Source organism: Arthrobacter sp. 8AJ (genome assembly GCF_902506025.1).
Classification (GTDB): domain Bacteria; phylum Actinomycetota; class Actinomycetes; order Actinomycetales; family Micrococcaceae; genus Arthrobacter.
The window spans coordinates 4,018,786-4,074,925 of sequence record NZ_LR733289.1 but is presented as its reverse complement, the minus strand read 5'-3'; the positions used below and the strand labels follow the sequence as shown (position 1 = coordinate 4,074,925).

Sequence of the window (56,140 nt, the reverse complement as noted above, 5' to 3'; positions counted from 1 at the left end):
GTCCGCCATCGACGGCACGGGCCTGGCTGACCTGCGTGCAGCGCTCGACGGCGTGCTGGCCAACGTGCCTCATCCCACCACGGATGGGCGGGTCCGGTTGTGGGTGGACCGTTCGTTCACCATCACCGGTTCCGGGACGGTGGTGACCGGGACACTGGCAGCAGGAACGCTTGCCCAGGGTGACCGGCTGGAACTGATCGGCCACGTTAATACCCGGCCGGTGGTGGTCCGTGGCCTGCAAAGCCGGGATACCTCGTACGCCTCGGTGAAACCGGTCAGCCGGGTGGCGTTGAACCTGCGCGACGTTGCCGCAACGGATATCCGCCGCGGTGACGCGCTGGTTACCCCGGACGCATGGCCCACCACAGCAGTGGTGGGAATCCAGCGCACCACCGGGGTGGCCTATAGCGAGGTCCCGGAACAGCTCATGGTGCACGTTGGCACGGCGTCCGTGCCGGCCCGGCTGCGCCCCTTCGGCGCCGACCATGCCCGGCTGGTCCTCGACAGGCACCTGCCCCTCGTCCTGGGGGACCGGCTGGTGCTGCGCGATCCCGGAAGCCGCTCGGTGCTGGGCGGCGCACGTATCCTCGATGCCGACCCGCCGGCCTTGCGGCGGCGCGGCGACGGCGCCCACTGGGCGGAGCGCCTTGCAGGAATGGACCCCGCCGGAGACGTACTGGGAGAGGTGGCAGCCCGCAGGGCTGTGCAGGCGGAACATCTGCGCCGGCTCGGGCTGCTGTCCGGGCATGACGCGGAGGCGCCCGCCGGTGTACGGGTCATCGACGACTGGTGGGTGCACACTCCCGTCCTGGAGGCCTGGCAGCATCAGCTGCGCGGCGCGGTCCAGGCGCTGCAGGAGCGGGATGCCCTGGCCCCGGGCCTGTCCATGGGTGCGGCGCGGGACCTGCTCACGTTGCCCGACGAGAAACTGCTTTCCCACGTCATCCGCGGGGCCGGCCTGGAACAGGACGGCGGACACGTCCGGCTCCCTGGCAGCCAGGGCAACCTTGGTCCCATCGAGCCGGCAATCGCCACGCTGGAGGGCAGGCTCAGGGCGGATGCCTTCCGGGCCCCCGAAGCCGATGAGCTGGCGGCCCTCGGCCTGGGTGCCCGCGAGCTCGCAGCCGCTGAACGCACCGGGCGCCTGCTGCGACTGCGCGACGGGGTGGTGCTGCTGCCCACCGCCCCGGCGCTTGCCATGCGCACCCTCGCCGGTTTGGACCAGCCCTTCACCACGAGCCAGGCCCGCCAGGCGCTGGGCACAACACGCCGGATCGCGGTTCCGCTGCTGGAACACCTGGATTCGCGCGGCTGGACCAAAAGGCTGGATGCCGGACACCGCACGGTGGTGCGCTGACCCGCTGTCGGTCAGGAAGAGCAGTGCCCTGCCTTCGGACGGCTAGGCAGGGTGGGCTGCCTGCACGTGGTGCAGGATGTTGTCCACGACCCGGGACAGCGGCGCGGTGGCGTCAATCGCGATGCCGCCCGGCGGGATCTCTTCCCGTGTTTCGTGCAGGTGCTCGATCAGCTGCCGCTCCGCCGGTTGCCCTCCCCATTCGTCTGCCGGGCGCTGGTCGAGGCGCCGCTTCAGCGTGCCCAGGTCCACCTCGAGGACGAAGACGCCGTCGAACAGATCGATGAATTTGGCGAGGTTCCTCGACCCGCCGCAGAAGAACGTCACCGCGTCCCGCTGGTCTGCTGCCTGGGCCCGGACATCGGCGACTCTCCAGATGTGGTGCCTGTGCACAGCCACGCCGGTGGCGTCCCCTGCTGGTTCACCGGTTTCCGGGTCACCCTGGTAGGCAAGTTCACGGTCGCCGTTGATGGCGTGGTAGCCGCGCCGCCGCAATTCGTTGCAGACCGCGGTCTTGCCCGTGCCCGAGCCGCCCTCGATAAGGTAATTCTTCCTGCCCATGCCTGATGGTACCGATGGGGGAGAGGCCGGGGTGGTTTGATTGGTCAGTGCTCCGTGTAAAACGCTTTGTGGCCCTTAGCCTGTTCGTGGTCTGCGCCAGCGCAGTTTTCTCGTTCTGGCTGCTGGGCCAGCCCGGGGCCGGGGCCCGTACGGCCGCCCTCCTGCCCCCGCGAGCGGGAGTCAAGCTTCAGCCAGGGCCCGATGGGCTCGCCACCGCCGTAAACGTCACACGAAGCCCCGACGCAGAGTGGCTTGGCACGGCTGCCGCCCACACCGGAATCCCCGCACGGGCCCTGCGCGCCTACGTCAATGCGGCCGTTGCCGCCAACGAATCAGCTCCGACGTGCGGCATCGGCTGGAACACGCTCGCCGCCGTCGGCTTCGTCGAATCAGCCCACGGCACGTACGGCGGCGGCAGCCTGAGCTCCGCCGGCCAGGCCAGCGGCCCGATCGTGGGCCCCAGCCTCAACGGCGCGGGATTCGCCGCCATAGCCGACACCGACGGCGGCGCCTTGGATGGCGACGCCGGCTGGGACCACGCGGTGGGGCCCATGCAGTTCATTCCCTCCACGTGGCGGATCGCAGGCATGGACGGAAATGGGGACGGGGCGGCGGACCCGTTCAACATCGATGACGCCGCCCTCAGCGCGGCCACGTATCTTTGCGGCCACGGCCGTGACCTCACCACAGCGGAGGGGTGGACAGCTGCCATCTACGCCTACAACCAGTCCGACGCCTACATCCGCCAGGTGAGCTCCCAGGCCACCGCGTACACTGCGAAAGCGGGCACCGCCGGGTGAATGCATCCCGCGGCTTTCCTCCCGGGATCATTCGTCCGGGCCGGTCAGGCAGGTTGCCAGGTGACGGGAAGTTCCTTCAGCCCGTAAACGATGCTGCTGTCCATTCGTTCCAGTTGCGCTCCGGAAGCCACGGAAAGTCCCGGGAGACGGGACAGCAGTGCTTCCAGTGCGATCCTTGCTTCGAGCCGGGCGAGCGGTGCCCCAAGGCAAAAATGGATGCCATGGCCAAACGCCAGGTGCCGGTTGGGGTTGCGGTCCACATCGAACTCGGCGGCCCGCTGGAACTGCTGCCCGTCACGGTTGGCCGAGCCGATCCAGGCGACGATTGGAGCGCCGGCGGGAATCAGGTGGTCACCCACGACGGTGTCCGCCACCGCCACCCGGTACATCGACTGGACCGGCGACCGGAAGCGGAGCACCTCCTCGAGCGCCTGGGGAACCAGGGCCGGCTCGCTGAGGAGCCGCTCCAGGGTGCCGGGCGACTCCGCCAGGCACAAAACGGCGTTGCCGATCAGATTGGTGGTGGTCTCATTGCCGGCAACCAGCAGCAGGGCACAAAAACCGAGCAGCTCGGGCACCGTCAGTTTTTGGCCGTCGATCTCCGCGGCCAGCAGGCTGCTGATGAGGTCCGTGCCGGGACGGCTCCTGCGCTGGTCGATCAGGGCAAGGAAGTACTCCACCATCTCCGACGTGGTGGAGTCCTGCGTTTCGCTGGCGGGGAGGGTCCGCGTCTGGCTGACGATCACGTCGGACCAGTGCTTGAAGCGCTCGCGGTCCTCGCTGGGGATGCCCATCAGCTCGGAGATGACGATGACCGGCAACGGGTAGGCCAGGTCCCTGATCAGGTCTGCGCTTCCCTTGCCGGCGATCTCCGCCATGAGCTCGTCCGTGAGTCCGGCGATGCGGGGAGCCAGCGCGTCAACAGCCTTGGGCGTGAACGCCTGTGTAACCAGCGAGCGTAACTGCCGGTGCCTCGGGGGATCGGTGGTGATCAGGCTGGACGCGAACAATTGGCCGGTGCCGGAGGGATTGTCACCACCCATGCGGGACGAGAAGGTGGCGTGTTCGGACAACACCCGCTGGACGTCGTCGTACCGGAACACATGCCAGCTCCCTGACTGGTCATCCTGGAAGACGGGGGCCGTTGCCCGCATGCGTTCATACTGCGGAAAGGGATCAAGCGGGTATTGCGCGGACTGGGTGACATCCATGGTGGCCTCCCTGCTCACCTGGCGCCATGCCGTCCACGGCGGGCGCCAGGCCGTCAAATGACTGACCGTAGAACCTTGATCCTAGCCAAAGCATGTCCCTGCGTCACCACGCCGGAACGGAAACCGCAGTGCCTGCCTTATGCACGGCACCGGGGCGGATCCGCGTCCCGGACTGCAGCTGCCGGACACCACCGCCGGGTTTTTGTGCTAGCCACAAGGGGTCCCCTAAGGTTATTGCTCGATGAAAGCCCCTGAAGAGACATCCGGTCAGTCGCCCGCCATCTCCCCGCGTGGACCCGTGTTCGTCGACGCGTCAGGCCGCCGGCTCCAGCGGGTCAAGATGATCGGCCTCGGGGTCGTCGGGCTTGTGGCGGCATACGTCATCCTCGTAGTGGCCGCCTTTATCGGCGGGTCCGGATCCTCGGCACCATTCCTTCCCCTGCCGGCCGCCGCCGGACCCCGCGAAACGCCAACAACCCCACCCTCTGCCGATCCGCGGGCCGGCCTGACCGGGCCCGCCGTTCCCGTTGTTGAGGTGATGGGGCGTCTGAGGGGGAGTGGGAGACTGGGGGCATGCCGATGCGGAACCTGATCTTCGTGGCGTTCGTCGAGCCCGTGGCCGACGGCCAGGTTTTCCCGCGGACGGACTGGCCGCTGCACATCACGCTGGTGCGGTTTGACGTGAGGCTCGACGCCGGCGCTGCCGCCACCACAAACGCCCAGGACCCCGCGGACGTCGCGGAAAGCATCGCCGGGCTTGCTGATGCGCCGATCGCCGCTGCGCTGGGTGCCGCGCTCACGGTGGGGGAGGACGCGGCGTTCGGCCGCAACGGTTCGGTACCGGTCAACCTCATCAAGCGCCAGCCGGATCTGCAGGCCCTGCACGTGCAGTTGGTTTCTGTCGTCGACGGCGTGCGCGGCAGGATCCTGACGCCCGCCCACACCCTTGCCGGGTACCGACCCCACGTCTCACACCACGGTGGCAAACGCCTCCACCCGGGCGACGCCGTCGTGCTTGACCGCGTCGCCCTGGTGGACATGGCTCCCGACGGCGACCACACCATCAGGCGCGTCCTCCGGCTGTGGTGCCGCGAAAGTGAAAGCTAGGCGATAACGCTGTCCACCAGCGCCTTGGCCTCCGCCTGCACCTGCTTCAGGTGCTCCTCGCCCTTGAAGGACTCGGCGTAGATCTTGTACACGTCCTCGGTGCCGGACGGGCGGGCCGCGAACCAGGCGTTCTCGGTGACCACCTTCAGGCCGCCGATGGGTGCGCCGTTGCCGGGGGCCTCGGTGAGCTTGGCGGTGATCTCTTCGCCGGCCAGTGAGGTGGCAGTGACGTCCGCGGCGGAAAGCTTGCCCAGCTTTGCCTTCTGCTCACGTGTTGCGGCGGCGTCGATCCGGGCGTAGACGGGGGCGCCGAACTGGTCGGTCAGGCCCTTGTACAGCTGCGACGGGGATTTGCCCGTGACCGCGGTGATCTCGGACGCCAGCAGGGCCAGCAGGATGCCGTCCTTGTCCGTGGTCCACACGCTGCCGTCCAGCTTGTTGAAGGAGGCGCCGGCGGATTCCTCGCCGCCGAACGCGCCTTCACCGGACAGCAGGCCGGGGACGAACCACTTAAAGCCCACCGGGACCTCCACGAGCTTGCGGCCCAGGCTTTGCGCCACGCGGTCGATGATGGAGGAGGACACCAGGGTCTTACCCACCACCGAGGCCGGGTTCCAGCCGCTGCGGTTGCGGTAAAGGTAGTCGATGGCGACGGCGAGGTAGTGGTTGGGGTTCATCAGTCCGCCGTCAGGGGTGACGATGCCGTGGCGGTCGGCGTCCGCGTCATTGCCGGTGGCGACATCGAAGGTGGATCCGCCGGCAGCCATCCGCTGGATCAGCGATGCCATGGCCGACGGCGATGAGCAGTCCATCCGGATCTTCTCGTCCCAGTCCAGGGTCATGAACGCCCACTGCGGATCCACCGTGGGGTTCACCACGGTGAGGTCCAGGTGGTGGCGCTCGGCGATCTCGCCCCAGTAGTCCACGGAGGCCCCGCCCATGGGGTCGGCGCCGATCCGGACGCCGGCCTCGCGGATGGCGTCCAGGTTCAGGACGGACGGAAGATCGTCCACGTAGCTGGAGAGGAAATCAAACTTTCCGGTGGTGTCCGCGGACTGTGCGTCGCCCAGCGGAATCCGCTTCACGCCGCGCAGGCCGTTTTCCAGCAGCTCATTGGCCCGGTTGGCGATCCAGCCCGTGGCGTCCGAGTCGGCCGGGCCGCCGTGCGGGGGGTTGTACTTGAAGCCGCCGTCGGCCGGCGGGTTGTGGCTGGGCGTCACCACGATGCCGTCAGCCTGCGGGGCCCCGGGCGCCGCCTTCCGGTTGTAGGTGAGGATGGCGTGGCTCAGTGCCGGCGTGGGGGTGTAGCCGTGCCGGGCATCGACCAGCACCTGGACGCCGTTGGCGGCGAGGACCTCGAGGGCCGAGTTCTGTGCCGGCTCGCTCAGTGCGTGGGTGTCCTTGGCCAGGAACAGCGGACCGGTGACGCCCTGCGCCGCCCGGTACTCCACGATGGCCTGGGTGATGGCCACGATGTGCTGCTCGTTGAAGGAGGCCTTAAGGCTGGATCCCCGGTGCCCGGATGTCCCGAACACCACGCGCTGGCCGGGATCACTGAGGTCCGGCGCGATGTCGTAATACGCGTCAAGGAGCGCAGTGATGTCAACAAGGTCCTGGGGTTGGGCAACTGTACCCGCGCGGCTAGCCATGGCACCAGCATGCCAGAAGCTGGCAGGAGTCAAAACGATCCGCCCAGAATCCGGACGCTGTGACCTGCTGTGACGGACGCAAACCAAGTAGTCAACCTGAGTACACGGCCGCAAAAGTACCTATATACCGGGCCTTCCGTGCCCTGCTAATTTCAAGAAAATTCCACGAAAACACGCGTAAGGAACGGACGACGGCGGGCCCGCCGGCGTCGTCCTGTCCGGCAAGGAAACGGGGACGTCCAATGGGGGCAGGAGACGGGGCAGCGGAACAGTCCAGGCTTGCTGCCGAGCGCGTTGCACGGCTGAAGCGGCGGCTGGAGCAGGCCGAACATTCCACCAAGGCATGGGACGCCGGTGCGGTGGGGGAGCGGATGGTGGCCGACAAGCTCAGCGAGCTGGTTCCCCGCGGGTGGTACGTACTCCACGATGTCCATTGGCCGGGCAGGCCAAAGGCAAACCTGGACCATGTCCTGGTGGGTCCGGGCGGCGTGGTGGTGGTGGATTCGAAGAACTGGACCGGTGAGGTGCGGGTGGCTTCCGGGGTGCTGTGGCAGGGCCGTTACGCGCGGACCCAGGCCGTGGAGGGCGCCCTGGCCCAGTGCGCCGCTGTCGCCTCGGTGCTGGCTCCGCCGCACCGCAGGCTGGTGCGTCCGCTCATTTGCATGGCTGCGCAGCCGGACCTTTTCGGGGTGACGGCCTCGGACGTCGCCGTGGCCGGATCCCAGCGGGTTGTCGGGGCCATCGAGGCGTTGCCTGCCGTCCTCGACCAGCAGGCAGTCGTGGGCCTCTATGAGGAGCTGGGCCGGCAGCTTACGCATGAGCAGGAACCGGGCATCACGGCCCTGCGCAACGTGCGCCCGGGAACGGTGGTGCGCCCGGCGGGTGCGCTGCCCCCAGCCGGCCCCGCGGTGCCCCCGGCACGTAAAACCGGCTCCGGCGACGAGGCCGCCAGGGCCCGCAGTGCAGCGCGGCACCCCGCCGGCCGGGCCCTTCCGCCACGGGAAACACCGGCAGGCCAGGGGACCAGTGGGGCGGCTGGGGTGCCGGCAAAAAAGCGGTCAGCGCAGCCGGCCGGTCCGGGGCGCCACGGCCGGAACTCCAAAGCGCAGCAGCACGGCAGTACCAGCGGAGGAAAGCTGGCGCTGCTGGCTGCATTCGTCATTTTCGCCGTCTATATCCTGCCCTACTTGGCCCGTTAGCCTCCCGGCCGCCGCCCCCGGGCTGCAGCAGGGTTCCGGCGGCCGCCCGGACAGCCGCGCCCAGCCGCGAGAGCCGGTCTGAATCCAGGGCCCAGGCCTGCCAGTAGAGGGCCACATCCTGGTGGGCGTCCTCCTCCAGCCGGACCAGGACGCCGTCGGCCAGTTCGCCGGTGAGTTGAAGCTCCGGGATCATTCCCCAGCCCAGGCCGGCCGTGACGGCTGCCAGGAACCCCTGGGAAGAAGGCACGGTGTGCGTGGGGGGAAGTCCAGGCACGCTCTTTCCGGTGAGCAGCTGCTGCTGAAGCGTGTCCTTCGTGTTGAATTTCAGCACCGGCATTGCCGCCCAGTCCACCCTGCCGGAGGCGGAAAAGCGGCGGCGCAGCGCGGGGGTGGCCACCGGGATGTAACGCATGGATCCCAGCAGCTCAACGCGGCACCCGCTGACCGGGACGGGGTCGGACGTCACCGCGCCCATCACCGCACCGTCGCGGAGCAGTTGGCTGCTGTAGCCCTGGTCCTCCACGTGGAGGTCCAGTGCAGAGTCCTCCCAGCCCGCGGCCTGGTGCAGGACCGGAATGAACCACGTGGCCAGCGAGTCGGCGTTCACGGCCACCGGCAGGTGGGCCCGGGCCGGCGACCCTGCCCCCAGCGCTGCCGACGTTTCCGCCTCGAGTACCTGCACCTGCCGGGCCATCCGCAGCATCAGCGCACCGGCGTCCGTGGCGGTACAGGGCACCCGGCGGCGTACCAGGACCTGGCCCACGGATGCTTCCAGCGCCTTGATCCGCTGGCTCACCGCGGACGGCGTGATCCGGAGCAGGTCTGCCGCGGCCTCAAATGTTCCTTCGTCCATGACCGCGACGAGGGCTTTCAAGTGCTCGAGATTCATGAAGACATTCTAATGACAACCAAGAATCCGTTATTTGTCTTCACGGAGCGGGAATCTTACGGTCATTGGTATGTGGGCTGCAGGAATGACGGGAATGCTGACCGGGCTGGCGCTGATCGTGGCGATCGGCGCCCAGAATGCCTTTGTGCTGCGCCAAGGTATCCGCCGGGAGCACATTGGCCCAGTGGTGGCCGTCTGCATGGCTGGTGACGCCCTGCTGATCGTGGCCGGTACGGCGGGTATCGGGGCACTGGTTACCCGATTCCCCGGAGTGCTGGAAGTCCTGCGCTGGGCGGGAGCCGCCTACCTGCTGTGGTTCGCGGTGCGGTCCTTTATGGCTGCGGCCAAACCTGCCGCGCTGGCGGAACAGGCGCCAAGGTCCAGGAATTCGGTCATCGCAACCACGGCGGCCCTGACATTCCTCAACCCGCATGTCTACCTGGACACCGTGGTGCTGCTGGGCAGCCTTGCCAACCAGCAGGGTCCTGACCTGCGCTGGACTTTCGCCGGCGGCGCCGTGGCCGGAAGCGTCCTGTGGTTTTCCGTCCTGGGGTACGGGGCGCGGGCGCTCGCTGGAGTGCTGGCAAGCCCCCGCACCTGGCGGTGGATCGACGCGGCCATCGGCGTCCTGATGGTGGTCCTGGCCGTCCGTCTGATCCTGCACTGAAGTAGGCTGTAGCCAGATTCGCAGGGGAGGAATCATGACCAACCAGCCGTCCCAGGGGCCCGATTACCAGCGTCCCGAAAACCAGCCCAACGGTTCGCCATGGCCCGGGTACCAGCCACCGGCCCAGTACGGGCAGGCCCAGTACAACCAGCCGCAGTACGGACAGGCACCATATAGCCAGGCCCAGTATGGCCAGCCCCAGTATTTCGGCCAGCCGTCCTACTACGGCGGAACTGTGGAACCGAAGACCCTGAGCATCGCCAGCATGGTCTGCGGCATCGCCTCGGTCATCATGGGCTGGCTGTTGCTTCCCCAGTTCGCCGCCATCATCACCGGCCACTTGGCACTGCGCCGCGAACCCTCGGGCAAGGGGATGTCCATTACCGGCCTGGTGCTGGGCTACCTCTGCCTGCTGGGGTACGGGGCGCTCTGGCTGCTGTTCATCATTGGCGTGGCCGTCGCCGGCACCGCCGGGTCAAACACCGGCACGTTCTAGCCCTGCCGGCCTGGTCCGGCCAGCGGCGGCGGCCCTGCACCTGCTGGAACGCGGCACCCGCGCCAGGACCGCCGTCGTGCCTGCCGGCACGGCGTGCCTATGCCTTCACCGCCGCGGCAGCCGGCACCTCGAGTGGCCGGTCCGGGTAGATGGACGCCGCCGGGGCGCGGTTGGTTGCCTTGGCCCAGGGGTAGTAGATGGCCAGGGTGGCAACGATCCCCACGAGCCAGGAGATGTCCGCGCCGCCCAGCAGCTTGGTGACCGGGCCGGTATACAGCGACTGCGCCAGGAACGGGACCTGGATGACGACGCCGATTCCATAGGAGACCAGGGCGGCGGCGTTCCAGCGGCCGTAACGTCCGTCCGGGTTGTAGAGGGCCGGGATGTCCAGCCGGTCGCGGGAGATCTTGTAGTAGTCCACGAGGTTGATCACGGACCAGGGGGTGAACACCATGAGCAGCAGGAGCACGAAGTTCTTGAACAGGTTCAGGAAGTCCTTGCTGGCGAACAGCGCGATGAGGACGCTGGCGCCGATGACGGCCACGATGAACGCGATCCGGACGGCTTTGGAGACGGTGTCCCGGCGGTTAACGGCGGTGCTGATGGTGACGCCGCACATGAAGGCGCCGTAGGCGTTGAGGCAGTTCACGGTCAGCTTGCCCGTGACGATCATCAGGTAGATGAAGATGGCGATCAGGCCGCCGCCGGCAAGGTCTCCCATGTACCCCACCTGGTTCTTCAGGAAGTCCCCGCCGAGTTTGGCGGCGGACAGGCCGCCGGCCAGGGCACCCAGGGTCATGGCCCACTGCGCGCCGCCCACCGAGCCCGCGAAGGTGTACCAGAACGTCTTGCGCTCCGAGGTGTCGGCCGGGAGGTAGCGGGAGTAGTCGGCCACGTACGGGCCGAAGGTCAGCTGCCAGCCCGCACCAAGGGCAATGGCGGTCAGGAAGGTGGGCCATTCGAAGCCCTTGACCATCATCACCTGGGTGACATCGAACTTGGTGACGACGGCGACTGTCAGGTACAGGAACCCGGCCAGGCCCAGCACGGTGGCGATGCGGCCCAGCGCATGGATGTACTTGTAGCCCAGGATGGCCAGCAGGGCGGTGGCGGCACCGAAGATGAGGATCCCGACGGCGGGAGTGTCCACTCCCAGCATGAGGTTGATGGCCTGCCCCGAGAGGACGGTGCCCGTGGAAGCGAACCCCACGTACATCAGGATGACCAGCGCCAGCGGGATCACGGCTCCGTAGACGCCGAACTGGGCGCGGCTGGAGATCATCTGGGGCAGCCCCAGTTTGGGGCCCTGGGCAGAGTGGAGGGCCATGACGGCGCCGCCCAGCACGTTGCCCACCAGCAGGCCCACGATGGCCCAGAACGCATCCGCCCCGAATACCACCGCGAGGGCGCCATCCACGATGGCGGTGATCTGCGCGTTGGCGCCGAACCACAGGGTGAACTGGCCCCGCGGGTGGCCGTGGCGCTCACCCGGCGGGATCATGTCGATCGAACGTGCCTCTACGGCGGTACTGCCTCCGGCCATGGCCAAACTCCTCAGTGATGAAAACGTAAGGTCCATCACATCGGTTTTCGCGCCGCGGAAACACCGCCATTCAGGCGCAGCTGTCCGGGGAGCCAGACAGCCCGGCGTGTCGCCGCGGGGTGCCCGGTGCGTGCGGCTGCTAGCGGAGCAGCTCCACGTCGGAGACGAGCTCGATGTGCGCCAGCATGGCGTCGGCCGCTGCCGCAGCGTCCTGCGCACGCACGGCATCCGCGATCTTCCGGTGCGACGCCAGCGACTGTTCCGGCCTGCCGGGCTGGCCCAGGGATTCCATCCTCGTTTCCAGGATCATCTCCGCGATAAAAGCCATCAGCTGCGCCAGCACCGACGAATGCGCTGCGCCGGTGATCGCCCGGTGGAACAGCTCGTCACCGTGGGTGCCGCGGTCGCCGTCACTGATTTCCTGTGCCATCACGTCCAGGGCCTTGTCGATCGCGGCGAGGTCGTGGTCTGTCCGGCGTTCCGCGGCAAGGGCGGCAAGCTTCACTTCCAGGGTGCTGCGGGCTTCCACGATTTCCGGCAGCCGGCTCTGGTGTTCACGCAGGCCCTTGACCACCGAGGCGACGCTGGGCCTCCGGGCCAGGACCGCTCCGGTGCCGTGTTGCACGTCAATGACGCCCAGGACCTCAAGGGCCACAAGTGCCTGGGCGAGAGTGGCGCGGGAGACGCCCAGCCGCTCGGCAAGGTCGCGCTCGGCCGGCAGCAGGTCGCCGGGCTTCAGCTGGGCGGACTCGATATAGGCAAGGATCTGTTCCACCAGCTGCTCGTACAGCCGTGGCCGCGTCACGCGTTCCAGGCCCAGCCGTGCTGTCTTCTCCACAAAGCCCTCCCTTGGGTCTACCGGTCCAGAATACCGCCTTCATCTATTGACAGATAGACTCACTGTCTAAGAGGCTAGTCCAGTGAGCCAGTAACTCACGTCACATTCTTCCCCTCAATGGAGGACCAACGATGTCCGCTCCTGTCCTATCCATCATCATCCTCGCAGCGATGTTCCTGCTCGCCACCGTGCTGCCCCTCAACATGGGCGCCCTCGCCTTCGTGGGCGCCTTCCTGCTCGGCGCCGTGGTGCTGGGCATGTCCACCAACGAAATCCTGGCCAACTTCCCCGGCGGCCTCTTCCTCACCATCGTCGGCGTCACCTACCTGTTCGCCATCGCCCAGAACAACGGCACCATCGATCTCCTGGTCCGCGGAGCCGTCAAGCTCGTGGGCAGCCGCGTTGCCCTCATCCCCTGGGTCATGTTCGCCATCACCGCCGTGATCACGGCCGTGGGCGCCCTGTCTCCCGCCGCCGTCGCCATCATTGCTCCCATCGCCCTGAGCTTTGCCGGCAAGTACAAGATCAGCCCGCTCCTTATGGGCATGATGGTGATCCACGGCGCGCAGGCGGGCGGCTTCTCACCGATCGCGGTGTACGGGGTCACCGTCAACGGCATCCTGGCCAAGACCGACCTTGCCTTCAGCCCCACCGCGCTGTTCCTGTCCAGCTTCATCTTCAACCTGGTCATCGCCGTGGTGCTCTTCGTGGTCCTGGGCGGCAGGAACCTCCTGTCCTCCAAGGTGGGGCACTTCGTGGAGCAGGCGGCAGAAGCCCGCATGTCCGTCAGCGTCGGCGCCAAGGCAGCCGGCGGCGACGTCCCCTTCAAGGGCTTCGGTTCGGGCATGTACGGCCCCCGGGACCCTGCGGGTGACGGCATCGCCGCCACCAAGGAACGCAAGGACCGGATCCCGCAGCTGGTCACCATCGCCGGCCTGATCGTGCTGGCCGTCGTGGCCCTCGGCTTCAAGATGGACGTCGGCTTCGTGTCCATCACCATCGCCATCGTGCTGGCCCTCGTCTCACCCGCCGCGCAGAAGGGCGCCATCAACAAGATCAGCTGGTCCACCGTGCTGCTCATCTGCGGCATGCTGACCTTCGTCGGCGTACTCGAGGAAGCCGGCACCATCAAATTCGTCTCCAGCGGCGTGGCCGGGATGGGAATGCCGCTCCTCGCAGCCCTGATCATCTGCTTCATCGGCGCCGTGGTGTCCGCCTTCGCCTCCTCCACCGCCATCCTGGCGGCCCTTATCCCGCTCGCCGTCCCCTTCCTCTCCACCGGCGAAATCGGCGCCGTCGGCGTCATCTGCGCCCTGGCAGTGTCCGCCACGATCGTTGACGTCTCACCCTTCTCCACCAACGGCGCCCTGGTGCTGGCCAACGCGCCGGAGGGCGTGGACAAGGACAAGTTCTACAAGCGCATCCTCGGGTACAGCGGGGTGGTCATCGTGGCAGGCCCCATCCTGGCCTGGCTGACGCTGGTGGTTCCCGGCTGGCTCTAGCCGGCAACGCAACCGCCTCCGCCCTACTTACGAAAGGAAACCCAGCACATGAGCACCGCCGAAACTTCCCAAGGCCCCCTGGCCGGGCACATCGTCGTCGACCTCAGCCGGGCGCTGGCCGGACCGCACGCCGGCATGATGCTGGCAGACCTCGGTGCCCGCGTCATCAAGGTGGAGAACCCCGGTACGGGCGATGACACCCGGGGTTGGGGCCCGCCCTTCGTGGGGCCCGAAGACGACCTGCAGTCCACCTACTTCATGTCCTGCAACCGCAACAAGGAATCGATCAGCCTGGACCTGAAGAGCGAAGACGGCCAGGCGGTGCTCCGCGGGCTCCTGGAGCGGGCGGATGTGGTGATCGAAAACTTCCGGCCCGGGGTCATGGACCGGCTGGGCTTCTCCACCGCGGCGATGCACGCCATCAACCCGCGCCTGGTGATCCTGTCCATCACCGGCTTCGGCCACGACGGTCCCGAGTCCCAGCGCAGCGGCTACGACCAGATCCTCCAGGGTGAGGCCGGTCTGATGTCCCTGACCGGATCAGGCCCGGATGATCCACAGCGCGTGGGCGTGCCCATTGCCGACCTGCTCTCCGGCATGAACGGGGCGTTCGGCGTCCTGGCGGCCCTCGTTGAGCGGAACCGGACCGGGCAGGGCAAGGTGGTGCGCACCTCGCTGCTGGCATCCCTGATCGGCGTCCACGCCTTCCAGGGCACCAGGACCACCGTTGCGGGTGAGGTTCCGCAGGCCCAGGGCAACCACCACCCCTCCATTGCCCCCTACGGCCTGTTCAACTGCAAGGACGGGAGCGTGCAGATCAGCGTCGGCAGCGAGAAGCTCTGGCAGTCCTTTGCCGCGGCCTTTGGCCTGGACCCGGCTGCCCCGGGCTTCGCCAGCAACGCCGAAAGGGTGCGGAGCCGGGCGGAGGTGATTGCCGCCGTCGAACGCGCCTTCTCGGAGTACGGTGCGGTGGAGCTGCTGCAAAAGCTGAACGACGCCGGGATCCCCGCAGGCAAGGTGCGCTCGCTGGACGAGGTGTACGCCTGGGAGCAGGTGGCGTCCCAGGGGCTCGTGGTGGATGTACAGCATCCGCTGCTTGGAAAGGTGAGCCTGCCCGGGCCGCCGCTGCGGTTCTTCGCGCCGGGCGACGCCGCGGAAACCACCCTGACCGAACACGACGCGCCGCCGCTGCTCGATGAGGACGGGCAGTCGATCCGGGAGTGGCTCGGGCTCACGACGGCCGGCGCCGCTGCGGCTTCCGGGGCAAAGTAGCATGGCGACGGCGGAAAAGGTGCGGCACATGAACGCCACCGAGCTCCTGGAAACCGTGGTGGACCCGGGCTCCTTTGTCTCCTGGGACACCGAACCCCAACAACCCGCGCTGTCCGCGGAGTACGCCGGCGATTTGGCCAGGGCGCGCGAACGCAGCGGCGCCGACGAGTCCGTCATCACCGGCGCCGGACTGATCCGCGGCCACAGGGTGGCGCTGATCGTCAGTGAATTCTCCTTCCTTGCCGGCTCGATCGGCCACGCGGCGGCGCAAAGGATCGTTGCCGCCGTCGAACGCGCCACTGCTGAAGGGCTCCCGCTCCTGGCCGGTCCCGCGTCCGGCGGGACCCGGATGCAGGAAGGGACGCTCGCGTTCCTGTCCATGGTGAAAATCACCGGCGCAGTCCGCGCACACCGGCAGGCCGGCCTTCCCTACCTTGTCTACCTGCGGCACCCCACCACCGGCGGCGTGATGGCATCCTGGGGGTCTTTGGGCCACATCAACGTCGCCGAGCCGGGCGCCCTCCTGGGCTTCCTGGGCCCGCGCGTCTACGAGGCCCTGTACGGCGAAGCGTTCCCGGAGAACGTGCAGGTGGCGGAGAACCTCTTCAGCAAGGGACTGATCGACGGCGTGGTGGAACCCGGCGACCTGGCCGACCTGGTGGGCCGCGCGCTGGACATCCTGGCGGCGAACGGGGGCGCCGGCGGCGGAACCGTGCCGGCGACGGTGCCCGCCCCGCCCGAAACCCTGGACATCAGGCCGTCAACCGCTGATGCCTGGACCTCGATTGGGATTTCACGGCGGCAGCGGCGGCCGGACCTGCGCCAGCTGCTGAAGATCGGCGCCATGGACGCGTTGCCCCTCAACGGAACCGGGCAGGGGGAAAAGGACCCGGGACTGCTGCTGGCACTGGCCCGCTTTGGCACCCAGCCGTGCATCGTGCTGGGGCATGCGCGGCCGCTGCGGAAGGACGCCGCCGGCATGGGCCCGGGATCGCTGCGCGAGGCCCGACGCGGCATGAAACTGGCGGAGGAGCTGCGGCTGCCACTGCTCACCGTCATTGATACTGCCGGTGCAGCCCTCTCGCAGGAAGCGGAGGAGGGCGGACTTGCCGGGGAAATTGCGCGGTCGCTGTACGAACTGATCGGGCTCGAATCGCCGTCGGTCTCCGTGCTGCTCGGCCAGGGCGCCGGGGGAGGGGCGCTGGCGTTGCTGCCCGCTGACCGGACCATCGCCGCCCAGCACAGCTGGCTTTCGCCACTGCCTCCGGAAGGCGCCAGCGCCATTGTGCACCGCACCACCGCGTTCGCGCCCGCCATGGCCCAGGCGCAGGGTGTTGACGTCGCTGCCCTGTATGCCAGCGGCCTGGTGGACCACATCGTGGATGAGCGGGGTGATGCTTCACTGGAGCCGCGCGATTTCTGCACCCGGATGGCGCGGGCCATCGAGTACGAACTGGGTTCGGTGGCCAATGTTCCGGTACCTGACCTCGTCGCCGCCCGCGCCCGGAAGTTCGCGAACCTGGGCGCCTTCTGAGGTCGACGGCGGCTACCTGCGTTGCCGGACCCTGTCCCGGTGGGCGTTTGAACGTAGCTGCAGGATGCGCGCGCCGCCCGCCACGGCTACCAGCACGCCGCCGGTCACGGCGGCAATGAACAGCGCCATGCCCAGCGGGACGGACCCCTCAAAGCCCAGGAACTTCACCAGGACCAGCTCCTGGTTCTGCAGGATGAAGACGATCAGCAGGATCAGGAGCACCAGGGCGGCCACAACTGCGGCCCAGATGACGCCAGCGCGGGTGACTTTTCGTTCGGGGCCGGCCCCTGCCGTGGTGGCTGGACCCCTGGCGCCCGTCGTTTCCGGTACATCCGCCCGGTAAGAGGGTGCGTTGCCGTGCCCCACAGGACGTTCCGCCGGAGTTTCCGGGGGGAGGGGCTGTGCCGTGGCGTGTTCTGACTCCGGCTGCCTGTCAGGTGTAGGCGTGCTCTGTCCTGCGCTCATAGTGTCCTCTTCCCAGAATGCTAAGCATGCTTACGGTTCAACCATAGACGCCAGGGTCACCGCAGCACAACGGCCTGAACGACGAGGCGCCGCAGCGGCTGCATTTCGGCGGAGAGTTGCAGGGGGCCGTGGTGCTGGAGGGGTCCCAGCGCGGGGACCCCTCCAGTGACTCCCGTCCGGGGCATTCCTGCCCGGGCGTCAGACCCTCTCCTTGCTCTTTTCATCGGAGGGGGTGCGTGGCGCAGGCGTCCTGCGCCAGTTGGGGAAGGCCCAGAACGTGAATTCCTGTGCCCTAACCGGCTTCCCGGGATTTTCCGCAGGGGTTTCCGGTTCCGCTTCAGGCCGGCGCTTGGTTTCTTTCTTTGCGCCCCACCCGAAGTCCTTGCTCGATGCATAGCACATCACAGACCTCCTCATTGGTGACTGCCCCTTAATCGTCCTCCTGCCTGGCGCCGGAGTCGAGGGCGCGGCAGCGGGGCACCCTGCAGCGGGGCACGCGGCAGCGGGTATCAGCGGGTTCGGGCTGTGGGGCAGGAGCGCCGGGGCATCGGGGCAGGGTGCCGGCGCAGAGTGGCGCCGGGGACTGTCAGGTGCCGTTGGCCACGACGTCCTGCGCCTCCTGCGGGCGGTGGAACTCGCAGGGCCCCTGATGGCGGATGGGCAGGAGGCAGGTCCGGCCCGTCGGCAGGTGGACCAGGGCGCAGCGGCCAGCCATGGCAAGGTCCTCCCTGACGTTGGAGTTGCTGAGGTCCGGCCGTTCCTCGTCTGGCGTCACGGTGGTTCCGGGGCTGGCGGCAGGGTATTCAGCGTTCATTGTGGGCAACTCCTCGTCAGGCGGAGGGCGGGTGGAGGGTGCTGAAACGTGCTTTTCCAGTCTGCGGCCGCGGGGGTTACGGGCGGGTTAACCCGGCGTTATGTTCAGGTCAACAACGTCAACCACGCCGGTGCCTCCCACAGGCTCCAGCTGGCCTGGAAGCCAAGATCGCCCGGTGCAACTGGCCCCTAATACCCCAGTTGCCGCGCCACCTGCAGGAGGAGGGCTTCCGATCCCACGGGACCCACCAGCTGGATTCCCATGGGAAGTCCGCTCCCGGCGGCACCGCCGGTCCAGTGCACAGGGAGGGTGATGGCCGGCAGTCCGCACACATTCACCATCGAGGACCATGGCGCGTATTCGCACTGCTTCCGGTAGTCGCCGTCGGCATCCCCCGGCCACTGGGCCGACGGCCAGCGGTCACCGCCGTGGGCGGTGCCGGTGAACCAGCCCACCGGCCGGGGCGTCTGTGCCAGCGCCGGCATCAGCATCAGGTCCCACTGCCCGTACTGTGCCAGGGTGTCGTGCTGGAACTGCCGCAGGAATGCCAAGGCCTCTGCAAGCTTCGCCGGGCTGCGCTGCTGGGCGCGCCGGCGGAAGGTCCGGGTCAGGGGCGCCAGCAGCGCTTCCCGGGACGGGCTGATGCGGGCAGCACCCACTCCGGCGGTCCACGCGGTGGTGAAGGCGTCCGGGTAGCGGTTGTCGTAGCGGATGCCGGCGTCGCCAAGGGTATGGCCGGCCTGTTCCAGGAGGGTTTCGCCGGCCTGGAGCGCGTCCAGGGCCTCCCGGTCCGGCGTGAACGGAAACGTGCTGGACCACGGGCTGTCCAGCGTGACGCCGATCCGCAGCCGCGGTGGCTCCTGCGTGATCGCCGAAAGGTATTGGTTCCCTGGTGCCAGGACGTCCATCATCAGTGCTGCGTCCTCCGCGCTCCGCGCGAGGGGGCCTGGCGCCACCAGCCGTGCAGGGTCGCCGGCACTTTCCCCGGCGGCCACCACCCCACGGCCGGGCTTGAGCCCCACCAGGCCACAGGCGGCGGCGGGGATGCGGACTGATCCACCGCCGTCGGTTCCGGGGGCCAAAGGCAGCAGCCCTGCGGCCACAGCGGCTGCGCTGCCGCCGGAGGACCCTCCCGAACTCCTGCTGGGTGCATGGGGATTGCGCGACGGCGGTGCGATGCGGTTCTCGCTGTAGGCCGTCAGTCCGAATTCGGGCACCTGGGTCTTGCCCAGCGAAATGGCGCCGGCACCCTTGAACAGGGCCACGAGGGGAGCATCGGCGGGGGCCGGTTTGCGGTCCAGGGCGGCACTGCCGTGCGTGGTCACCACCCCCGCTACATCAGTGAGGTCCTTGAACGCAACCGGCATGCCATGCAGCAGGGGCAGCTCATCGGCCTCCGAGCGGGAGCGCAGGGCATCCGCCGCCCGGGCCTGCGCCATGGCCTGGTCCGCCGTCACTGTAATAAAGGCGCCCAGAAGGGGGTTTTGGCTACCGATCCGGTCCAGGAAGTGGGAAGTGACGTCCGTGGAAGACACCGCTCCGCTGCGAAGGAGGTCCCGCAGGGCCAGCGCCGGGAGTTCGTGAAGTTCAGTCACGGTGGCATCCCCTGTGGTGTCCCGGCTGCGGCCCGGCGCTCCGACCTGGACATGCCGGTTGCGCGGGAAGGGCTGTCAGCTGCTGGGACATGGAAACCTCCTGGGCCTTCACCAGCCTAACCCGCGGCCTTTTCCGCTGTGATCCGGGCGGAGCGGGGTGGAAGGGCTAGGCTTAAACCTGACTTTGATCCGCCAGCTCCGCCAAGACAGGACTCCGATGAGCGATTTCGACACCGTCCCCGTCCATGACGTCCCCGCTGACGCCGTGATCCTGGACGTCCGGGAGGATTACGAGTGGGTTGCCGGCCACGCTGAAGGCGCTGTCCATATTCCCATGGACCAGATTCCGGGCCGCCTCGGCGAAATCGACCCGGACGAGGACGTCTACGTCATTTGCCGCACGGGCGGCCGCTCCTTCCGCGTTGCCCGATGGCTTACGGGCCAGGGGTATACAGCCATTAACGTGTCCGGCGGAATGGACCAGTGGCTCGAATCCGGCAAGCCCCTCGTCTCGGACAACGGTCTCAAGCCCCTGGTCCTTTAGTGGCCGGCACGTCCCGCACCTACGCCTTCCTGGGCCCCGAAGGCACCTTCACCGAGGCTGCCCTGCTGCAGGTGCCTGACGCCGCCCAGGCTGTCCGGGTGCCGGCGTCGAACGTCAACGCTGCCCTGGACAAGGTCCGCGACGGTTCGGCAGACGCCGCCATGGTCCCTATCGAAAACTCGGTGGAGGGCGGCGTCACCGCCACGCTGGACGCCATCGCCACCGGCCAGGAACTGCGGATCATCCGCGAAGTCCTGGTTCCCATCAGCTTTGTCCTGGTAGCCCGGCCCGGCGTGCGGTTGGAGGATGTGCGGCGGGTATCCACCCACGGTCATGCGTGGGCGCAGTGCAGGCTGTGGATGGACCGGAATATACCGGATGCGGAATACGTCCCCGGCTCCTCGACTGCCGCCTCGGCTTTGGGATTGCTGGATGGGAACTGTCACTACGACGCGGCGATCTGCGCACCGCTGGTGGCCAGGGAGCATCCAGGGCTGTCGGTCCTGGCGGAGAATATCGGGGACAACCCCGGTGCGGTGACGCGCTTCATCCTGGTCAGCCGGCCTGGGCCGCTGCCGGAGCGCACCGGCGCGGACAAAACCACCGTCGTGGTCCCGCTTCCGGAGGACCGGCCGGGCGCCCTGATGGAGATCCTGGACCAGTTCGCCAGCCGCGGCGTCAACCTCAGCAGGATTGAATCCCGCCCCACAGGCCAGTACCTGGGCCACTACTTTTTCAGCATCGACGCCGATGGCCACGCCGGCGAAGCGAGGGTCGCTGACGCGCTGGCGGGTCTGCACCGCATCAGTCCAAGCACCCGTTTCCTGGGCTCGTATGCCAGGGCTGACCGGCAGGCCACGCTGGTCCCCGCACATACCTCCGATGAAGCTTTCGCAGCGGCCCGGACGTGGGTGCAATCCATACTCGCTGCGGAATCCACCGCAGGTGAAAGCGGTTCCGGGGCTTCGCCCAAAGCGTAGGTAAATGCCTTCCGAAGTACTTCCGTGGGGTGTTGACAATGCGTATGCTTGCCTGATCCACACGGGGTATGGCCCCTGACGAAGGGAGCGGGTCATGACCAGCAGCACTGACAACGACGGCCAGGGGATGATCGTCAATCCCAAGCCCACGGGAGATAACCAGGACTGGGACGGGGACGACGCCGACCGTGCTGACCGCCTGCGCTTCGAAGAGGAGCAGGCGATGATCCGCGAGCAGTCCGAAGCCCATGCTGCTGCCAAACAAGCCCATGCGGACGCGAAAGCTGCTGCCGAGGCAGAGAAGAAGTCCGGGGCCTGACGGCGCCAACTACTGAGTCCGGGCCCCATCGCGGCACCGCTTCAGCCGTCCGCTACCGTGCGGCGTGTGCGCTTCCATGCACGGGACCGCTGTCCTGTACCTGTCCTTTGACCCTGACCAGGAGTGACCGTGGCTCCACCCGGACCGTGAGCTGCGTGGCTTCCCCCGACGTGTCGCCGTCGAGCTGTGTGGGCATGGGTTCAGGGCATTTGATGACCACCTTGACTGACCGGTAGACGGTCATGATGGGCAGCTTTCCGCTGTGCTTGAACATGATCTTCACGTACATCAGCAGCCAGCCCAGGGCGCTGCGGGGGCTCATGACCACGACGTCGAGCATGCCGTCGTCGATCATGGCCTGCGGGATGAAATCAATGCCGCCGGGGACCAGCCCACAGTTGGCGAAAAGCACGCTCCGGATGTTCCGGACCTGCTCCGGGTTGTCATCCAGGGCGATGGAAACCTTCTTGCGCCGGCCCGGAAGGTGGCGCACGCCGGCCTCGGTGTAGGCGAGCCAGCCCACGGCCTTCTTCAGCCCCGCGTTCGTGTCGGCCAGGACTTCGGCGTCCATGCCGATACCGGCGATCACCAGGAAGACGTGCTCCGAGTAATGGCCTGTGCGGGAGTTCTCGATGGCCATCCGGGCGGTGTCGATGTACCGTTGGCGGCCGAAAAGGGCTGTCTGGACGTTGCTGTGGAGGTCGTTCACATCCAGGTCCACGTTCCGGGCCAGCAGGTTTCCCGTGCCCAGCGGAATCAGGCCCATGGCAACATCGGTGTGCGCGAGGGCCTCAGCCACCACGCGGACGGTGCCGTCGCCACCGCCCACCAGGACGACGTCGGGCTTTCCCGCCAACGCAGCCTGCATCTGCGAAAAGCCCGGGTCCTCCGCCGTCGTCTCGAAAAAGACCGGTTCCTCCCAGCCGGCGGCCAGGCAGGCCCTGTGGATCATCCCCTTGGCTTCGTCGGCCCGCGCCTTGATGGGATTCAGGACCACGGCCACGCGCTGTCGCGCCAGCCCTGGGTCGTAGGCTTCGCCGGCCACGGCGCTGCGCACATGCAGGGCTTTGAGGCGGCGCACCCCCCACCAGCTGGACGTGGCGAAGGCAAGCGCCACCGCAATCAGCAGGTAGAGAATCCAGTCGCTCATGGTGCTTCAACAGTAGCCCGGCGCACGGCGGGGGAGCGCACGGGGCCGCGCGCCCGCCGTCGTGCACTGAATTGGATACCCTTGTCTGGTGATCGACGTAAAAGACCTCAGCGAAAACCCGGACAAGTTCCGTGCCAGCCAGCGCGCCCGCGGCGCGGACGAATCAGTGGTGGACGCGATCATCTCCGCGAATTCCGCCCGCCGCGAGGCCCTGCTCCGCTTCGAGAACCTCCGCGCGGAGCAGAACGTCTTCGGCAAGAAGGTAGCGAAGGCCAAGGGCGAGGAGAAGCAGGCCCTGCTGGCCGAGGTCAAGGAGCTGGCTAATTCGGTTAAGGCCGCCTCCGCAGAGGCCGATGCCGCCCAGACCAAGCAGGAAGAACTGCTGCGCACCATCCCCAACCTGGTGGAGGACGGCGTTCCCGAGGGCGGCGAGGACGACTACGTGGTGGTCAAGACCGTTGGCACCCCGCGCGAATTCCCCGACTTCGAGCCCAAGGACCACCTGGAGATCGGCGAGCTGATTGGCGCCATCGACATGGAACGGGGCGCCAAGGTCTCCGGCGCGCGCTTCTACTTCCTGCGCGGTGTGGGTGCCCGGTTGGAGATGGCACTGCTGCAGATGGCCATGGACCAGGCCATCCAAGCCGGCTTCATCCCCATGATCACCCCCACCCTGGTGCGCCCCGAGACGATGCAGGGCACCGGCTTCGATGTGAAGCACGACGCCGAGATCTACCGTCTCGCCGAAGACGACCTTTACCTGGTTGGCACCTCAGAGGTGGCCCTGGCCGGGTACCACGCCGACGAGATCCTGGACTTCTCCGCCGGTCCCATCCGCTACGCGGGCCAGAGCTCCTGCTACCGCCGCGAAGCCGGATCCCACGGCAAGGACACCCGCGGCATCATCCGCGTGCACCAGTTCAACAAGGTGGAGATGTTCATTTACACCACCGTTGAAGAAGCTGCCGCCGAGCACCAGCGCCTCCTGGCCTGGGAAGAGGAAATGCTGGCCAAGTGCGAGCTGCCGTACCGGGTCATCGACACCGCCGCCGGCGACCTGGGCACCTCCGCGGCACGCAAGTACGACTGCGAAGCCTGGGTCCCCACGCAGAACGCCTACCGCGAGCTGACGTCCACCTCCAACTGCACCACGTTCCAGGCCCGCCGCCTGAACATCCGTGAACGGGTGGTCAACGCGGAAGGCGTCTCCAAGGGCACCCGCGCCGTGGCCACGCTGAACGGCACCCTGGCCACCACCCGCTGGATCGTGGCGCTGCTTGAGCACCACCAGAACGCGGACGGCTCCGTCAACGTCCCCAAGGCGCTGCAGAAGTACCTGGGCGGCCTCGAGGTCCTCCCGGTCCTCTAGGCTTCCACTCATAAGCTTGTTCGCGGATCCGACCCTACGTGGTTCTGATCCGCGGACGAGCTTAGGTCCGCCTCGTGGTTGTCCACATGCAGGCGCCGGCCCCGTATCCCTGCTTCCACTGTCGCGCATCATGATGGCATGAATGTACCGCCGGGACTGATTGATACTGCCGCCATTCTCCGCACAGGCACCGGCACTGATGCCGTGCACCGTGCCTTCAAAGCGGGGCAACTGGTGCGGATTCGCCGGGGTTTCTACGTTCCCACCGAAGACTGGCTTCGTGCACTGCCCTCCCGGCGCTTCGAATGGACGACGACGGCAGTTGCCAGGTCAGTCAAAGGTGCAGTTCTGTGCGGGCTTACGGCAGCGGTGGCCAGTGGGTTGCCAACACTTGGAACGCCACCCTGCGTGGAACTTGCCACAACGCTTCCCGGCCGCAGCGGCGTCAGAAATTCGCCGCTGCTGGTACTGGGTGGGGACGCTTCCGCCGGGAACGTCCGCCGCACGCGTTCCTATCCGCTTCGGTACCGCCTTATGACCGGGTTCAATGCCGTGCCCTTTGGCGAGTTCCTCTGTTCAGGGCTCACCAAGACCACCGTGGACGTACTGGCCTCAGCGGAGCTTAGCCAGGCCCTGGTGCTCGCGGACGGGGCCGCCCGCAGGCTACTGGCAGACGGCGTGCTGGAGGAGGGTGTCAGCCTCCTGTCCGTGCCGGAAATTGCCGCTGGCATAGCGGCCCTTCCTTCCGCTGCTGCCCGCTGCCGCGCGGAGCGTGCGGCCGGCCTTGCCAGCCCGCAGCCGGAGTCGGTTGGTGAGTCCTACAGCCGTGCCGTCTTTGAATTCCTCGGCTTTGAGCAACCGGTCCTTCAGCAGGTCTTCAGGGATGGCGCCGGCTTCATCGGCAGGAGTGACTTCTGGTGGCCCCGGCAAAGCGTGGTGGGTGAATTCGACGGCAAAGGGAAGTACGTGGAGTTTGCCCGGCGGAACGGGATCAGCGCAGAGGAGGCTGTCTACCGGGAGAAGCTCCGCGAAGACCGGATCCGTGCCCTCGGCCATGGTTTCGTCCGGTGGGGGTGGGCAGACCTGACGGACCCAAACAAGCTGCGTTACAAGCTCCTCGCCGCAGGCCTCCGCCCGCGCCCGTAGCCTGCCGCCGCCTGAATCAGAGCCTTGTTCGCCGATCGGAACGCTGAAGGCGCGGATGCGCGAACAAGGTCGGGATTCGAGGAATCAAGTGCCCTCCTAACGGACAGGACCGCTCAGGGCCGGGGTGAAGGCACGCGCCGGCAAGCGCATCCATGTGGAAACCCGCCGTGTTAACCAACAGTTCAATAAACCTGTGGTCCGCGTCCTAGCGCGTGTCAGTTAGGTCTGCTTCACTATGTGGATGACAACGCTGACTGAAACCTCAGTCGCCGGCAACGATGACCGGCGAGACAACAATCGAGACTACAACCAGAACAACATCAGCCTCGCCGCGGTGGACCGGAAATTCATGGTCGCCCTGGACGTGGACGGCACCCTGGTCAACCACGACGGGCATATGTCCCCTGGCGTACGGGAAGCCGCGCAGGCCGTCGTGGCCGCCGGGCACGAGGTGATGATCGCCACCGGCCGCTCCCTGAACGCCACGCTTCCCATCATCGAGAAGATCGGCATCGAGCGCGGGTACGCCGTCTGCTGCAACGGCGGCGTGACCCTCCGGCTCCACTCGGAACTGGACAACGGCTACGAGGTCATCCACAAAGCCACGTTTGATCCCGCCCCGGCGCTGCGTGCCCTCCGCGAACGGCTTCCGTCCGCCAAGTATGCGCTTGAGGACGCTGACGGCAACTTCCTCTCCACCGAACGGTTCCAGGATGCCAGCTTCGGGGTGGAGGCGGTAGGCGTCGACTTCCACACCATGCTGGAGGCAACAGCCGTCCGCGTGGTGGTGTTCAGCACCGAAAACACGCCCGAGGAGTTCAATGAGGCCATCAACCACGTGGGCCTCGCGGGGGTGACCTACTCGGTGGGTTGGACTGCGTGGCTGGACATCGCCGCTGCGGGTGTGACCAAGGCCAGCGCCCTGGAAAACCTGCGGCTCCGCCTTGGCTTCGAAGAACACCTGACGGTTGCAGTGGGGGACGGCCGGAACGACATCGAAATGCTCACCTGGGCCGGCCGCGGCGTCGCCATGGGGCAGGCCCCGGCGGAAGTGGTCGCCGCAGCGGACGAAGTCACCCACTCGGTGCACGACGACCGCCGCCCACGTGCTGCGCAGCCTCCTCTAAGGCGCTGAGGGCACCGTCCGCTGCCGCGATTCCGGTGCGGGCCTGGAGCCAAGGCAGAATAGAGGCATGACCCTTACGACGTTCGCCCTCGTCCGCCATGGCCAGACCGACTGGAATGCCGAGCGCCGGCTGCAGGGATCAACCGACATCCCCCTGAACGACGTCGGACGCGGCCAGGCGCGGGACGCCGTCGGCATCCTGGCTCCGTACGAATGGGACGCCATCGTCTCCTCCCCGCTCAGCCGCGCTGCCGAGACCGCGGACCTGATCGCCGAAGGGCTCGGGCTCACCGTGGCCCGGCGCGTCCCGGAACTCACCGAACGCAGCTTCGGCCCGGCCGAAGGGATGCAGGCCGGCCCCGAGCTGGAGGCGCTGCGCGTGCCCGGCGGGTTCAAGGGCGCCGAAAGTGAAGACGAAGCCGCCGACCGCGGCCTCGCAGCGCTGGAAGCCCTGGCCGAGGAGTTCCGCGGCCAGCGGCTCCTGGTGGTCACGCATGGCACGCTGCTGCGCGTCAGCCTCAGCCGCGCCATCGGCCAGACCCTGGCGAGCGTGGACAATGCGGCCCTCAACCTGGCGCACCACCACGCGATCGATGGCTGGAAGCTGGAGTACTTCAACGGTGAGCCGGTCCTGGCCGCCACCGGGAGCTAAAGCCCGGAAAAGCCCCTGCGGCAATTGACGACGGCGGGACCCGGCTCAGGCGGCCAGCCCACCAGCGCTCAACCCAGCAGCAGCCAACCCACCAGCAGTCAGCGCACCTCAAGGAGCAGCGCCAGCAGTCTCGCGGCAGCGGGCCGGGCGGCGTGTTCCTCATTCCACTGTGCCCGGGCCACCGCTTTGCTGACGGCCTGGGTGGTGATGCCCAGCTCCTGCGCCACCGCTTTCTGCTGGCCGCGGACCCCGGGGGTCAGCAGGTCCAGCACGCGCCATTCCGCGCCTGACCGGTCGCGCACGATATGGCCCAGCAGCCGCAGGATTGCTTCGGCGTCGTGGGCAACGTCGGCCAGTGGCCCCTCCACCGCAACCGGCACCCGCTCCTTGCTGGTGCGGAGCCGGTCCACGGCCCGGCGCGCATAGACCAGGCCGTGCCCGGACGCGTCCTTGACCTGGTTGGGCAGCGGCTCGTTCACGGGCCCCGCTCCGATACCCACGTACCAGTGCCCGCTCCGCAGCGCGATCAGCGCGGCGTCCACGGCCTGGTGCGGGCAGTCGACGATCCCCTGGACTTCGTCCTCGACCGACCTGTCAAAATCCAGGCGCGCGGGAATGTGCCGCAGCGCCTTGAGCAGCTGCGGCACTTGGTCGCCGTCGCGGCGGCTGTCCGTCTGGTTGATGGTCAGGGTGAACATTCTGGGTCCACACTACCCGGAAGTAGGAATTGCGAAACGGCCGGTTTCGCCTTGGGCGGCCCGCCGGTCCCCACCCCGGCAAACGGCTGGGAGTCCGCATCGCATGGACGCGGACCCCCAGCCACAGACCGGCAGGCCAACAGGCCCGGGTCAGTTTCCCTGTTCCGCAGCGGCGCCCGCTGCCGGGAAACGGTCCCAGGCGCGGTGGGCGGCGATGAGCCCCGAAAGTTCGGTGGTTACCGAGGCAGCATCGTTCCCGCCAACCACCCCTGCGGCCCCCTTCGGGATGCCGGCTGCCTCCAGCACCGCAGACCCGGAGCCCCAGGCCCCAACGGCCTTGGCGTGGCGGTAAGCCTCGGACAGCATCAGCGCGACGCGCGGATCCAGCCCGTCAGCAGGCTCCCCGGCCTTGGCGTCGCGCCCCGCGGAAGCATCGGCCGCGGGTTGCTTGCCCCCGGCGACCATCAGTGCGTCGAACTCGGTGGACCGTGCCGTGAGGAAGGTCCGCTGCACCGTCACCGAAAGCCCGTCGGAGGACAGCGTGCCCCCGGCCGGTGCGATGACCAGCGGGACCATGCCCTCGCCGTCGAGCGCCTTGCGGGCCGCCTCCACCTGGGACAGCTCGCTGGAGGGATCGGCGATGATGCCCACAATGCGCCCGGCAACCGGCCACGTTCCGCCCACCTGGGACACGGAAGGGCTGGGATCGCGGTCCGGGACCTGCTCCGTGGCCTTCGGCGCGGGCATGCCCAGGCCGGCGGCCACCGCGGCGCAGAGCACGGAGTCAATGTTGGCCAGGGCCTGCAGTTGGCGTTCGCGGACGGCGCTCTCGTAGCACTTGCCGAGCTCGAACGTGTAGGCCTGGATCACGTGGTCCTGCTCCACAGCGCTCAAACTGCGGAAGAACAGCCGGGCCTGGCTGTAATGGTCATCGAAGGATGCCGGGTTGCGCCGCTCCTTGATGGATTCCGCCACCGCTTCCGGTACGTCCACGAACGCCCCCATGTCCTGGCCGGCCAGGAACGGGCAGCCGCCATCCAGCGAATTGGGCCGGTAGGGGGCAACCCCGGAGTGGACCGCCGTCTGGTGCATGCCGTCGCGGAGCATGTCGTTGACCGGGGCGTGCGGCCTGTTGATGGGAATTTGCGCGAAGTTGGGCCCGCCCAGGCGTGAAATCTGGGTGTCCAGATAGGAGAACAGGCGCACCTGCAGCAGGGGGTCGTTGGTGACGTCGATGCCCGGAACGAGGTGCCCCGGGTGGAAGGCCACCTGCTCGGTTTCCGCGAAGTAGTTGGTTGGGTTCGCGTTAAGGGTCATGAGCCCGATGGGCTGCACTGGCGCCAGTTCCTCGGGGACGAACTTGGTCGGGTCCAGAAGGTCGATTCCCTGGAACATCTGGTCTTCCGTGTCCGGGAACGCCTGGAAACCAAGTTCCCATTCCGGATAGGCGCCGGCCTCGATGGCATCAGCCAGATCGCGCCGGTGGAAGTCCGGGTCCATGCCGTTGATGATCTGGGCTTCTTCCCAGACCAGCGAGTGCACGCCCTGCTTGGGCTTCCAGTGGAACTTCACCAGGGTGGTGTCGCCGGCGGCGTTGACGACCCGGAAGGTGTGGACGCCGAAGCCCTCCATGGTCCGGTATGACCGGGGGATGCCGCGGTCCGACATGTTCCACAGGGTGTGGGCCTGCGCCTCGGTGTGGAGCGATACGAAGTCCCAGAACGTGTCGTGCGCGCTCTGGGCCTGCGGAATCTCGCGGTCCGGGTGGGGCTTGGCCGCGTGCACCACATCCGGGAACTTCATGCCGTCCTGGATGAAGAAGACGGGAATGTTGTTCCCCACGAGGTCGTAGGTGCCCTCATCGGTGTAGAACTTCGTGGAGAACCCCCGGGTGTCCCGCACGGCGTCGGCTGACCCACGGGAGCCAAGCACCGTGGAGAACCGAACAAACACGGGCGTTTCGACGTCCGCGGCAAGGAAACCGGCGCGCGTTACCTTCGACGCCGTGCCGTAGGACCGGAACACCCCGTGCGCTCCCGCGCCGCGTGCGTGGACAACGCGCTCCGGGATCCGTTCGTGGTCAAAGTGGGTGATCTTCTCGCGCAGGTGGTGGTCCTGCAGCAGGATGGGGCCGCGCGCGCCGGCCTTTAGGGAATGGTCCGTATCCTGCAGCCGCAGGCCCTGGGCCGTGGTCAGGTACTGGCCGGACTGGGCGCGGGCGGTGGCCGGCGCGCCGGTAGGGCTGCCCGTGGGGGACACGGCCTCGGGGCCGCGCTGGTCCGGTTTGGGCGGCAACGGCTCCCGCGGGCTGGTGGGCTCCTCGAACGCCGGCGGCTCGCTGGACGGAACCCCGGGAATTACAACGTCGTCTTCGGCTGGCATGTCTCGATCTCCCCACAATTGATGGTCTTAGCTTCCGCCTCAGCGAAAGCTAAGCTTGCTTAGTACCCTACAGGTGCCGAAGGCGGTAAAGGGAAGGTCCGACGGCGGGGGTTGCCTCCCTGCCCCTCCATCTGTTGCGATGGGGAAACGGCCGCCTGCAGCGGCACACCCGAGGTGAGGATGGTTATGGCCGGCAGCACTGGGCACGATGGAATGCAGGACACAATGCAGCAGGACGACGTGCGGCAGGAAGGCATCGGGCAGGGGGAACTGGAACTCGTCGACCGCTGGTGGCGCGCCGCCAACTATCTCTCGGTGGGCCAGATCTACCTGCGGTCCAACCCGCTGCTGCGCGAGCCACTGCAGGCTGAGGACACCAAGTCCCGCCTGCTGGGCCACTGGGGCACCACGCCCGGGCTCAACTTCGTGTACGCCCACCTGAACCGCGTCATCCGCCGCGACTCACTGGAGATGCTCTTCGTGGCAGGTCCCGGCCATGGCGGCCCCGCCGTCGTCGCCAATGCCTGGCTGGAGGGAACCTACTCCGAAATCTATGCCCACGTGGGCAATGACGAGGCCGGCCTGGCGGAACTGTTCCGGCAGTTCTCCTACCCGGGCGGCATCCCCAGCCACGCCGCACCGGAAAGCCCGGGCTCCATCAGCGAGGGCGGCGAACTGGGATACTGCCTGGCCCACGCCTACGGATCGGTCTTCGACAACCCGCAGCTGGTGACCGCCGTCGTGATCGGTGACGGCGAGGCGGAGACCGGACCGCTGGCCGCCAGCTGGCACTCCCACAACTTCCTGGACCCGGCCACTGACGGTGCCGTGCTGCCCATCCTGCACCTGAACGGCTACAAGATCGCCAACCCCACGGTCCTGGCCCGGATGCCGCAGGACCAGCTGGAGCAGCTGCTGCGCGGCTACGGCCATGAGCCGTATTTCGTGACGGTGGCGGATCCGGACAACACGGAGCAGGCGCACCGGGATTTCGCGGCCGTGCTGGACCGCTGCCTGGCCGATATCAAGGCCATCCAGGACGCCCACCGGCAGGATCCGGATGCAGAAGAGGCGGGGGAGGGCGGCCACCGCTGGCCCATGATCGTCCTGCGCTCGCCCAAGGGCTGGACCGGGCCGCGCACCGTGGACGGGCTGCAGGTGGAAGGCACGTGGCGGGCGCACCAGGTGCCGCTGTCCGAGGTCCGCACCAACGGGGAGCACCTGAAGCAGTTGGAGGAGTGGCTGCAGTCCTACCGCCCGGACGAACTGTTCGACGGCGACGGCAGGCTCCGGCCCGACGTCGCACGGGGTGCGCCCGCCGGTGACTTCCGCATGAGTGCCACACCGCACGCCAACGGCGGGCTGCTCCGGCGCGCGCTGAAACTGCCCGCGTACCAGGACCACGCCGTCGAGGTTCCACATCCGGGGACGGACCGCGTGAGCCCCATGATCACGCTCGGGTCCTGGATGCGGGACGTCATCGCACAGAACATGGACAACTTCCGGCTGTTCGGCCCGGACGAGACGGCGTCCAACAGGCTGCAGAACGTCTACCAGGTCACCGACAAGGTGTGGCAGTACCGGATTGACGACGTCGACGAGCACCTGGCACGGTCCGGACGGGTGATGGAGGTACTGAGCGAGCACCTGTGCCAGGGCTGGCTGGAAGGCTACCTCCTCACCGGCCGCCACGGCGTGTTTAACTGCTACGAAGCTTTCGTCCACATCGTCGATTCGATGTTCAACCAGCACGCAAAGTGGCTGAAGGTATCCCGCAAACTTCACTGGCGCCAGCCGGTCCCCTCGCTGAACTACCTGCTGTCCTCCCACGTGTGGCAGCAGGACCACAACGGTTTCTCGCACCAGGACCCGGGCTTCATCGACCACGCGGTCAACAAAAAGGCCGAGGTCATCCGGGTGTACCTGCCGCCGGACGCCAACACCCTGCTGTCCGTCATGGAGCACTGCCTGGCGTCGACGGACTACGTGAACATCGTGGTCAGCGGCAAGCAGCCCTCTCCCACCTGGCTGGGCCCGGCCGATGCCGCCAACCACTGCCACCGCGGCCTGGGCATCTGGACGTTCGCCGGCTCCGAGGTGCCCGGCGAGGAGCCCGACGTCGTACTGGCGTGCGCGGGCGACGTCCCCACCGTGGAGACCGTGGCCGCCGCGGAACTGCTCCGCAACGGCGCCCCCGGCCTCAAGGTGCGGGTGGTCAACGTAGTGGACCTGATGCGGCTGCAGGACGAAAGCGAGCACCCGCACGGCCTCCCCGCCCATGACTTCGACGGCATCTTCACCGCTGACAAACCCGTCATCTTCGCGTACCACGGCTACCCGGCGCTGATCCACCGGCTGGCGTACCGGCGCACCAACCAGCAGGGGCTTCACGTGCACGGCTACAAGGAAGAGGGGACCACCACCACCCCGTTCGATATGGCCATGCTCAACGGCATCGACCGCTTCACCCTGGCCATCGACGCGATCGATCGCGTACCGGGCCTTGCCGAGAAGCACTCACTCCTGCGCCAGGACCTGCAGGACCGGCGCAACCGGGCGCGCGAACACACCCGCACGCACGGCGAGGACCCGGAAGAGATCCGGAACTGGAAACTGGGCGGCTGACGCCCTAAAGCGGGAGGTCGTCCAGCGTGCAGGAGGGCAGGTGGATCCAGCCTTCGCTGCGGGCGGCTTCCACGTGGGCGGCATCGGGCAGGAGCGTCCGACGGCGGGCCACGGCCCGGGCGGTCAGCGAGGCGATGACGGCGTCGAACAGGTCGTCCGAAGCGGTTAGCCTGTCCCGGTGCCCGGCCAGGTCCAGCCAGGGCGCCTGCTCCTCGAGGGCCGCCAGCAGGAGGCCCAGGCGTTTGGCTTCGGGGATGCCGCGGCCTTTGTAGCCGCGCCCGTTGAGGCCCCAGATCTTCAGCGACGCCGCCGGGTACACCTCGGCAAAGCGCCCCGAGCCGTCCCGGAGCTGCGGGCCGTGCAGTGCCGCGATCTTCGCCTGGATCACCGCGCAGCGCATGGCAGGGTGGGCCAGCCGGTCGGCGGAAACGCTCAGGGGGATCAGGCCGGTCCGGGCGGTGCAGAACCGGTCCGTGTCCCGGTACGCAAGCAGCCGCCGGCCCGCGATGCCGTCATGTTCCAGGACGGGTGCTGCGTTGAAGGCCAGGTGGCCGGTGAGGAACGGAATCAGCGCGTCAGGCCAGCCCACGGGGCAGTCGACGCCGGTCATGCCGCAGGTGCCGAACAGGTCCACGATCTCCTGGTCGTCAACGTCCAGGGCCAGGTGGGCCAGCCGGGCCCGGTCATCGCTCCACTCGATGACCGCCACGGCAGTCTTCTTGGCCGCCGCCGCCAGATCCACGCCGAGGGTCCTCATGGGCTGCCCATCAACACTGCTGTCAGACGGCATTGCGTCAGACCGCGCGGTAGCGCAGGACGCCGGGGATGCTCCCGGATCCGCCAAGGTCAGTGCCCCGCGCGAAGCCGGCCCACAGGGCGCGCATCCTGCGGCCCGCGGCGTCCACGTCCGCCCAGTCCGCGCCGGCAATGAGCCCAACGCCGTCCCAGGTCGTCCGGTTGCCGAGCAGCAGGGGCAAATCCACCGTGTGGGCGGCGCCGAAGATGTTGCCGGGCGCGTGCCAGTCCAGGATGTAGCGGTGCGCCCGCCCGCCCGCCTTGGCATGCCGGCGCGCGAACCTGCGGGTTGCCCGGCCGTACACGGTTTCGGTGACCACCCAGTCGATGGCCCGCACGGCGGCAGGACCCACCAGGGGGATGCCTGCCAGGCGCATCAGGCGGGGGCTGCGGGGGAGGAACAGGCGGGCCTCCTCGGAGGTATGGCCGATCAGCACCTCGATCGACGGCGCTGTCCGGTTCCAGGCAGCCTCGATCACGGACTCCTCCGGAAGCGGATCATGGCCGTACTGGGTGCCAAACGGCATGGCCGCCAGCATGCCGAACTTCCGGGCCACCTGCGTGACCTGGGCTTCGAGAGCCACCACGTCCATGGCGGGCGTCTGCTCGGAGACCCCTTCCGCAGCAATGCCCATGGCATGGTTCATTTTCGCCCGGCCGCGGGTAATGCCCAGCGGGGCGCTTTGGATGATGGCGCGCTGGAAAAGGGATGGTGCCTCGGGCGTGGCCATCAGGTGGGCGATCGCGTCGCCCCCGGCGGACTGGCCGAAGGCGGTGACCCTGCCGGGATCGCCCCCGAACGCGGCAATGTTCCGCTGCACCCACCGGAAAGCCTCGAGCTGGTCCAGGAGTCCCAGGTTGCCGGGCCGGCCTGCCGGTGTGGCGAGGAACCCGAACAATCCGAGCCGGTACGTCACGGAGACCACGATCACCCGGTTTTCGGCCACCAGCCGTGCGGGGTCGAAGATGGCCAGGTCCCCGGAGCCGGTGGTGTAGGAGCCGCCGTGGATCCAGACCATGACGGGCAGCTTCTCGTCCGGCTTCAGGTCGCCGGGCAGTGTGATGGAAAGGTTCTGGCAGTCCTCGCTGCCCGGCAGCTCGCCGTATTTGGTGCCCAGGACGTCGTCCAGGAACGGCACCGGAGCCTGGGGGCAGGCGGGTGCGGGAGAGGTGGCGGCATATTCGGCGGTCCAGTCCGGAACCGGGGCCGGCACCTGGAACCGGTGGGCGGTGGCGTAGGGAATGCCGGTGGCACGAATGACGCCGCCGTCGCGCCGGCCGCTGACGGGCCCGCACGGGGGATGGAACAGAAGCTGGGACGTCACGGCTGGCTCGGAACTCACAGCCCCACCATGCCATAACTTCCTGAAACAACGACGGCGGGTGCCCGGCTTCGAAAAGCCGGGCACCCGCCGTCGGACCCTAAAGCAGTTGTTGGGGCAAGCCCAACCTGGAAATCAGTGTCCGGTGGGCACGTAGCGCTTGATGGAAGCTTCCAGCTCGGCTTCGGCGGCGGCGCGGTCGCCCCAGCCCTCGGCCTTGACCCACTTGCCCGGCTCCAGGTCCTTGTAGCGGGTGAAGAAGTGCTCGATTTCCTTGATCAGGTACTCGTTGACGTCGCTGACTTCCTGGATGTGGTCAAAGCGGGCGTCCACCGGCACGCACAGGATCTTGGCGTCTCCGCCGCCGTCGTCGGTCATGTTGAAGACGCCGATGGGGCGGGACTCGACGATGACGCCGGGGTGCAGGTCGAAGTCCTGCAGGAGCACCAGTGCGTCCAGCGGGTCGCCGTCCTCGCCGAGGGTGTTCTCGAAGTACCCGTAGTGCGTGGGGTACTGCATGGAGGTGAAGAGGACGCGGTCCAGGCGGACGCGGCCGGTCTCGTGGTCAACTTCGTACTTGACGCGTGATCCCTTGGGGATCTCGATGGTCACGTCGTGCTTCATGGGAATGCTCCTCGGCAATTGCAGGGGGTGCGCGGCACACTTGACGGGCCCACAAAAAAGCGTGTCGGTGCCGCCGACTACAATTGAGGATATAGCGAGAGGCCCTGGAATCAGGAACTTGTGGGGAAATTTCAGGACTTGAGGACCGGCACCAGCATGACCAAACCAACCGGCGGGGAACCGTTGCGCGCCCGGCGTTCCCGGCGTTCCGGCGGCATCACCCAGGAGGCAGGGAAGTCCTGGCACCTGGTCCTGGCCACCCTGGTCCTGCTCGCGCTGGCCATCCCGGCGGCCCTGCTCGTGGCTCCCGGCATCGTCGGACCCGGATTCTTTGGTTCCAGCGCCCCAGCGCCGGCCCCCGCTGCGCCCGCCTGGCAACAGGCCCCCGCCACACTTTCCGCCCCGCAGGTGCTGGCACCCCTTCAGCCTGCCGCCCCCGTACCCGCGCCGTCGGCCGTGGCGGCGCAGGTGGAACCGTTATTGATGGCCGACGGCGGCGGTACTTTCACGGGCATGGTGCAGGACGCGCTCACGGGCCAGGTCCTCTTTGACCGGGGTGGCGCGGAAGGCCGGGTGCCGGCGTCGAACCTCAAGCTGCTGACCGCCGTGGCCGCGCTGCGCACCCTGGGGCCGGAGCACCGTTTCACCACGAAGGTGGTGCAGGGCCCTGCTCCCGGGCAGGTGGTCCTGGTGGGCGGCGGCGACGTCCTCCTGGGCGCGGTGGAGTCGCGGCCCGGACAGGCCATGGGCCATGCCGGCCTGGCCACGCTCGCAGCCCTCACCGTGCAGGCCCTGCAGGGCGCCGGTACCGCCGGTGACATCAAGGTCCTGCTGGACGACTCCCTCTTCACCGGCCCTGCACTGAATCCCAACTGGCAGTCCGGCGACGTGGAAGCCGGCGAAATCGCTCCGCTGTACCCGCTGGCGCTCAACTCCGCACGCTTTGATCCCGCCGTAACCACCGGTCCCCGCCCCCAGGACGCGGCCATGGCTGCGGCGGAAGCGTTCGCGGCCCAGCTCCGTGCGGCAGGCGCCGGGGCGGGACTGACGGTGGCGGCCGGCGTCGACCGTTCACCCGGCGCTGCCAAGGCCGGCGCTGCAGCCCTGGCCGGTGTTGACTCGGCCACCGTGGCGGAGCAGGTGGACCTGATGCTGCAGGTCTCGGACAACTACCTTGCCGAAACCATGGGCCGGATGGCCGCGTTGGGCACGGGACGGCCCGGAAGCAATGACGGCGCCACTGCCGCGGTCGCCGCCGAGCTTGCGGCCGCCGGGATCACAGTGGACGCCGTGAAGCTGGTGGATGTGTGCGGCCTGGCCATGGGCAACCAGGTCACGGCCCGCCAGTTCACGGACGTGGTGCGGGCCATGACCACGGGAACGGACGCCAGGCTTCGCGCCGCACTGGACGGATTCCCGGTTGGCGGATTGTCGGGCACGTTGGACACCCGTTACGGGGATGCCACCACCTCGGGCGGCGCGGGGCTGGTCCGCGCCAAGACCGGGACCCTGAATACCGTGCTGGCGCTGAGCGGCTATGTGGTTGACGCCGACGGCCGGCTCCTGGTGTTCTCCTTCATCGGCAACGGCCTGGCGCCCGGAGCCGCCGGCAACAAGGTGGCGCTGGACCGGGCAGCTACCGCGCTGGCGGGCTGCGGCTGCCGCTAGCGCGGGCTTGCGGTAGTCCCCAGCAGCGCGGCCATCACGACGGCGGCCAGCACCGACTTCCAGCCCGTGCGCGGGCCGATGGTCAGGGGAGCGATGGGACGGTAGGGGATCATGGTGTCCTCCTTCGGTGGTTATGGCCGTGGACCCATGGGCGGCCCTGCCCCGCATAAACGGTGCGGGGCAGCAACGGTTGTGCGGGGGCGGGCCGCTCCTGGACAGGCAGGCTGCCCTGCGGTTTCCAGCCTGCCCGGCGGGTCTGGGACAGCGCTTTCGCCTCCCTGTGCAGGGGCTGTGGAAGTTTCGCCGGTCAGCGAACTTAAGGACGATCCCTGGCCTGCTGTGTTCTGATGGGAACCATGGAGTCCACTGCGCGCGAGTCCGCACCGACGTTGTCCCCGGAAGCCCAGTCCAACCAGGCGCAGGCCCTGATCAACTGGGACCTCGCTGCCTCTGCCGCGGCGAGGCTGGCTCCGGCCGGACCCGTGCTCGACGGAAAAGCCATCGGGGAGGCGGTGGACAGCCTGCGCCGGCTCGCGGACGCATCCGTGCCGCACGTCCACGAAATCACCGGGCTGGAAGCGGCGCGAGACCTTCGGGACTCCTCCGTGCTGGTGGTGGACCGGGCGTCCTGGGCCAAGGCCAACACCCAAAGCTTCGCGGTGATGCTCAAGCCCGCCATGCAGAAGATGCTGGACACCCGGCGCGGAAACCTCAGCCCCGCGGCCGCCCAGGTCAGCGGCGCCATTACCGGCAGCCAGCTGGGCGCCGTCCTGGCCTTCCTGTCCAGCAAGGTCCTGGGCCAGTACGATCCCTTTGCGGCGCTGGCGGAGAACTCCACGGCCCCTGCTGCCGGCCGGCTCCTGCTGGTGGCACCGAACATCGTCTCCGTGGAGCGCGAACTGAACGTCGCCCCGGAGGACTTCCGGCTCTGGGTGTGCCTGCACGAGCAGACGCACCGGGTGCAGTTCGCGGCGGCACCATGGCTGCGCCACCACATGCTGGAGCAAATCGACGAACTCAGCGGGCACCTGCTGGGCAACGTCGATTCCCTGATGGAGCGTGCCTCAGCTGCCGCGCGTTCACTGAAGGACCGCTCTGCCAGCGGAGACACGCCGGGCCGCGGCGCCATCCTGGACCTGCTGCAGGATCCGGAGGAAAAGGCCGCCATCTCGCACCTCACCGCCGTGATGAGCCTGCTCGAAGGGCACGCCAACGTGGTGATGGACGCCGTCGACGCCAGCATTGTCCCGTCCGTGAAGACCATCCGGCAGCGGTTCAACGACCGCGGCAAGGACCGGGGCGTCATCGAGAAGTTCATCCGCAGCCTCCTGGGCCTGGACGCCAAAATGCGCCAGTACTCCGACGGTGCCCGCTTTGTCCGCGCCGTTGTGGACGTGGCCGGCATGGAGGGCTTCAACAAGGTATGGGACTCGGTGGACCACCTTCCCACCGAGCCCGAGATCCACGACGCCAAGCTGTGGCTCGACCGGATGGGCCTCTAGTTGCCTTCAGAGGTACCGGTGGGCGCCCCGGCGGCTGAAGGACAGGGCGCGCGGAGCGGCCGACGCCGGCCGGGCAGGTTGGCGCCCGTCGTCGGCACTGCGCGCAAACTGCTGCAAAACGCCCTGGCCGGGGCCGGCTATCCCCGCCACGTCCTCGTAGCTTGCAGCGGCGGCCCGGACTCCCTGGCGCTCGCCGCCGTCGCCGCGTACTTTGGCCGCCGCGGCCACGTGGACGGCCGCCCGCTGACCGTCGGCGCCGTGGTGGTGGACCACCAGCTGCAGGAGGGGTCGGCCGATATTGCCGCCCGCACCGTGGAAGCACTGCAGGACCTGGGCCTGCACCCGGTGGAAATCCGGACCGTTACGGTGGCCGGTGCCGGCATGGGCCCCGAAGCCGCCGCCCGTGAAGCCCGGCATGCCGCGCTTGAGGCCGCAGCCGCAGATCAGGACGCGGAGGCAATCCTGCTGGGTCACACCCTGGACGACCAGGCCGAACAAGTACTGCTGGGCCTGGCCCGCGGCTCCGGCACGCGGTCCCTCGCAGGGATGCGGCCGGCCCGTCCTGGAACCGGAAATGCCGTCCTCCTGCGCCCCTTCCTGGAACTCCGCCGGGCGGACACCGAGGAAATCTGTGCCGTGGAGGAGCTGGATCCCTGGCACGATCCCACCAACTCCGATCCCGCCTTCGCCCGGTCGCGGACCCGGGTGGAAGTCCTCCCGCACCTTGAGGAAAAACTTGGTCCCGGCGTCGCCGAATCCCTGGCCCGGACAGCCGCCATCCTGCAGCTGGACGCCGACTACCTGGAGGATGTGGCGGAAAGCACCTACGCCTCCTTGGTGGAACGGGACGGCAGCGGACTGGGCCTGCCGGAGGAGGCGCTGCGGGCGCTTGCACCGGCCATCAGGTTCCGTGTCATCGCCAAGGCAGCGGCCGACGCCGGCGGGCAGCAGCCCAGCTACCGGCGCCTTTTGGCGGCAGAAGCGCTGCTCCGGCGGCATGGCTCGGCCGGACCGGTTGAGCTTCCCGGCGGCGTGAGTGTGTACCGGTTGTCACTGGCGCAGCTGGAGGAATCGAAGGACGCGGCGGCTGCAGGGGCCCCGGGCGGCGCCCGTTCCGTTCCCCGCGAACCCGCGCGCTGTGGGAAGCTAGTATTCCGGCCTCAAAAACCGCCCGCAAAATAGTCGCACCCCGCATCTAAACAGGAGCCATTGGTGGATTCAAACGACGTCCAGGCAGATCTCAAGCACGTTCTCTACACCAAGGAACAGATCCAGCAGCGGATCACCGAACTCGCCGCGCAGATCGACAAAGACTACGAAGGACGCGAAATCCTCATCGTTGGCGTCCTCAAGGGCGCCGTCATGGTCATGGCTGACCTGGCCCGGGCACTGCACAGCCACATCTCCATGGACTGGATGGCCGTGTCCTCCTACGGCTCGGGTACGCAGTCCTCCGGCGTGGTGCGGATCCTCAAGGACCTGGACACCGACCTGATGGGCAAGGACGTGCTGATCGTCGAGGACATCATCGACTCCGGCCTGACCCTGTCCTGGCTCAAGACCAACCTGGAATCCCGTGGCACCGCGTCCGTGGAAATCTGCACCGCGTTCCGCAAGCCCACTGCAGCCAAGGTGGAAATCGACGTCAAGTACGTGGGCTACGACATCCCCAACGAATTCGTGGTGGGCTACGGCCTGGACTACGCGGAAAAGTACCGCAACCTGGACTTCGTGGGCACCCTGGCGCCGCACGTCTACGAGTAACCCCTTCCCTCGGCATGGCGGTTCACGGCAATGGTGCCGCCGCCCGGGACTGCCGTGACTGCCGTGACATCCCATCCCGCAGTGGCCTTGCTGAGGTGCGGGAAGCGTGAGTAGCGGCAGCGTGGGCATCCGGGACGTGGCGCGGGAAGCCGGCGTCTCGGTCACCACGGTCTCGCACGTCCTCAACGACGTGCCTTTCGCCCGGGTCAGCCCGGAAACCCGCGAGAAAGTACGGACGACGGCGGCGCGGCTGGGCTACGGCCCCAACCGCCTGGCGCGCGCCCTCCGCAGCCGCAGGTCCGGTGTGCTGGGCCTGGCAATTGAGGATGTAGCCACCACTCCGCACGCCGGCCGCATCATCCTGGGCGCGGAACAGGCGGCCCGCGCCCGCGGCTACGCCCTGATGGTCGTCAACATCCCGGCGCAGGCAGAAGCGGATGCCGGCCCGCAGCCCGCCTTGAAGTCCAGCCCGGAACCCGGCCAGCACGCAACCGACCCCATACAAGCTGGCGTGGAGTCCCTCCTGGCACGGCAGGTGGACGGAATCCTCTACGCGGCCGGCCACCGGCGCGTCCTGCAGCCCTCCGCCACCCCCGGCAAGGTCCCCGCGGTCCTGCTGGATGCCGTCGCCCCCGACCGGAGCCTTCCCGCCGTCGTGGCCGACGAATATGGTGGGGCTGCAGCCGCGGTGGAAGCACTGCTCGCTGCCGGCCACACCCGGATCGGACTCCTCACCACCGCTGAAGAGAACCACTCCACCCGCCAGCGCATCCGGGGCTTCCGGGACGCACTTCAGCGTGCGGGACTGGACGGTGCCTCCGCCACTGGCGAGGCGGCGTCGCCCGATGCATCCGGCGGGTACGCGGCTGCCCGCAGAATCCTGGCAGCCGCCAACCCGCCGTCGGCCCTCTTTTGCTGCAGTGACTCCCTGGCCATGGGCGCCTACCGCGCCGCCGCGGAACTGGGCCTGTCCATCCCCGGCAACCTGTCCGTCGTCGGGTTCGGCGATGAGGAACTGCTGGCCGCCAACCTCCATCCGGGGCTGACGACGGTCGCCGTGCCGCAATCCGAAATGGGGGCCTGGGCCGCCAACCGGCTGATCGATGAACTCGAAAGCGCCGCAGCGGAGGCCGGCCCCACCCCACCCACGGGCGGACCGGACCCAGTGCTGCTCGGGTGCCGGCTGGTCACGCGTGGGTCCGTGGGGCTGCCGGATACCGGGAAGCGGCAGCCCTGACGCGGTATTCTGCGGACTGCCGCACCATCTACGCCCACAGGGAACTTTTGCTTTTCGCTATGCGTGATTTACTCCGGACGGTGTATAGCTAGAAGCTGACGCAGCACCATCACGCGCGCAGACTACTCGCCGTGAAGCACTACCGGAAGGGACGGGGCCAGCCCCGAACAGATGAAAGCTAAGAACTTCTTCAAAGGCCCGGGCATCTGGATCGTCGTTGTGGTCGGTCTGCTCCTTGTGGCTTTTGCAACGCTCGCCCCCGGCGGTGCGGCCCGGATCGACACGGACAAGGGCCTGGAACTGCTCTCCAGCAACAAGGTGGAGCAGGCCAAGATCTTCGACGGCGAGAACCGCGTTGACCTCACGCTGAAGGACAACCTGCAGGTGGACGGGCAGGACAAAGGCAAGAGCGTCCAGTTCTTCTTCGTGGATGCCCGCGCACAGGACGTGGTGAAGGCTGTCACCGACGCCAAGCCGGCCCAGGGTTTCACCGACCAGCCGATTGAAAGCAACTGGTTCTCCGGCCTGCTTTCCCTCCTGATCCCCGTGATCCTGCTGGGCGCACTCTTCTGGTTCCTTATGACCCGCATGCAGGGCGGCGGCTCCAAGATCATGCAGTTCGGCAAGTCCAAGGCCAAGATGGTCAGCAAGGACATGCCGCAGGTCACCTTCGCTGACGTTGCAGGTGCCGATGAGGCCGTGGAGGAACTCCAGGAGATCAAGGAATTCCTGCAGGAACCAGCCAAGTTCCAGGCCGTCGGCGCCAAGATCCCCAAGGGCGTGCTGCTCTACGGCCCGCCAGGTACCGGTAAGACCCTGCTGGCCCGCGCGGTTGCCGGTGAGGCCGGCGTACCCTTCTTCTCCATTTCCGGCTCTGACTTCGTGGAAATGTTCGTCGGCGTCGGTGCATCCCGTGTCCGCGACCTCTTCGAACAGGCCAAGGCCAACTCGCCCGCCATCATCTTCGTGGATGAGATCGACGCCGTCGGCCGGCACCGCGGCGCCGGCATCGGGGGCGGCAACGACGAACGCGAGCAGACCCTCAACCAGCTGCTGGTGGAGATGGACGGCTTCGACGTCAAGACCAACGTGATCCTCATTGCGGCCACCAACCGGCCAGACGTCCTGGACCCGGCCCTGCTGCGCCCCGGCCGCTTCGACCGCCAGGTGTCCGTGGAAGCGCCGGACCTGATCGGCCGCGACCAGATCCTGCAGGTGCACGCCAAGGGCAAGCCGATGGCTCCCGGGGTGGACCTGAAGGGTGTGGCGAAGAAGACGCCCGGGTACACCGGTGCCGACCTCGCCAACGTCCTCAACGAGGCCGCTCTGCTCACCGCGCGTTCCAACGCCAACCTGATTGACGACCGCGCCCTGGATGAGGCCATTGACCGCGTCATGGCCGGCCCGCAGAAGCGCAGCCGCGTCATGAAGGAACACGAGCGCAAGATCACCGCCTACCACGAAGGCGGCCACGCCCTGGTGGCGGCGGCCCTTCGGAACTCCGCCCCGGTCACCAAGATCACCATCCTTCCCCGCGGCCGCGCCCTTGGTTACACCATGGTGGTCCCGGAAAACGACAAGTACTCCGTGACCCGCAACGAACTCCTGGACCAGATGGCCTACGCCATGGGTGGACGCGTCGCCGAGGAGATCGTGTTCCATGATCCCTCCACCGGTGCTTCCAATGACATCGAAAAGGCCACCGGCACCGCACGCAAGATGGTCACTGAATACGGCATGAGCGAACGCGTCGGTGCTGTCCGCCTGGGCCAGGGCGGCGGTGAACCGTTCCTGGGCCGCGACGCAGGGCACGAGCGGAACTACTCTGACCAGATCGCCTACGTCGTGGACGAGGAAGTGCGCCGCCTGATCGAGCAGGCACATGACGAGGCCTACGAAATCCTCACCGAGAACCGGGACATCCTGGACTACCTCGCCCTGGAGCTGCTGGAGCGGGAGACCCTCAACCAGGCCGAGATTGCCGACATCTTCCGTGACGTCCGCAAGCGGGACTTCCGCGAGGTGTGGCTGTCCAAGGAAACCCGTCCCGTCCAGTTGACCGGACCGGTGGAGAGCCGCCAGGAGCGGGCTGAACGGGAAGCGCAGGAGGAAGCGAAGAAGGCGCGCCTTGACGAGCCGCTGGACGCCCAGCCCCCGCACCCGCAGGGCGTGTCGGAGGATGCTCCGTTTCACGGAGGCACCCCCGACTCGGGGCCTGACACCCTTCGCGGCTAAGCTTTCCTTGTGACTTCCTTCGACGACGACGACGTTTCCGCCTCCGCCGCCTACCCGGCGGAGGACGGTTCCCACCACTCCAAGAGCGAAAAGGTGGACCGGCCACGGATTGAGGCGGCCGTCCGCGAGATCCTCCTTGCCATCGGCGAGGACCCGGACCGCGGCGGCCTCGTGGACACCCCGAAAAGGGTTGCGAAGGCGTACGCCGAGGTGTTCGCCGGACTGCACCATGATCCTGCGGACGTCCTGTCCACCACCTTCGACCTGGACCACGAGGAACTGGTCCTGGTCAAGGACATCCCCTTCTACTCCACGTGCGAGCACCACCTGGTGCCGTTCCACGGGGTGGCCCACGTTGGCTACATCCCCTCGCACGACGGCAAGGTGACCGGGCTGAGCAAGCTGGCCCGGCTGGTGGACATCTACGCCCGCCGCCCCCAGGTACAGGAGCGGCTGACTACCGAAATTGTCGAAGCGATGGTGCAGCACCTCAAACCCCGCGGTGCGATCGTCGTCGTTGAATGCGAGCACATGTGCATGTCCATGCGCGGCATCCGCAAGCCCGGAGCGAAGACCGTCACCAGTGCGGTCCGCGGGCAGCTTCATGACCCGGCCACCCGTGCCGAAGCCATGAGCCTCATCCTCGGAAGGTAACCACACACCATGGATTCACTCGCTGCAGCCCCTGGAACGGGGCCCGCTACGTCCCCGCTGCCCATCCTGCGCAAGCCCCGCCCGGCTGCCCGCTTTGAGGACCTCCCCACCGGCCGCACCCTGGTCATGGGCATCCTGAACGTCACCCCGGATTCATTCAGCGACGGCGGCAAGCACGCGACGGCGGACACCGCCATCGCGGCAGGCCTGCGGATGTTCTACGCGGGTGCGGACATCATCGACGTCGGGGGCGAGTCCACCCGGCCCGGCGCCGACGACGTCACCCCCGACGAAGAGCAGCGCCGCGTCCTGCCCGTGATCGAAGCGCTGGTGAAGGCCGGCGCGCTGGTCAGCATCGACACCACGCACGCCTCCACCGCAGCCGCTGCCCTGAAGGCGGGCGCGGCCATCATCAATGACGTCTCCGGGCTGACCATCGAACCGGAGATGGTGGAGCTTGTGGCGGCCTCCAAGGCACCCTATGTCCTCACGCACCGCCGGGGCGACGCCCGGACCATGAACTCGCTCGCCGAATACACGGATGTGGCCGGGGAAGTGGTGGCGGAACTGGCAGGAGTACGGGACAAGCTCTACGCAGCCGGTGTCAGCCGGGAGCAGATCATTATCGATCCGGGCCTGGGGTTCGCGAAGAACGACGCCCAGAACTGGGAACTGCTGCAGAACCTGGACCAGCTGGACAGCCTGGGCCACAAGGTCCTGGTGGCTGCCTCCCGCAAGCGTTTCCTCGGCACCCTGCTCACCGTGGCCGGGAAGTCCGCCGCTCCTGACGAGCGGGACAGTGCCACGGCCGCAATCACAGCGATCAGCGCCTACCGAGGGGCCTGGGCCGTCCGCGTACACGACGTCGGTTCCAGCCTTGACGCGGTCAAGGTGGCTGCGCGCATGGCGGCACCCACAACACAAGCCGTACCCAAAACGCAATAGGGCCGGGGGACCCATGGACAGGATTACGCTGACCGGAGTGACCGCCGTCGGCCACCACGGTGTCTTCGATTTTGAACGCCGGGAGGGCCAGCCCTTTGTTGTGGACGCCGTGCTCTACCTGGACTTCACCGAAGCGGCGCAGTCCGACGACGTCCGGGACACCGCCCACTACGGTGAGGTGGCGCAGCGTATTACCGAGTGGATCACCGGGGAGCCCCTGAACCTCATTGAGGCACTCGCCGTGCGGATCGCCGACAGTCTCCTGGCCGAATTCGCGCTCCAGGCCGTGGACATCACCGTCCATAAGCCGCAGGCCCCCATCGAGGTCCCCTTCGGAGACGTGGCCGTCACGGTCCACCGCGAGCGTGTTCCCGCCGCCCCTGCGCTGTCCGGTGCGCAGGCATGAACGGGATCTACACCAAGGCCGTGCTGGCCCTGGGCAGCAACCTTGGTGAACGCAACGAGACCCTGACCGAGGCTGTGGCGGACCTGGTGGATCCGCCCGAAGTACGGCTGCTCGCCGTCTCGCCCATAGTCCAGACCAAGGCCGTGGGCGGCCCTGCCGGCCAGCCGGACTTCCTGAACATGGTCATCACCGTGGAAACCAGCCTCACCCCTGCCGAACTGCTGGAACATTGCCAGGCCGTGGAAAACAAGCACCTCCGCGTCCGTGAGGTCCGCTGGGGGCCGCGGACGCTCGACGTCGACATCATCACCTACGGCGAGCTCCGCAGTGACGACCCCGCCCTGACCATCCCCCACCCCCGGGCGGCCTCACGCGCTTTCGTCCTCTACCCGTGGTCGCTCATCGAACCCGCCGCCACGCTGAACGGCGAACGGATCAGCACCCTGGCAGTCCAGGCGGACGATTTCAAGGATCTTGCCCCGTTCGACGGGTTCGGGGACTTTGACGGGATGCCGACGGCGGGAGCGGTGGAGGAGAGATGAAGCCCATCAACCCGCTGCGCCTGCTGCTGATCTGCGTCATCCTTGCCATCGCGGGCTGGTCGGCCACGGTTGTCACCAGCCGGTACAGCATGGCCACGCCTGTCCTGCCTGCCACCGCGCTGGCCACGATGGGCGTCATCGTCATCATCACGCTGATCCTGGGTATCCGGATCCTGAGGTGGCGGAACAGCCGCCAGCCCAACAGCAAGGCGAAGAAGACGCAGCTGGATCCCCTCCTGGCCGCCCGGACCCTGATCCTGGCGCAGGCGTGCGCCTACGCCGGAACGGTGCTCCTGGGATGGCATGTGGGCATCTTCCTGGACCAGCTGCGGATCTGGAGCCTGCGCAGCGACCAGGGCATCACCTGGCTTGCCCTGGCCATGGCGGGCGGCGGCCTGGTGATGATCGTGGTGGGGCTCGTCGTGGAGCGGTTCTGCAGGATCCCGCCGGAAGACGGCGACACCAACAGCGTTGACGGGAAGAAGGGCCGGCCTGCCCGCGGGGAAGCCGCAGGGGAAGGCGAGTATGCGTTCCGAGGCGATTGACCCGCCGGGGATCGACTGGCAGCGGGTGTCACCGAAATACGTCACCGTCCGCCTGGTGGAATGGGCCCTGGCCAACATCGCCGCCGTACTGGTCCTGTCCGCGCCGCTGGTGTTCGTCCTCCTGGGATGGTGGCGGTGGCCGCCGCTGTGGCTGGCCATCACCGTTCCGGCCGCCACCCTCCTGCTTGCCTTATGGCGGCTGGTCCTCATCCCGCGGCAGGTCCGGGCCATCGGCTACGCCGAGCGCGACGAGGACCTCCTGGTCAGGAGCGGCATCTTCTTCCAGCGCACCATGGCCGTCCCGTACGGACGCATGCAGTATGTGGACATCGCCGTGGGGCCTGTGGAGCGGGGCATGGGCCTGTGTACCGTCAAGCTCCACACAGCGTCCCCCGGCACCAATGCGCGCATCCCCGGCCTCCCGGCGGCTGAAGGCGCCCGGCTCCGTGAACAGCTGGCCGCCCGCGGCGAAGCCAGGCTGGCAGGACTGTGACCACTGACGGCCAGCTGCCCGGTCCGGCGCTGCCGCCTGCCGGCACCGGCCCGAAAGCCACGGGAACGCCCGACGGCGAATGGCTGCGTGTGCATCCCGCCTCACCTTTTGTCCGTGGCTGGGTTGCACTGGCCGCCATCACGTTCTTCTTCGGCCGCGACCTGTTTGAGCGGACACTCCAGGGCCAGCCCGTGTTCGAGGACGGGTTCGCCCGCCGTGCACCGTGGCTCCTGGGCGGCGGTGCCGCGGTGCTGGCCGTGGCAGTCTTGGGGTTCGTCCTGACCTGGTATTTCACCAAGTACCAGGTCTCCGGCGGCTATGTCCGGGTCAACACCGGCCTCCTCTTCCGCCAGCACCGGCAGGCACGCCTGGACCGGGTGCAGGCCATTGACATCGTGCAGCCACTGCTGGCCCGCATCTTTGGCCTGGCCGAACTCAAGTTCGAAGTTGCCGACGCCGGCGAATCCGCCGTGCGCCTGGCGTACCTCAGGATCGACGACGCCCGCCAACTGCGCGCCACCATCCTGGCCCGGGCCTCCGGGGCTGAGACAGGTTTCGGTGCGGGCCCGGCGGCCGGCGCCGCGGCGCTTCCAGGTCCCGGCAGCCCGTCGGCGGCGTCCTTTGCCCCGCCCGCACCTGAGGCGCCCGAAATCCAGGTACTCACCGTGCCGCCGTCGCGCCTTGTCGGATCGCTCCTGTTGAGCGAGCAAAGTTTCTTCATTGTGGTGGGCGGTTTCGCTTCCGTGGTCCTGTCCGCGCTGACGGACAACCGCGCTTTCTACTTCTACCTGGTTCCCGCAGCGCTGGGCCTTGCCGCCAGCTACTGGAACTTCTTTAACAAGGGCTACAACTTCACCGCCGCCGTCTCACCGGACGGCATCCGGCTGCGGTACGGGCTGCTGGACACCCAGGCGCAGACACTTCCGCCGGGCCGGATCCAGGCCGTGAAAATTGCACAACCTCCGCTGTGGCGTCCGTTCGGCTGGTACCGGATGCAGGTGAACGTTGCCGGCTACGGGACGTCCGGCAACGCCGTCGAAGGCAACACCAGGACCATCCTCCTGCCGGTGGGAAAGTTCGCCGACGTCCTCGCCATGCTCTCGCTGGTCCTGCCGGACCCGGGAACGGATCGCCCTGCGGAGGTGTTCGCCGCGGGGCTTACCGGCAGGGATTCCGACGGCGGCTTCACCACCACGCCGCGGCGGGCCCGGCTGCTGGCGCCCCTGGCCTGGCGGCGGAACGGGTTTGCCGCCACGGACACGGCACTGCTGATCCGCTCCGGGCGCTGGTGGCGGGACCTTGTGCTGGTGCCCCATCAACGCACGCAGTCACTGGCGATCCATCAGGGGCCCGTGGCGCGCCGGTTCCGGGTGGCCGACCTGGTCCTGCATACGACGGCCGGTCCCGTTGCCCCGCGGCTGACCCAGGCGGGCCTGGACGAGGCCAGGCAACTCTTCGACGAGCAGTCGGCGCGGGCCCGGCTGGCCAGGAAGCGGCAAACCACCGAACAATGGTTGCGGCAGGTTGTTCCGGCAGTGGGACCTGCGCCCGTGCCGGGCACACCGGTTCCCGGAGCGCCGTACCCTGGGACACCAGCCAGTGAAGCCCGCACCCATTACCAACAGGAAGGCCAGACGCATGGCTAAGCCCGGACGCCTCGGCGTCGGAATCATCGGCGCCGGCAAGGTGGGCGCCGTGCTCGGCGCGGCCCTGCGCGCAGCGGAGCACGCCGTCGTGGGAGTGTCAGCCGTCTCCGACGCCAGCCGGGACCGGGCCGAGGCGCTGCTTCCCGGGGTGCCCATCCTTGAGGTGCAGGACATCGTGGAGCGTGCGGAACTGGTGCTGTTGGCGGTGCCCGACGACGCGCTGCCGGATTTGGTGGAGGGGCTGGCGAAGCTCGGCGCCTGGCAGCCGGGGCAGCTCGTGGCACACACCTCGGGCCGGTTCGGCGTGGGCGTGCTGCATCCGGTCCGTGCCGCCGGCGCCGTGCCGCTGGCGCTGCACCCGGCCATGACGTTCACGGGCATGAGCCTGGACCTCACCCGGCTGCTGGACTGCACCTTCGGCGTGACGGCCGATGCCGCCATGCTCCCCATCGCGCAGGCGCTGGTGGTGGAGATGGGGGCGGAGCCTGTGGCCATTGCCGAGGCGGACCGGACGCTTTACCACGCGGCCCTGGCCCATGGTTCCAACCACCTGGTCACCTTGGTGGCACAGGCGTCGCAGCTCCTGCGCGAGGTGGGAGTGGAATCGCCCGAACGCATGCTGGGGCCGCTGCTGCGCGCCACCCTGGAAAACGCGCTGGCCTCGGGAGAGTCTGCGCTGACCGGGCCGGTGGCCCGCGGTGACGTGGGCACCGTGCGTGCGCACGCCGAGGCGTTGCGGGAGTTCGACGGCGGCGGGCATGGGGACGTGCTTGAGGCCTACCTTGCGATGGCCCGCGCCACTGCCCTGCGCGCTGAAGGGCGCGGCCTGCTGAAACCCGACCAGCTGAAGGGGCTGCGCGAGGCCCTCGATCCGAAGGAAGACTGAATGCCCATCCAACTCGTCACCACCGTGGCTGGCCTGAAAGCCGAAAGCGCCCGATTGCTCGGCGCGAAACAGGGTGTCTCCCAGGGGCTTGTGCCCACCATGGGCGCACTCCACGAAGGCCACGCAACGCTGGCGCGCACCGCCGTCGAGCAGAACGATGTGGTGGTGGCCAGCATCTTCGTCAACCCCCTGCAGTTCGGCGATGCCGTTGACCTGGACCGCTACCCGCGGACACTCGACGCGGACCTCGCCCTGCTCGAGGAGCAGGGCGTTGACCTCGCGTTCGCGCCCTCCGTGGAGGAGGTCTACCCCGGCGGCGAACCCCTGGTGCGGATTACTTCGGGCCGCCTGGGGGATAAGTGGGAGGGCGCCTCGCGGCCGGGCCACTTTGACGGCGCACTCACTGTGGTGGCCAAACTGCTGCACTACGGCATGCCGGCGGCCGGCCTTCCCGCCGGCCCCGCGGGTTCTGCCGGCGGCAGCCTGCCGGCGTACCGGGCCTACTTCGGGCAAAAGGACGCCCAGCAGCTGGCCCTGGTCCGGCGGATGGTTTCCGACCTGAACTTCCCGGTGGAGATCGTGGGCGTGCCTACGGTGCGCGCAATGGACGGGCTGGCGCTGTCCAGCCGGAACCGCTTCCTGTCCGATGCCGAGCGGGACGCCGCGCTGGTCCTGTCCAGGGCCCTGCGGCTGCTGGAGGAAAGGGCGAACGCCCATGAGCCGCTGGACCTCGACTCCGCGCTGGCGATGGTGGAATCCCAGCCCCTGGTCTCGCTGGACTACTTTGACGTGGTGGACCCGGGCACCCTTGAGCCGCTGGCCGAGAACTGCCGGGAAACACCCTTCCGCGGCGAGGCCCTGGCGCTCATCGCGGCCAAGGTGGGCCCGGTGCGCCTGATCGACAACATTCCGCTGAGTTCGTAGCTGCCGTTCACAGCTGCCACGCCGGCCCGGCGCATACCGTGCCCGTTACAGCCCTGAGTGGTCCCGGTTGATCATGAGCTGTTCGAGCAGCGCGCGTTCAGGCCGGCCCGGGTTCCTGGCGACGCAGCGGCGAAGGCGGGCCCGGACGAGTTCTTCACTGGGATCCTGGCCACCAAGCAGTTCATCGATGATTTCCTGCGCCTGCCACCGGAGCGACTCGATGGCGAACTGCCTGACCTCTTCGGGCGTATCACTGGACATCCAGGGATCGGGATCCGACGGGACACTTTGGAACATCCGCTCTGCTGACATTGGGGCCTCCTTGCTCCAAACCGGCGGACCCTTGGGGGCGCCTTGCGGTGTTCTAAAGAACTGCGTAGGAGAAACACTACAGCGGGAAAGACCAGTCTGTCTCCCCTGCAGTAGACTCCAAGTCTCATGAGCACAGAGGCGAAGGTCCCGATATCCGATGCGTCTTCCCCGGCCCCGGCGGCGGAGGGCACCACCAATTCCGTGGAGCGGATCCTCACGGTGGCATACGAGCTGTTTTCGCGCAGGGGAATCCGGGACGTGGGTGTCAATGAGCTCATCGAGCGGTCAGGGGTGGCCAAGGCCACCTTCTACCGGCATTTCCCGTCAAAGGATTCGTTGGTCCTGGCCTTCCTGGAGCAGCGGGACAAACTGTGGACTGTTGAAGCAATAGTGGCCCAGGCCCGCGGCCGGGGACAGACACCGGAGGAGCGTCTGCTGGCGATCTTCGACGTCCTGGGGGAATGGTTCCGGCGCGATGACTTCGAAGGGAGCACCTTCACCCAGGTCCTGCTGGAGATGGGACCGTCCCACCCCCTGGGGCAGGCCAGCATCAACTACCTGGCAAAACTTCGGAGCCACGTGCAGGCCCTGGCCGAAGAAGCCGGGCTTGTGGACCCTGACGGGTTCGCGCGTTCCTGGCAGATCCTGATGAAGGGCTCCATCATCTCGGCCACCGGCGGTGACCTGGACGCCGGGAAGCGCGCCCAGCAGATGGCTGCCTGGCTGATCGAGCACCACAGGGCATAGCGGCGGGCGCTGCGGGATGGGCTTCAGAAGTGGCCTCGGAACTGTCCATGGCCGCCTACGGCCGGGCACCAATGGCCTCCGGGAAAAGGGCGAACGGCGTGGCGAGGAATTCGGCCCAGAGGGGATCGTCGGCCGGCAGGTCGTTGAGGTCCACGTATCTGTCGTCGTCGGGTTCCCACTGCGGAAGGTTATCGAGGCTGGCCTCCAGGCATTGGCAGAGGGCGGGCGCGGCCCGCTGGAGCCACTGCGGCCATTGCGACCCCTGCGGCCAGCTTTCTGGTGGCCAGTGGGTTGGTTCTGGGTCGGGGTGTTCTGGGTTGTAGTGCCTGCCTGTTGGTGAGGTCCAGCCGGGTGGTTCATTCTTGGTGGCCGGGTCCGGTGTCCATTGGCTGTGGTGTTTGAGCCGGTGGTGTTTGGGGCAGAGTTGGGCCAAGTTACTGGTTCCCGTGGTGCCGCCGTGTTGCCACGCGGTGAGGTGGTCGGTTTCGTTGTCGGGGGTGCGGTTGGCGCACCCGGGGAAGGTGCACTTGGTGTCGCGCATCCTGATCCAGCGTTTAATGGCCTCGGTGAGCCGGTAGTTTTTCCGGCCGATTTCCAGTGGTGCGCCGTCCCGTGGGTCGATCAGGACCCGGTAGAACGATTCCGCCCCGTCGGCGACAAGGTTGCGGGCCATGGACGCCGGGATCGGGCCGAAACCATCCAGCATGGCGGGTTCGTCGGTGGCTCCGAGGAGGGCGAACACGGGCACGGTGACCAGGACATCGGCCCGCGGCGCAGGGACCTTCCCGATCGCGGTACCGCCCGCCGGGGTGCTGGTCCCTGCGGTGGTGCCAGTGGAACGTTCACCCGTAGCCTGCCCGGCTCCGAGAAGCAGAGATGCGGCGATGTCGGGGCGGAGTTGGGTAAGGGTGCGGGGTTCGTCGGGGCCCTGGAAGCCACGGGCGGTGGCGGTGGTCCGGTTCCAGATGGCGCAGGCGGTGTCCCCGGGGAGGTAGAGGGAGACCCAGGCCATACCCTCCTTGTCCGGGGTGTATTCCATCCGCCGGTCAGCCACTCCCTTTGCGTGGCGCTTCTCGATCGAGTCGGGGCGGTGGCGTTCCCGCCAACTACGCACCTTCGCTCGGAACCGTGACGGAACAAGCTCGCCGGGGGCCGCGCCGCGGGCGGGCTGGGGTGCATCCGGGTCGAAGAAGTGCGCCACCAACGCCAGGGCGCCCTCGGTGGTGACGCCCTCAGTCTCATCGGCGACAATCCGGGCGTGCTGCCACGACATGCCCCCGGCGGACAGTGCCTCGAACAGCAGCGGCAGGGAACAGATCCGCCGTGACTGCTCCACAAGGGCGCCCGCGGCCGCGGAGCTGATGGTCAGCACCCCGGCGATTTCCTCCACCACCGACATGTCAGCGTAAGTGCGGTCCTCGACGGAGGCGTCCGGCGGCGTCATCGCCTGCTGGAACTCCACTGCCTCAGCAGCATCCCGTGCTTTCACCGCAGCGAGCTGCGCCTCCAGCCGGGCCGCAACCTCGAGCCTTTCCAGCCGGAGCTCATACCGACGCTGCAACACATCCACACCGGCACCCGCGGCGGCCATTGCAGCATCGTCAAGCTTCTGGTCCTCAAGAGTGAGCGCATCCAGGGCAGCAACAGAGGCACGAACACCCTCCAACGCCGCCCCAGCACCGCCCCTGATTCCCATACCGACATCATCCATCGAGGCACTGACATTTGAAGCCGGGTACAGGCGGCTGAATCAGATAGTCAGCTTGCTTATTACTTTTGTCTTTCCTAGGCTGGAATGCGTCAGGCAATCAACTCTTGAGCGGGACCCGGCGCGCCCAAAGGCCGGCCGGCCCACTCCAGCGAGGAGGAACAATGTCAGAGCACAGCATCGCAGGCAAGAAGGTCGCATTCCTGCTGACTGACGGAGTGGAGCAGGTAGAGCTCACCAGTCCCTGGCAGGCAGTGAAGGACGCCGGCGGCGAGCCCACCCTGGTGGCGCCGAAGAGCGGCAAGCTGCAGGGCTACAACGGCACGGAAAAGGGCGATACCTTCGACGTCGACCTGACGGTCGCGGAAGCGAATGCCTCGGACTTCGACGCGCTGGTTCTCCCGGGTGGCGTGGTGAACGCAGACCACCTCCGCGTCGACAAGGACGCCCAGAGCTTCACGCGGAACTTCTTCGAACAGCACAAGCCCGTGGCATCGATCTGCCATGGACCGTGGCTGCTCATCGAGGCCGGAGTCATCCGGGGCCGGAATGTCACGTCCTACTTCACGCTGGAAACCGACCTGAAGAACGCGGGCGCCAACTGGACGGACCAGGAAGTGGTGGTTGACCAGGGCCTGGTGACCAGCCGGAACCCTGATGACCTCCCGGCGTTCAACAACAAGTTGGTGGAAGAAATCTCCGAAGGCCAGCACGCAGGGCAGACCGCCTAAAGCAAAGCCCTAATGTTCCCTCAGGGGTAAAAAGTACCCATGCGGAGGAATTACTCCAGCGGGTAGAGTGTTGGAATCTGCAGCGGCGCCGACCGCGCATCACTCTTAAAACACCCCTGAGGGAACACCCATGTCTACCGAAGTCTCTCCGAACGCCAGCGGACAGCCCGCCCCTGACCAAGGACCCGGCGAAGGAATCCGCCAAGGAACCCTGCCCGCTGCCCAGGAGAAGATGTCCCGGGAGTCCGTGACCATCATCAGCACGCTGCTGGTGGCGACGTTCGTGGTGATCCTCAACGAGACCATCATGAATGTTGCCCTGCAGCGGCTCATGGTGGACCTCCGGGTGGACGCACCCACCGTTCAATGGCTGTCCACCGGATTCATGCTCACCATGGCCGTGGTCATCCCCACCACCGGCTTCATCCTCCAGCGCCTCTCCACGCGTGCCGTCTTCATGCTGGCCATGGGCCTGTTCGCGGGCGGAACCGCACTGGCCGCGGTGGCCCCGGGGTTCGAGGTCCTGCTCCTGGCACGGATCGTCCAGGCCGGCGGCACCGCCATCATGCTGCCGCTGCTGATGACCACCATCCTCACCCTGGTCCCGCTGGCAAAGCGTGGCGCCGTCATGGGCAACGTGAGCATTGCCATCTCGGTGGCACCGGCCATGGGCCCCACCGTCTCCGGGCTGATCCTTGAGCATTTCACCTGGCGCTTCATGTTCGTCTTCGTCCTGCCCGTGGCCCTCGCAGCGCTGGCCATCGGCGCCAAATACCTCACCAACGTGGGCGAGGTGGAGAAGGGCAAGCTCGACGTCCTGTCCGTTGTCCTCACCGTTCCCGCTTTCGGCGGCCTGGTCTACGGGCTCAGCCAGATCGGCGGCGGCCAGGCTGGCCCGGGTGCCGGTGCCATCGCGGCCCTTGTCATCGGCGTCGCAGCGCTCACGGTATTCGTCCTGCGCCAGGTCCGGCTCCAGAAGGCCGCCGCGCCGCTGCTGGATCTTCGCGCGTTCAACTTCCGGATGTTCACCGTCTCGGTCCTGCTGATGGTGGTGGCCATGATGGCGCTGTTCGGCGGCGTCATCCTGCTCCCGCTCTACCTGCAGGAAGTCCGCGGCCTGGGGTCGCTCGAGACCGGCCTGGCGCTGCTTCCCGGCGGCCTGGCCATGGGGCTGCTGGGCCCTGTCATCGGCCGCGCATTCGACAAGGTAGGCCCGCTGCCGCTTACCGTCACCGGCTCCATCCTGATGGTGGCGGCCCTTTGGCAGTTTTCAATGCTCGACGCCGGCACAGCGGTTTGGTGGATCATCACCCTGCACGTGGCGCTGAGCTTCGGCCTGGCGCTGCTGTTCACCCCAGCCTTCACCACGGGCCTGAACCCGCTGCCGCCGCACCTCTACTCCCACGGCTCCGCGATCATGAGCACCACGCAGCAGGTGGCCGGTGCGGCGGGCACGGCCCTGCTGGTGTCCATCTTCGCTGTGGTGAGTGCGGCGTCGGGACTCGTAGCAGGGATGAGTGCCGCCTTCATGACGGCAACCGTCATAGCCTTTGCCGCCGTCGTACTGTCCGCGATGATGCGCAAGACCGAAGGTGCCGGCCCGGGCCACGGCGCAGGACACTAGCCGGCGAAGAAGTCGCTCAGTTCCTTGATCAGCTTGTCCGGGGCCTTGATGGCGCCGTCGTGGCCGAAGCCGGGCAGGATGGTGTAGCTGGAACCGGAGAGGACGTCGTGGATCTGGCCGCAGGCGATGCCGAAGTAGGCCGGGCTCTTTTCGCCGACCACAATCAGCGTCTCCAGGGGGAGTGCCTGGAACGGTTCGGCCGGCATGTCGGCGGCGATGATGGCTTTGATTTCCCGGACGCCGGTGCGCATCAGTTCGCGTTGCTGCTTGCCTTCGGTGGTGCCCGCGGTCAGCTTGTTGGCGAGGGTCAGCATGGACAGCGGCATGCGCGAAGAAAATGCAC

General features: G+C 67.7%; 52 protein-coding genes and 1 pseudogene (2 of these 53 running past the window's edge). 35 read left to right on the top strand and 18 right to left on the bottom strand.

What is annotated here, in order from left to right; genetic code table 11:
* Window positions 1–1,357: the 3' portion of a selenocysteine-specific translation elongation factor gene (gene selB, locus BACI349Y_RS18955; RefSeq protein WP_159634507.1), read on the top strand. It extends 440 nt beyond the left edge of the window; 1,357 of the gene's 1,797 nt are visible here — the last part of the coding sequence; the start codon falls outside the window, past its left edge; the stop codon is at window positions 1,355–1,357.
* Between the two features lie 42 nt (window positions 1,358–1,399).
* Here selB and BACI349Y_RS18950 read toward each other — a convergent pair whose 3' ends face one another.
* Window positions 1,400–1,915, bottom strand: coding sequence for a nucleoside kinase (locus BACI349Y_RS18950; RefSeq protein ID WP_159634504.1), 516 nt, complete (start codon window positions 1,913–1,915; stop codon window positions 1,400–1,402).
* Window positions 1,916–1,962: 47 nt separating this feature from the next.
* Here BACI349Y_RS18950 and BACI349Y_RS18945 point away from each other — a divergent pair, with 47 nt between their 5' ends.
* A complete protein-coding gene (locus tag BACI349Y_RS18945; RefSeq protein ID WP_159634501.1) occupies window positions 1,963–2,715 on the top strand; it encodes a lytic transglycosylase domain-containing protein in 753 nt (250 codons plus the stop codon).
* Window positions 2,716–2,759: 44 nt separating this feature from the next.
* On the opposite strand, the gene BACI349Y_RS18940 is transcribed toward BACI349Y_RS18945, so the two are convergent.
* Window positions 2,760–3,926 (bottom strand): cytochrome P450, encoded by a 1,167-nt coding sequence (locus tag BACI349Y_RS18940; RefSeq protein WP_159634498.1) that lies wholly within the window; start codon window positions 3,924–3,926, stop codon window positions 2,760–2,762.
* Window positions 3,927–4,505: 579 nt separating this feature from the next.
* Between BACI349Y_RS18940 and BACI349Y_RS18935 the strand changes: the two genes are divergently transcribed.
* Window positions 4,506–5,033 carry a hypothetical protein gene (locus BACI349Y_RS18935; protein ID WP_159635939.1) on the top strand — a complete coding sequence of 176 codons (528 nt, stop codon included), beginning with the start codon at window positions 4,506–4,508 and terminating at the stop codon, window positions 5,031–5,033.
* Here BACI349Y_RS18935 and pgm read toward each other — a convergent pair.
* Window positions 5,030–6,682, bottom strand: coding sequence for a phosphoglucomutase (alpha-D-glucose-1,6-bisphosphate-dependent) (gene pgm, locus BACI349Y_RS18930; RefSeq protein ID WP_159634495.1), 1,653 nt, complete (start codon window positions 6,680–6,682; stop codon window positions 5,030–5,032). The two genes, BACI349Y_RS18935 and pgm, sit on opposite strands and share 4 nt — an antisense overlap.
* Before the next feature lie 242 nt (window positions 6,683–6,924).
* Between pgm and BACI349Y_RS18925 the strand changes: the two genes are divergently transcribed.
* The gene (locus tag BACI349Y_RS18925) at window positions 6,925–7,881 is read left to right on the top strand and encodes a nuclease-related domain-containing protein (protein WP_159634492.1); all 957 of its coding nucleotides are present in this window, start codon (window positions 6,925–6,927) and stop codon (window positions 7,879–7,881) included.
* Here the strand turns inward: BACI349Y_RS18925 and BACI349Y_RS18920 are convergent.
* Window positions 7,841–8,770, bottom strand: coding sequence for a LysR family transcriptional regulator ArgP (locus BACI349Y_RS18920; RefSeq protein ID WP_159634489.1), 930 nt, complete (start codon window positions 8,768–8,770; stop codon window positions 7,841–7,843). The genes BACI349Y_RS18925 and BACI349Y_RS18920 overlap by 41 nt on opposite strands.
* Window positions 8,771–8,864: 94 nt before the next feature.
* Between BACI349Y_RS18920 and BACI349Y_RS18915 the strand changes: the two genes are divergently transcribed.
* Together BACI349Y_RS18915 and BACI349Y_RS18910 are read left to right on the top strand one after the other, a co-directional pair.
* Window positions 8,865–9,437 carry a LysE/ArgO family amino acid transporter gene (locus BACI349Y_RS18915; RefSeq protein WP_159635936.1) on the top strand — a complete coding sequence of 191 codons (573 nt, stop codon included), beginning with the start codon at window positions 8,865–8,867 and terminating at the stop codon, window positions 9,435–9,437.
* A gap of 34 nt (window positions 9,438–9,471) precedes the next feature.
* Window positions 9,472–9,933 (top strand): DUF4190 domain-containing protein, encoded by a 462-nt coding sequence (locus BACI349Y_RS18910; protein ID WP_159634486.1) that lies wholly within the window; start codon window positions 9,472–9,474, stop codon window positions 9,931–9,933.
* 97 nt (window positions 9,934–10,030) lie between these two features.
* Here BACI349Y_RS18910 and BACI349Y_RS18905 read toward each other — a convergent pair whose 3' ends face one another.
* Window positions 10,031–11,476, bottom strand: a complete 1,446-nt coding sequence (locus BACI349Y_RS18905) for a purine-cytosine permease family protein (RefSeq protein WP_159634483.1) — start codon at window positions 11,474–11,476, stop codon at window positions 10,031–10,033.
* Window positions 11,477–11,615: 139 nt separating this feature from the next.
* On the bottom strand, window positions 11,616–12,314 hold the full coding sequence (locus tag BACI349Y_RS18900) for a FadR/GntR family transcriptional regulator (protein ID WP_159634480.1): 699 nt from the start codon (window positions 12,312–12,314) through the stop codon (window positions 11,616–11,618).
* Window positions 12,315–12,445: 131 nt separating this feature from the next.
* Here BACI349Y_RS18900 and BACI349Y_RS18895 point away from each other — a divergent pair, with 131 nt between their 5' ends.
* Genes BACI349Y_RS18895 through BACI349Y_RS18885 form a run of 3 tightly spaced genes read left to right on the top strand, consistent with a single transcriptional unit; the run spans window position 12,446 to window position 16,622 of the window.
* Window positions 12,446–13,816: an SLC13 family permease gene (locus tag BACI349Y_RS18895; protein WP_159634477.1), complete on the top strand. Its 1,371-nt coding sequence runs from the start codon at window positions 12,446–12,448 to the stop codon at window positions 13,814–13,816.
* A gap of 48 nt (window positions 13,817–13,864) precedes the next feature.
* A complete protein-coding gene (locus BACI349Y_RS18890) occupies window positions 13,865–15,088 on the top strand; it encodes a CaiB/BaiF CoA transferase family protein (RefSeq protein ID WP_159634474.1) in 1,224 nt (407 codons plus the stop codon).
* A 1-nt stretch (window position 15,089) separates the two neighbouring features.
* Window positions 15,090–16,622 carry a carboxyl transferase domain-containing protein gene (locus BACI349Y_RS18885; RefSeq protein ID WP_159634471.1) on the top strand — a complete coding sequence of 511 codons (1,533 nt, stop codon included), beginning with the start codon at window positions 15,090–15,092 and terminating at the stop codon, window positions 16,620–16,622.
* Window positions 16,623–16,634: 12 nt separating this feature from the next.
* Here BACI349Y_RS18885 and BACI349Y_RS18880 read toward each other — a convergent pair whose 3' ends face one another.
* The 3 genes from BACI349Y_RS18880 to BACI349Y_RS18870 all read right to left on the bottom strand — a co-directional run bounded on the left by BACI349Y_RS18880 (window position 16,635) and on the right by BACI349Y_RS18870 (window position 19,496).
* Window positions 16,635–16,988, bottom strand: coding sequence for a LapA family protein (locus tag BACI349Y_RS18880; RefSeq protein WP_308209022.1), 354 nt, complete (start codon window positions 16,986–16,988; stop codon window positions 16,635–16,637).
* A 685-nt stretch (window positions 16,989–17,673) separates the two neighbouring features.
* Window positions 17,674–17,901, bottom strand: a complete 228-nt coding sequence (locus BACI349Y_RS18875; protein ID WP_159634465.1) for a hypothetical protein — start codon at window positions 17,899–17,901, stop codon at window positions 17,674–17,676.
* Window positions 17,902–18,089: 188 nt separating this feature from the next.
* Window positions 18,090–19,496 (bottom strand): amidase, encoded by a 1,407-nt coding sequence (locus BACI349Y_RS18870; RefSeq protein WP_159634462.1) that lies wholly within the window; start codon window positions 19,494–19,496, stop codon window positions 18,090–18,092.
* Window positions 19,497–19,713: 217 nt separating this feature from the next.
* On the opposite strand from BACI349Y_RS18870, the gene BACI349Y_RS18865 reads away from it, so the two are divergent.
* From BACI349Y_RS18865 to BACI349Y_RS18855, 3 genes are all read left to right on the top strand, one after another.
* A complete protein-coding gene (locus BACI349Y_RS18865; protein WP_159634459.1) occupies window positions 19,714–20,040 on the top strand; it encodes a rhodanese-like domain-containing protein in 327 nt (108 codons plus the stop codon).
* Window positions 20,040–21,020 carry a prephenate dehydratase gene (gene pheA, locus BACI349Y_RS18860; protein ID WP_159634456.1) on the top strand — a complete coding sequence of 327 codons (981 nt, stop codon included), beginning with the start codon at window positions 20,040–20,042 and terminating at the stop codon, window positions 21,018–21,020. The genes BACI349Y_RS18865 and pheA overlap by 1 nt, the downstream gene beginning before the upstream one ends.
* A gap of 94 nt (window positions 21,021–21,114) precedes the next feature.
* Window positions 21,115–21,339, top strand: a complete 225-nt coding sequence (locus tag BACI349Y_RS18855) for a hypothetical protein (protein ID WP_159634453.1) — start codon at window positions 21,115–21,117, stop codon at window positions 21,337–21,339.
* Between the two features lie 52 nt (window positions 21,340–21,391).
* On the opposite strand, the gene BACI349Y_RS18850 is transcribed toward BACI349Y_RS18855, so the two are convergent.
* Window positions 21,392–22,489, bottom strand: coding sequence for a diacylglycerol/lipid kinase family protein (locus tag BACI349Y_RS18850; protein ID WP_159634450.1), 1,098 nt, complete (start codon window positions 22,487–22,489; stop codon window positions 21,392–21,394).
* Between the two features lie 88 nt (window positions 22,490–22,577).
* Between BACI349Y_RS18850 and serS the strand changes: the two genes are divergently transcribed.
* The 4 genes and pseudogenes from serS (at window position 22,578) to BACI349Y_RS18830 (ending at window position 26,782) form a co-directional block, all read left to right on the top strand.
* Window positions 22,578–23,858, top strand: coding sequence for a serine--tRNA ligase (gene serS, locus BACI349Y_RS18845; RefSeq protein ID WP_159634447.1), 1,281 nt, complete (start codon window positions 22,578–22,580; stop codon window positions 23,856–23,858).
* Window positions 23,859–24,266: 408 nt separating this feature from the next.
* On the top strand, window positions 24,267–25,004 hold the full coding sequence (locus tag BACI349Y_RS18840; protein WP_236560930.1) for a hypothetical protein: 738 nt from the start codon (window positions 24,267–24,269) through the stop codon (window positions 25,002–25,004).
* Between the two features lie 241 nt (window positions 25,005–25,245).
* Window positions 25,246–26,131, top strand: a pseudogene (locus BACI349Y_RS18835) (HAD family hydrolase).
* Window positions 26,132–26,197: 66 nt separating this feature from the next.
* Window positions 26,198–26,782, top strand: a complete 585-nt coding sequence (locus tag BACI349Y_RS18830) for a histidine phosphatase family protein (protein WP_159634438.1) — start codon at window positions 26,198–26,200, stop codon at window positions 26,780–26,782.
* 98 nt (window positions 26,783–26,880) lie between these two features.
* On the opposite strand, the gene BACI349Y_RS18825 is transcribed toward BACI349Y_RS18830, so the two are convergent.
* Window positions 26,881–27,480 carry a hypothetical protein gene (locus BACI349Y_RS18825; RefSeq protein WP_159634435.1) on the bottom strand — a complete coding sequence of 200 codons (600 nt, stop codon included), beginning with the start codon at window positions 27,478–27,480 and terminating at the stop codon, window positions 26,881–26,883.
* Window positions 27,481–27,630: 150 nt separating this feature from the next.
* A complete protein-coding gene (locus BACI349Y_RS18820) occupies window positions 27,631–29,862 on the bottom strand; it encodes a catalase (protein ID WP_159634432.1) in 2,232 nt (743 codons plus the stop codon).
* 186 nt (window positions 29,863–30,048) lie between these two features.
* On the opposite strand from BACI349Y_RS18820, the gene BACI349Y_RS18815 reads away from it, so the two are divergent.
* Window positions 30,049–32,487: a phosphoketolase family protein gene (locus BACI349Y_RS18815; protein ID WP_159634429.1), complete on the top strand. Its 2,439-nt coding sequence runs from the start codon at window positions 30,049–30,051 to the stop codon at window positions 32,485–32,487.
* A gap of 4 nt (window positions 32,488–32,491) precedes the next feature.
* On the opposite strand, the gene BACI349Y_RS18810 is transcribed toward BACI349Y_RS18815, so the two are convergent.
* From BACI349Y_RS18810 to BACI349Y_RS18800, 3 genes are all read right to left on the bottom strand, one after another.
* Window positions 32,492–33,244 carry a DUF429 domain-containing protein gene (locus BACI349Y_RS18810; protein ID WP_159634426.1) on the bottom strand — a complete coding sequence of 251 codons (753 nt, stop codon included), beginning with the start codon at window positions 33,242–33,244 and terminating at the stop codon, window positions 32,492–32,494.
* A gap of 37 nt (window positions 33,245–33,281) precedes the next feature.
* On the bottom strand, window positions 33,282–34,625 hold the full coding sequence (locus tag BACI349Y_RS18805; protein ID WP_159634423.1) for a carboxylesterase family protein: 1,344 nt from the start codon (window positions 34,623–34,625) through the stop codon (window positions 33,282–33,284).
* 114 nt (window positions 34,626–34,739) lie between these two features.
* A complete protein-coding gene (locus tag BACI349Y_RS18800; protein WP_043450105.1) occupies window positions 34,740–35,228 on the bottom strand; it encodes an inorganic diphosphatase in 489 nt (162 codons plus the stop codon).
* A gap of 156 nt (window positions 35,229–35,384) precedes the next feature.
* Here BACI349Y_RS18800 and dacB point away from each other — a divergent pair, with 156 nt between their 5' ends.
* The 15 genes from dacB (at window position 35,385) to BACI349Y_RS18725 (ending at window position 50,675) form a co-directional block, all read left to right on the top strand.
* Window positions 35,385–36,896, top strand: a complete 1,512-nt coding sequence (dacB, locus tag BACI349Y_RS18795) for a D-alanyl-D-alanine carboxypeptidase/D-alanyl-D-alanine endopeptidase (protein WP_159634420.1) — start codon at window positions 35,385–35,387, stop codon at window positions 36,894–36,896.
* Between the two features lie 356 nt (window positions 36,897–37,252).
* Window positions 37,253–38,398 carry a zinc-dependent metalloprotease gene (locus BACI349Y_RS18790; RefSeq protein WP_159634417.1) on the top strand — a complete coding sequence of 382 codons (1,146 nt, stop codon included), beginning with the start codon at window positions 37,253–37,255 and terminating at the stop codon, window positions 38,396–38,398.
* 108 nt (window positions 38,399–38,506) lie between these two features.
* Window positions 38,507–39,580 (top strand): tRNA lysidine(34) synthetase TilS, encoded by a 1,074-nt coding sequence (gene tilS, locus BACI349Y_RS18785; protein WP_201302539.1) that lies wholly within the window; start codon window positions 38,507–38,509, stop codon window positions 39,578–39,580.
* A 30-nt stretch (window positions 39,581–39,610) separates the two neighbouring features.
* The gene (hpt, locus tag BACI349Y_RS18780) at window positions 39,611–40,162 is read left to right on the top strand and encodes a hypoxanthine phosphoribosyltransferase (RefSeq protein ID WP_041651844.1); all 552 of its coding nucleotides are present in this window, start codon (window positions 39,611–39,613) and stop codon (window positions 40,160–40,162) included.
* A gap of 106 nt (window positions 40,163–40,268) precedes the next feature.
* Window positions 40,269–41,399 (top strand): LacI family DNA-binding transcriptional regulator, encoded by a 1,131-nt coding sequence (locus BACI349Y_RS18775; protein WP_201302478.1) that lies wholly within the window; start codon window positions 40,269–40,271, stop codon window positions 41,397–41,399.
* Window positions 41,400–41,570: 171 nt separating this feature from the next.
* A complete protein-coding gene (ftsH, locus tag BACI349Y_RS18770) occupies window positions 41,571–43,634 on the top strand; it encodes an ATP-dependent zinc metalloprotease FtsH (protein WP_159634414.1) in 2,064 nt (687 codons plus the stop codon).
* 9 nt (window positions 43,635–43,643) lie between these two features.
* A complete protein-coding gene (gene folE / locus BACI349Y_RS18765) occupies window positions 43,644–44,288 on the top strand; it encodes a GTP cyclohydrolase I FolE (RefSeq protein WP_159634411.1) in 645 nt (214 codons plus the stop codon).
* 9 nt (window positions 44,289–44,297) lie between these two features.
* Window positions 44,298–45,233, top strand: a complete 936-nt coding sequence (folP, locus tag BACI349Y_RS18760; protein WP_159634408.1) for a dihydropteroate synthase — start codon at window positions 44,298–44,300, stop codon at window positions 45,231–45,233.
* Between the two features lie 13 nt (window positions 45,234–45,246).
* Window positions 45,247–45,639, top strand: a complete 393-nt coding sequence (folB, locus tag BACI349Y_RS18755) for a dihydroneopterin aldolase (protein ID WP_159634405.1) — start codon at window positions 45,247–45,249, stop codon at window positions 45,637–45,639.
* Window positions 45,636–46,181 (top strand): 2-amino-4-hydroxy-6-hydroxymethyldihydropteridine diphosphokinase, encoded by a 546-nt coding sequence (folK, locus tag BACI349Y_RS18750; RefSeq protein ID WP_159634402.1) that lies wholly within the window; start codon window positions 45,636–45,638, stop codon window positions 46,179–46,181. The genes folB and folK overlap by 4 nt, the downstream gene beginning before the upstream one ends.
* A complete protein-coding gene (locus BACI349Y_RS18745; protein WP_159634399.1) occupies window positions 46,178–46,726 on the top strand; it encodes a DUF3180 domain-containing protein in 549 nt (182 codons plus the stop codon). The genes folK and BACI349Y_RS18745 overlap by 4 nt, the downstream gene beginning before the upstream one ends.
* Window positions 46,707–47,219: a PH domain-containing protein gene (locus BACI349Y_RS18740; protein ID WP_159634397.1), complete on the top strand. Its 513-nt coding sequence runs from the start codon at window positions 46,707–46,709 to the stop codon at window positions 47,217–47,219. Before BACI349Y_RS18745 ends, BACI349Y_RS18740 begins: the two co-directional genes overlap by 20 nt.
* The gene (locus BACI349Y_RS18735; protein WP_159634377.1) at window positions 47,216–48,865 is read left to right on the top strand and encodes a PH domain-containing protein; all 1,650 of its coding nucleotides are present in this window, start codon (window positions 47,216–47,218) and stop codon (window positions 48,863–48,865) included. Before BACI349Y_RS18740 ends, BACI349Y_RS18735 begins: the two co-directional genes overlap by 4 nt.
* Complete coding sequence (locus tag BACI349Y_RS18730) at window positions 48,858–49,751, top strand: Rossmann-like and DUF2520 domain-containing protein (RefSeq protein ID WP_159634357.1); 894 nt, start codon at window positions 48,858–48,860, stop codon at window positions 49,749–49,751. The genes BACI349Y_RS18735 and BACI349Y_RS18730 overlap by 8 nt, the downstream gene beginning before the upstream one ends.
* On the top strand, window positions 49,752–50,675 hold the full coding sequence (locus BACI349Y_RS18725; protein ID WP_159634354.1) for a 4-phosphopantoate--beta-alanine ligase: 924 nt from the start codon (window positions 49,752–49,754) through the stop codon (window positions 50,673–50,675).
* A 45-nt stretch (window positions 50,676–50,720) separates the two neighbouring features.
* Here BACI349Y_RS18725 and BACI349Y_RS18720 read toward each other — a convergent pair whose 3' ends face one another.
* Window positions 50,721–50,987 (bottom strand): hypothetical protein, encoded by a 267-nt coding sequence (locus tag BACI349Y_RS18720; protein WP_159634351.1) that lies wholly within the window; start codon window positions 50,985–50,987, stop codon window positions 50,721–50,723.
* A gap of 126 nt (window positions 50,988–51,113) precedes the next feature.
* Here BACI349Y_RS18720 and BACI349Y_RS18715 point away from each other — a divergent pair, with 126 nt between their 5' ends.
* The gene (locus BACI349Y_RS18715; RefSeq protein WP_159634348.1) at window positions 51,114–51,734 is read left to right on the top strand and encodes a TetR/AcrR family transcriptional regulator; all 621 of its coding nucleotides are present in this window, start codon (window positions 51,114–51,116) and stop codon (window positions 51,732–51,734) included.
* A 55-nt stretch (window positions 51,735–51,789) separates the two neighbouring features.
* On the opposite strand, the gene BACI349Y_RS18710 is transcribed toward BACI349Y_RS18715, so the two are convergent.
* A complete protein-coding gene (locus BACI349Y_RS18710) occupies window positions 51,790–53,430 on the bottom strand; it encodes an HNH endonuclease signature motif containing protein (protein ID WP_159634344.1) in 1,641 nt (546 codons plus the stop codon).
* Window positions 53,431–53,606: 176 nt separating this feature from the next.
* On the opposite strand from BACI349Y_RS18710, the gene BACI349Y_RS18705 reads away from it, so the two are divergent.
* Both BACI349Y_RS18705 and BACI349Y_RS18700 read left to right on the top strand, forming a co-directional pair.
* Entirely contained in the window at window positions 53,607–54,173 is a 567-nt protein-coding gene (locus BACI349Y_RS18705; protein ID WP_159634341.1) for a type 1 glutamine amidotransferase domain-containing protein, read from the top strand.
* A gap of 130 nt (window positions 54,174–54,303) precedes the next feature.
* Complete coding sequence (locus BACI349Y_RS18700) at window positions 54,304–55,797, top strand: DHA2 family efflux MFS transporter permease subunit (protein WP_159634338.1); 1,494 nt, start codon at window positions 54,304–54,306, stop codon at window positions 55,795–55,797.
* On the opposite strand, the gene BACI349Y_RS18695 is transcribed toward BACI349Y_RS18700, so the two are convergent.
* Window positions 55,794–56,140: the end of an alpha/beta fold hydrolase gene (locus BACI349Y_RS18695; protein WP_159634334.1), read on the bottom strand. Its footprint extends 490 nt past the window's final position; 347 of the gene's 837 nt are visible here — the last part of the coding sequence; its start codon lies off the right edge, out of view; the stop codon is at window positions 55,794–55,796. The two genes, BACI349Y_RS18700 and BACI349Y_RS18695, sit on opposite strands and share 4 nt — an antisense overlap.

Excerpts from the sequence above, each read along its gene's own strand:
- BACI349Y_RS18950 (WP_159634504.1), bottom strand. The coding sequence starts at position 1,915 with ATGGGCAGGAAGAATTACCTTATCGAGGGCGGCTCGGGCACGGGCAAG.
- BACI349Y_RS18905 (WP_159634483.1), bottom strand. The coding sequence starts at position 11,476 with ATGGCCGGAGGCAGTACCGCCGTAGAGGCACGTTCGATCGACATGATC.
- BACI349Y_RS18720 (WP_159634351.1), bottom strand. The coding sequence starts at position 50,987 with ATGTCAGCAGAGCGGATGTTCCAAAGTGTCCCGTCGGATCCCGATCCC.
- BACI349Y_RS18875 (WP_159634465.1), bottom strand. The coding sequence starts at position 17,901 with ATGAACGCTGAATACCCTGCCGCCAGCCCCGGAACCACCGTGACGCCA.
- BACI349Y_RS18825 (WP_159634435.1), bottom strand. The coding sequence starts at position 27,480 with ATGTTCACCCTGACCATCAACCAGACGGACAGCCGCCGCGACGGCGAC.
- BACI349Y_RS18915 (WP_159635936.1), top strand. The coding sequence starts at position 8,865 with ATGCTGACCGGGCTGGCGCTGATCGTGGCGATCGGCGCCCAGAATGCC.
- dacB (WP_159634420.1), top strand. The coding sequence starts at position 35,385 with ATGACCAAACCAACCGGCGGGGAACCGTTGCGCGCCCGGCGTTCCCGG.
- folB (WP_159634405.1), top strand. The coding sequence starts at position 45,247 with ATGGACAGGATTACGCTGACCGGAGTGACCGCCGTCGGCCACCACGGT.
- BACI349Y_RS18885 (WP_159634471.1), top strand. The coding sequence starts at position 15,090 with ATGGCGACGGCGGAAAAGGTGCGGCACATGAACGCCACCGAGCTCCTG.
- BACI349Y_RS18715 (WP_159634348.1), top strand. The coding sequence starts at position 51,114 with ATGAGCACAGAGGCGAAGGTCCCGATATCCGATGCGTCTTCCCCGGCC.
- BACI349Y_RS18790 (WP_159634417.1), top strand. The coding sequence starts at position 37,253 with ATGGAGTCCACTGCGCGCGAGTCCGCACCGACGTTGTCCCCGGAAGCC.
- BACI349Y_RS18935 (WP_159635939.1), top strand. The coding sequence starts at position 4,506 with ATGCGGAACCTGATCTTCGTGGCGTTCGTCGAGCCCGTGGCCGACGGC.
- BACI349Y_RS18730 (WP_159634357.1), top strand. The coding sequence starts at position 48,858 with ATGGCTAAGCCCGGACGCCTCGGCGTCGGAATCATCGGCGCCGGCAAG.
- ftsH (WP_159634414.1), top strand. The coding sequence starts at position 41,571 with ATGAAAGCTAAGAACTTCTTCAAAGGCCCGGGCATCTGGATCGTCGTT.
- BACI349Y_RS18820 (WP_159634432.1), bottom strand. The coding sequence starts at position 29,862 with ATGCCAGCCGAAGACGACGTTGTAATTCCCGGGGTTCCGTCCAGCGAG.
- BACI349Y_RS18740 (WP_159634397.1), top strand. The coding sequence starts at position 46,707 with ATGCGTTCCGAGGCGATTGACCCGCCGGGGATCGACTGGCAGCGGGTG.
- BACI349Y_RS18710 (WP_159634344.1), bottom strand. The coding sequence starts at position 53,430 with ATGGGAATCAGGGGCGGTGCTGGGGCGGCGTTGGAGGGTGTTCGTGCC.
- BACI349Y_RS18895 (WP_159634477.1), top strand. The coding sequence starts at position 12,446 with ATGTCCGCTCCTGTCCTATCCATCATCATCCTCGCAGCGATGTTCCTG.
- BACI349Y_RS18925 (WP_159634492.1), top strand. The coding sequence starts at position 6,925 with ATGGGGGCAGGAGACGGGGCAGCGGAACAGTCCAGGCTTGCTGCCGAG.
- BACI349Y_RS18725 (WP_159634354.1), top strand. The coding sequence starts at position 49,752 with ATGCCCATCCAACTCGTCACCACCGTGGCTGGCCTGAAAGCCGAAAGC.
- BACI349Y_RS18890 (WP_159634474.1), top strand. The coding sequence starts at position 13,865 with ATGAGCACCGCCGAAACTTCCCAAGGCCCCCTGGCCGGGCACATCGTC.
- BACI349Y_RS18855 (WP_159634453.1), top strand. The coding sequence starts at position 21,115 with ATGACCAGCAGCACTGACAACGACGGCCAGGGGATGATCGTCAATCCC.
- BACI349Y_RS18865 (WP_159634459.1), top strand. The coding sequence starts at position 19,714 with ATGAGCGATTTCGACACCGTCCCCGTCCATGACGTCCCCGCTGACGCC.
- BACI349Y_RS18850 (WP_159634450.1), bottom strand. The coding sequence starts at position 22,489 with ATGAGCGACTGGATTCTCTACCTGCTGATTGCGGTGGCGCTTGCCTTC.
- folP (WP_159634408.1), top strand. The coding sequence starts at position 44,298 with ATGGATTCACTCGCTGCAGCCCCTGGAACGGGGCCCGCTACGTCCCCG.
- BACI349Y_RS18700 (WP_159634338.1), top strand. The coding sequence starts at position 54,304 with ATGTCTACCGAAGTCTCTCCGAACGCCAGCGGACAGCCCGCCCCTGAC.
- BACI349Y_RS18815 (WP_159634429.1), top strand. The coding sequence starts at position 30,049 with ATGGCCGGCAGCACTGGGCACGATGGAATGCAGGACACAATGCAGCAG.
- BACI349Y_RS18940 (WP_159634498.1), bottom strand. The coding sequence starts at position 3,926 with ATGGATGTCACCCAGTCCGCGCAATACCCGCTTGATCCCTTTCCGCAG.
- BACI349Y_RS18705 (WP_159634341.1), top strand. The coding sequence starts at position 53,607 with ATGTCAGAGCACAGCATCGCAGGCAAGAAGGTCGCATTCCTGCTGACT.
- BACI349Y_RS18800 (WP_043450105.1), bottom strand. The coding sequence starts at position 35,228 with ATGAAGCACGACGTGACCATCGAGATCCCCAAGGGATCACGCGTCAAG.
- BACI349Y_RS18910 (WP_159634486.1), top strand. The coding sequence starts at position 9,472 with ATGACCAACCAGCCGTCCCAGGGGCCCGATTACCAGCGTCCCGAAAAC.
- BACI349Y_RS18920 (WP_159634489.1), bottom strand. The coding sequence starts at position 8,770 with ATGAATCTCGAGCACTTGAAAGCCCTCGTCGCGGTCATGGACGAAGGA.
- BACI349Y_RS18830 (WP_159634438.1), top strand. The coding sequence starts at position 26,198 with ATGACCCTTACGACGTTCGCCCTCGTCCGCCATGGCCAGACCGACTGG.
- BACI349Y_RS18810 (WP_159634426.1), bottom strand. The coding sequence starts at position 33,244 with ATGAGGACCCTCGGCGTGGATCTGGCGGCGGCGGCCAAGAAGACTGCC.
- pgm (WP_159634495.1), bottom strand. The coding sequence starts at position 6,682 with ATGGCTAGCCGCGCGGGTACAGTTGCCCAACCCCAGGACCTTGTTGAC.
- BACI349Y_RS18745 (WP_159634399.1), top strand. The coding sequence starts at position 46,178 with ATGAAGCCCATCAACCCGCTGCGCCTGCTGCTGATCTGCGTCATCCTT.
- folK (WP_159634402.1), top strand. The coding sequence starts at position 45,636 with ATGAACGGGATCTACACCAAGGCCGTGCTGGCCCTGGGCAGCAACCTT.